Source organism: uncultured Jannaschia sp. (genome assembly GCF_947494025.1).
In the GTDB taxonomy this organism is placed as follows: domain Bacteria; phylum Pseudomonadota; class Alphaproteobacteria; order Rhodobacterales; family Rhodobacteraceae; genus Jannaschia.
The window spans coordinates 219,893-274,397 of sequence record NZ_CANLTQ010000003.1; the positions used below are offsets into that span (position 1 = coordinate 219,893).

The 54,505-nt window shown below is 69.0% G+C and carries 56 protein-coding genes (2 of these 56 cut by a window edge); 25 read left to right on the forward strand and 31 right to left on the reverse strand.

Translation table 11 applies throughout. The annotated features are described in order from the left end of the window. Window positions 1-410 carry the 3' portion of an OsmC family protein gene (locus Q1B08_RS07650; RefSeq protein ID WP_299816775.1) on the forward strand. It extends 16 nt beyond the left edge of the window, so the window shows 410 of its 426 coding nt (coding positions 17-426); the start codon falls outside the window, past its left edge; its stop codon occupies window positions 408-410. A 57-nt stretch (window positions 411-467) separates the two neighbouring features. Here the strand turns inward: Q1B08_RS07650 and Q1B08_RS07655 are convergent, their stop codons facing one another. From Q1B08_RS07655 to clpS, 5 genes are all read right to left on the reverse strand, one after another. After that, window positions 468-836 carry a hypothetical protein gene (locus Q1B08_RS07655; RefSeq protein WP_299816777.1) on the reverse strand — a complete coding sequence of 123 codons (369 nt, stop codon included), beginning with the start codon at window positions 834-836 and terminating at the stop codon, window positions 468-470. Next, window positions 833-2,464: a peptide chain release factor 3 gene (locus tag Q1B08_RS07660; protein ID WP_299816937.1), complete on the reverse strand. Its 1,632-nt coding sequence runs from the start codon at window positions 2,462-2,464 to the stop codon at window positions 833-835. Before Q1B08_RS07660 ends, Q1B08_RS07655 begins: the two co-directional genes overlap by 4 nt. Window positions 2,465-2,499: 35 nt before the next feature. Next, window positions 2,500-3,312: an SDR family oxidoreductase gene (locus Q1B08_RS07665; RefSeq protein ID WP_299816779.1), complete on the reverse strand. Its 813-nt coding sequence runs from the start codon at window positions 3,310-3,312 to the stop codon at window positions 2,500-2,502. Continuing rightward, window positions 3,309-4,226: a methyltransferase gene (locus Q1B08_RS07670; RefSeq protein ID WP_299816781.1), complete on the reverse strand. Its 918-nt coding sequence runs from the start codon at window positions 4,224-4,226 to the stop codon at window positions 3,309-3,311. The genes Q1B08_RS07665 and Q1B08_RS07670 overlap by 4 nt, the downstream gene beginning before the upstream one ends. Before the next feature lie 73 nt (window positions 4,227-4,299). Further along, window positions 4,300-4,623 carry an ATP-dependent Clp protease adapter ClpS gene (gene clpS, locus Q1B08_RS07675; RefSeq protein WP_299816783.1) on the reverse strand — a complete coding sequence of 108 codons (324 nt, stop codon included), beginning with the start codon at window positions 4,621-4,623 and terminating at the stop codon, window positions 4,300-4,302. Between the two features lie 103 nt (window positions 4,624-4,726). Here clpS and Q1B08_RS07680 point away from each other — a divergent pair, with 103 nt between their 5' ends. Further along, window positions 4,727-5,419: an HAD family hydrolase gene (locus tag Q1B08_RS07680; protein WP_299816785.1), complete on the forward strand. Its 693-nt coding sequence runs from the start codon at window positions 4,727-4,729 to the stop codon at window positions 5,417-5,419. A 102-nt stretch (window positions 5,420-5,521) separates the two neighbouring features. Here Q1B08_RS07680 and serS read toward each other — a convergent pair whose 3' ends face one another. Then, window positions 5,522-6,814: a serine--tRNA ligase gene (gene serS, locus Q1B08_RS07685; RefSeq protein WP_299816787.1), complete on the reverse strand. Its 1,293-nt coding sequence runs from the start codon at window positions 6,812-6,814 to the stop codon at window positions 5,522-5,524. A gap of 164 nt (window positions 6,815-6,978) precedes the next feature. On the opposite strand from serS, the gene yajC reads away from it, so the two are divergent. The 4 genes from yajC (at window position 6,979) to Q1B08_RS07705 (ending at window position 10,530) form a co-directional block, all read left to right on the forward strand. Continuing rightward, on the forward strand, window positions 6,979-7,299 hold the full coding sequence (gene yajC / locus Q1B08_RS07690) for a preprotein translocase subunit YajC (RefSeq protein ID WP_299816789.1): 321 nt from the start codon (window positions 6,979-6,981) through the stop codon (window positions 7,297-7,299). Between the two features lies 1 nt (window position 7,300). Beyond that, window positions 7,301-8,965 (forward strand): protein translocase subunit SecD, encoded by a 1,665-nt coding sequence (secD, locus tag Q1B08_RS07695; protein ID WP_299816791.1) that lies wholly within the window; start codon window positions 7,301-7,303, stop codon window positions 8,963-8,965. A gap of 1 nt (window position 8,966) precedes the next feature. Then, entirely contained in the window at window positions 8,967-9,932 is a 966-nt protein-coding gene (gene secF / locus Q1B08_RS07700) for a protein translocase subunit SecF (protein WP_299816793.1), read from the forward strand. Window positions 9,933-10,173: 241 nt separating this feature from the next. Further along, the gene (locus tag Q1B08_RS07705) at window positions 10,174-10,530 is read left to right on the forward strand and encodes an Mth938-like domain-containing protein (RefSeq protein WP_299816795.1); all 357 of its coding nucleotides are present in this window, start codon (window positions 10,174-10,176) and stop codon (window positions 10,528-10,530) included. Between the two features lie 4 nt (window positions 10,531-10,534). Here Q1B08_RS07705 and Q1B08_RS07710 read toward each other — a convergent pair whose 3' ends face one another. Beyond that, on the reverse strand, window positions 10,535-10,969 hold the full coding sequence (locus Q1B08_RS07710) for a VOC family protein (RefSeq protein WP_299816797.1): 435 nt from the start codon (window positions 10,967-10,969) through the stop codon (window positions 10,535-10,537). Between the two features lie 120 nt (window positions 10,970-11,089). Between Q1B08_RS07710 and thyX the strand changes: the two genes are divergently transcribed. Further along, window positions 11,090-11,989, forward strand: a complete 900-nt coding sequence (gene thyX / locus Q1B08_RS07715; protein WP_299816799.1) for an FAD-dependent thymidylate synthase — start codon at window positions 11,090-11,092, stop codon at window positions 11,987-11,989. Between the two features lie 1,169 nt (window positions 11,990-13,158). Here thyX and Q1B08_RS07720 read toward each other — a convergent pair. From Q1B08_RS07720 to Q1B08_RS07755, 8 genes are all read right to left on the reverse strand, one after another. Beyond that, entirely contained in the window at window positions 13,159-14,421 is a 1,263-nt protein-coding gene (locus tag Q1B08_RS07720) for an FAD-binding oxidoreductase (RefSeq protein ID WP_299816801.1), read from the reverse strand. Next, complete coding sequence (locus Q1B08_RS07725; protein WP_299816803.1) at window positions 14,418-15,815, reverse strand: glutamine synthetase family protein; 1,398 nt, start codon at window positions 15,813-15,815, stop codon at window positions 14,418-14,420. Before Q1B08_RS07725 ends, Q1B08_RS07720 begins: the two co-directional genes overlap by 4 nt. Further along, window positions 15,802-16,500 (reverse strand): type 1 glutamine amidotransferase, encoded by a 699-nt coding sequence (locus Q1B08_RS07730; RefSeq protein WP_299816805.1) that lies wholly within the window; start codon window positions 16,498-16,500, stop codon window positions 15,802-15,804. Before Q1B08_RS07730 ends, Q1B08_RS07725 begins: the two co-directional genes overlap by 14 nt. 132 nt (window positions 16,501-16,632) lie before the next feature. Next, the gene (locus Q1B08_RS07735; RefSeq protein ID WP_299816807.1) at window positions 16,633-17,109 is read right to left on the reverse strand and encodes a fasciclin domain-containing protein; all 477 of its coding nucleotides are present in this window, start codon (window positions 17,107-17,109) and stop codon (window positions 16,633-16,635) included. A gap of 98 nt (window positions 17,110-17,207) precedes the next feature. Beyond that, the gene (locus tag Q1B08_RS07740; protein ID WP_299816809.1) at window positions 17,208-18,044 is read right to left on the reverse strand and encodes a DMT family transporter; all 837 of its coding nucleotides are present in this window, start codon (window positions 18,042-18,044) and stop codon (window positions 17,208-17,210) included. Next, entirely contained in the window at window positions 18,041-19,432 is a 1,392-nt protein-coding gene (locus Q1B08_RS07745) for a glutamine synthetase family protein (RefSeq protein WP_299816811.1), read from the reverse strand. The genes Q1B08_RS07740 and Q1B08_RS07745 overlap by 4 nt, the downstream gene beginning before the upstream one ends. After that, window positions 19,429-20,235, reverse strand: a complete 807-nt coding sequence (locus tag Q1B08_RS07750) for an ABC transporter permease subunit (RefSeq protein ID WP_299816939.1) — start codon at window positions 20,233-20,235, stop codon at window positions 19,429-19,431. The genes Q1B08_RS07745 and Q1B08_RS07750 overlap by 4 nt, the downstream gene beginning before the upstream one ends. After that, window positions 20,232-21,131 (reverse strand): ABC transporter permease subunit, encoded by a 900-nt coding sequence (locus Q1B08_RS07755; RefSeq protein ID WP_299816813.1) that lies wholly within the window; start codon window positions 21,129-21,131, stop codon window positions 20,232-20,234. Before Q1B08_RS07755 ends, Q1B08_RS07750 begins: the two co-directional genes overlap by 4 nt. A 94-nt stretch (window positions 21,132-21,225) precedes the next feature. On the opposite strand from Q1B08_RS07755, the gene Q1B08_RS07760 reads away from it, so the two are divergent. Then, window positions 21,226-21,417: a hypothetical protein gene (locus tag Q1B08_RS07760; protein WP_299816815.1), complete on the forward strand. Its 192-nt coding sequence runs from the start codon at window positions 21,226-21,228 to the stop codon at window positions 21,415-21,417. 84 nt (window positions 21,418-21,501) lie between these two features. Here Q1B08_RS07760 and Q1B08_RS07765 read toward each other — a convergent pair whose 3' ends face one another. From Q1B08_RS07765 to rlmJ, 5 genes are all read right to left on the reverse strand, one after another. Beyond that, window positions 21,502-22,227, reverse strand: coding sequence for a transporter substrate-binding domain-containing protein (locus Q1B08_RS07765; protein ID WP_299816817.1), 726 nt, complete (start codon window positions 22,225-22,227; stop codon window positions 21,502-21,504). A 49-nt stretch (window positions 22,228-22,276) separates the two neighbouring features. Continuing rightward, window positions 22,277-23,050: an ATP-binding cassette domain-containing protein gene (locus tag Q1B08_RS07770; protein WP_299816819.1), complete on the reverse strand. Its 774-nt coding sequence runs from the start codon at window positions 23,048-23,050 to the stop codon at window positions 22,277-22,279. Window positions 23,051-23,153: 103 nt separating this feature from the next. Further along, window positions 23,154-23,594: a TerB family tellurite resistance protein gene (locus Q1B08_RS07775; RefSeq protein WP_299816821.1), complete on the reverse strand. Its 441-nt coding sequence runs from the start codon at window positions 23,592-23,594 to the stop codon at window positions 23,154-23,156. Window positions 23,595-23,991: 397 nt separating this feature from the next. Then, the gene (locus tag Q1B08_RS07780) at window positions 23,992-24,285 is read right to left on the reverse strand and encodes a DUF1330 domain-containing protein (RefSeq protein WP_299816823.1); all 294 of its coding nucleotides are present in this window, start codon (window positions 24,283-24,285) and stop codon (window positions 23,992-23,994) included. Continuing rightward, window positions 24,282-25,064 (reverse strand): 23S rRNA (adenine(2030)-N(6))-methyltransferase RlmJ, encoded by a 783-nt coding sequence (rlmJ, locus tag Q1B08_RS07785; protein WP_299816825.1) that lies wholly within the window; start codon window positions 25,062-25,064, stop codon window positions 24,282-24,284. The genes Q1B08_RS07780 and rlmJ overlap by 4 nt, the downstream gene beginning before the upstream one ends. A gap of 207 nt (window positions 25,065-25,271) precedes the next feature. On the opposite strand from rlmJ, the gene Q1B08_RS07790 reads away from it, so the two are divergent. Next, the gene (locus Q1B08_RS07790; protein WP_299816827.1) at window positions 25,272-26,066 is read left to right on the forward strand and encodes a MipA/OmpV family protein; all 795 of its coding nucleotides are present in this window, start codon (window positions 25,272-25,274) and stop codon (window positions 26,064-26,066) included. 3 nt (window positions 26,067-26,069) lie between these two features. On the opposite strand, the gene Q1B08_RS07795 is transcribed toward Q1B08_RS07790, so the two are convergent. After that, complete coding sequence (locus tag Q1B08_RS07795) at window positions 26,070-26,930, reverse strand: PhzF family phenazine biosynthesis protein (protein WP_299816829.1); 861 nt, start codon at window positions 26,928-26,930, stop codon at window positions 26,070-26,072. A gap of 385 nt (window positions 26,931-27,315) precedes the next feature. Between Q1B08_RS07795 and Q1B08_RS07800 the strand changes: the two genes are divergently transcribed. Next, window positions 27,316-28,350 carry an ion channel gene (locus Q1B08_RS07800; protein ID WP_299816831.1) on the forward strand — a complete coding sequence of 345 codons (1,035 nt, stop codon included), beginning with the start codon at window positions 27,316-27,318 and terminating at the stop codon, window positions 28,348-28,350. A 231-nt stretch (window positions 28,351-28,581) separates the two neighbouring features. Here the strand turns inward: Q1B08_RS07800 and Q1B08_RS07805 are convergent, their stop codons facing one another. Together Q1B08_RS07805 and ubiG are read right to left on the reverse strand one after the other, a co-directional pair. Then, window positions 28,582-30,225: a CTP synthase gene (locus tag Q1B08_RS07805; RefSeq protein WP_299816833.1), complete on the reverse strand. Its 1,644-nt coding sequence runs from the start codon at window positions 30,223-30,225 to the stop codon at window positions 28,582-28,584. A gap of 231 nt (window positions 30,226-30,456) precedes the next feature. Further along, window positions 30,457-31,197 (reverse strand): bifunctional 2-polyprenyl-6-hydroxyphenol methylase/3-demethylubiquinol 3-O-methyltransferase UbiG, encoded by a 741-nt coding sequence (gene ubiG / locus Q1B08_RS07810; RefSeq protein ID WP_299816835.1) that lies wholly within the window; start codon window positions 31,195-31,197, stop codon window positions 30,457-30,459. 60 nt (window positions 31,198-31,257) lie between these two features. Between ubiG and pip the strand changes: the two genes are divergently transcribed. The 12 genes from pip (at window position 31,258) to Q1B08_RS07870 (ending at window position 44,232) form a co-directional block, all read left to right on the forward strand. Beyond that, the gene (gene pip / locus Q1B08_RS07815) at window positions 31,258-32,247 is read left to right on the forward strand and encodes a prolyl aminopeptidase (protein WP_299816837.1); all 990 of its coding nucleotides are present in this window, start codon (window positions 31,258-31,260) and stop codon (window positions 32,245-32,247) included. A gap of 42 nt (window positions 32,248-32,289) precedes the next feature. Continuing rightward, the gene (gene rfbC, locus Q1B08_RS07820) at window positions 32,290-32,853 is read left to right on the forward strand and encodes a dTDP-4-dehydrorhamnose 3,5-epimerase (protein ID WP_299816839.1); all 564 of its coding nucleotides are present in this window, start codon (window positions 32,290-32,292) and stop codon (window positions 32,851-32,853) included. 123 nt (window positions 32,854-32,976) lie between these two features. After that, window positions 32,977-34,017: a dTDP-glucose 4,6-dehydratase gene (gene rfbB, locus Q1B08_RS07825; RefSeq protein ID WP_299816841.1), complete on the forward strand. Its 1,041-nt coding sequence runs from the start codon at window positions 32,977-32,979 to the stop codon at window positions 34,015-34,017. Further along, window positions 34,014-34,859, forward strand: coding sequence for a dTDP-4-dehydrorhamnose reductase (rfbD, locus tag Q1B08_RS07830; RefSeq protein ID WP_299816843.1), 846 nt, complete (start codon window positions 34,014-34,016; stop codon window positions 34,857-34,859). Before rfbB ends, rfbD begins: the two co-directional genes overlap by 4 nt. 297 nt (window positions 34,860-35,156) lie before the next feature. Next, window positions 35,157-37,103 carry a nucleoside-diphosphate sugar epimerase/dehydratase gene (locus tag Q1B08_RS07835; RefSeq protein ID WP_299816845.1) on the forward strand — a complete coding sequence of 649 codons (1,947 nt, stop codon included), beginning with the start codon at window positions 35,157-35,159 and terminating at the stop codon, window positions 37,101-37,103. Window positions 37,104-37,145: 42 nt separating this feature from the next. Continuing rightward, window positions 37,146-38,162, forward strand: coding sequence for an NAD-dependent epimerase/dehydratase family protein (locus tag Q1B08_RS07840; protein WP_299816847.1), 1,017 nt, complete (start codon window positions 37,146-37,148; stop codon window positions 38,160-38,162). Window positions 38,163-38,360: 198 nt separating this feature from the next. Beyond that, a complete protein-coding gene (locus Q1B08_RS07845) occupies window positions 38,361-39,665 on the forward strand; it encodes a UDP-glucose/GDP-mannose dehydrogenase family protein (protein WP_299816849.1) in 1,305 nt (434 codons plus the stop codon). A gap of 9 nt (window positions 39,666-39,674) precedes the next feature. Continuing rightward, window positions 39,675-40,916: a glycosyltransferase family 4 protein gene (locus Q1B08_RS07850; protein WP_299816851.1), complete on the forward strand. Its 1,242-nt coding sequence runs from the start codon at window positions 39,675-39,677 to the stop codon at window positions 40,914-40,916. Window positions 40,917-41,022: 106 nt separating this feature from the next. Further along, a complete protein-coding gene (locus Q1B08_RS07855; protein ID WP_299816853.1) occupies window positions 41,023-41,964 on the forward strand; it encodes a KpsF/GutQ family sugar-phosphate isomerase in 942 nt (313 codons plus the stop codon). Further along, entirely contained in the window at window positions 41,961-42,743 is a 783-nt protein-coding gene (locus tag Q1B08_RS07860) for a manno-octulosonate cytidylyltransferase (RefSeq protein WP_299816855.1), read from the forward strand. Before Q1B08_RS07855 ends, Q1B08_RS07860 begins: the two co-directional genes overlap by 4 nt. A 3-nt stretch (window positions 42,744-42,746) precedes the next feature. Then, window positions 42,747-43,583 carry a 3-deoxy-8-phosphooctulonate synthase gene (gene kdsA, locus Q1B08_RS07865; RefSeq protein WP_299816857.1) on the forward strand — a complete coding sequence of 279 codons (837 nt, stop codon included), beginning with the start codon at window positions 42,747-42,749 and terminating at the stop codon, window positions 43,581-43,583. Window positions 43,584-43,635: 52 nt separating this feature from the next. Beyond that, window positions 43,636-44,232 (forward strand): DedA family protein, encoded by a 597-nt coding sequence (locus Q1B08_RS07870; protein ID WP_299816859.1) that lies wholly within the window; start codon window positions 43,636-43,638, stop codon window positions 44,230-44,232. Here Q1B08_RS07870 and Q1B08_RS07875 read toward each other — a convergent pair. Together Q1B08_RS07875 and Q1B08_RS07880 are read right to left on the reverse strand one after the other, a co-directional pair. Then, window positions 44,213-45,367 carry an alkane 1-monooxygenase gene (locus tag Q1B08_RS07875; protein ID WP_299816861.1) on the reverse strand — a complete coding sequence of 385 codons (1,155 nt, stop codon included), beginning with the start codon at window positions 45,365-45,367 and terminating at the stop codon, window positions 44,213-44,215. The genes Q1B08_RS07870 and Q1B08_RS07875 overlap by 20 nt on opposite strands. 58 nt (window positions 45,368-45,425) lie before the next feature. Then, window positions 45,426-46,442, reverse strand: coding sequence for an A/G-specific adenine glycosylase (locus Q1B08_RS07880; RefSeq protein ID WP_299816863.1), 1,017 nt, complete (start codon window positions 46,440-46,442; stop codon window positions 45,426-45,428). A 75-nt stretch (window positions 46,443-46,517) separates the two neighbouring features. Here Q1B08_RS07880 and Q1B08_RS07885 point away from each other — a divergent pair, with 75 nt between their 5' ends. Further along, window positions 46,518-47,012: a DciA family protein gene (locus Q1B08_RS07885; RefSeq protein ID WP_299816865.1), complete on the forward strand. Its 495-nt coding sequence runs from the start codon at window positions 46,518-46,520 to the stop codon at window positions 47,010-47,012. Between the two features lie 26 nt (window positions 47,013-47,038). Then, window positions 47,039-47,671, forward strand: coding sequence for a DsbA family protein (locus Q1B08_RS07890; protein ID WP_299816867.1), 633 nt, complete (start codon window positions 47,039-47,041; stop codon window positions 47,669-47,671). A 90-nt stretch (window positions 47,672-47,761) separates the two neighbouring features. Here Q1B08_RS07890 and lpxK read toward each other — a convergent pair whose 3' ends face one another. The 6 genes from lpxK to Q1B08_RS07920 form a co-directional block, all read right to left on the reverse strand. Next, a complete protein-coding gene (lpxK, locus tag Q1B08_RS07895) occupies window positions 47,762-48,718 on the reverse strand; it encodes a tetraacyldisaccharide 4'-kinase (protein WP_299816869.1) in 957 nt (318 codons plus the stop codon). Next, entirely contained in the window at window positions 48,718-49,998 is a 1,281-nt protein-coding gene (locus Q1B08_RS07900; protein ID WP_299816871.1) for a glycosyltransferase N-terminal domain-containing protein, read from the reverse strand. The genes lpxK and Q1B08_RS07900 overlap by 1 nt, the downstream gene beginning before the upstream one ends. Window positions 49,999-50,003: 5 nt before the next feature. Then, window positions 50,004-50,246 (reverse strand): DUF4170 domain-containing protein, encoded by a 243-nt coding sequence (locus Q1B08_RS07905; protein WP_299648236.1) that lies wholly within the window; start codon window positions 50,244-50,246, stop codon window positions 50,004-50,006. A 57-nt stretch (window positions 50,247-50,303) separates the two neighbouring features. Then, a complete protein-coding gene (locus Q1B08_RS07910; protein ID WP_299816873.1) occupies window positions 50,304-51,089 on the reverse strand; it encodes a 3'(2'),5'-bisphosphate nucleotidase CysQ in 786 nt (261 codons plus the stop codon). Beyond that, window positions 51,076-52,419, reverse strand: coding sequence for a metallopeptidase TldD-related protein (locus tag Q1B08_RS07915; RefSeq protein ID WP_299816875.1), 1,344 nt, complete (start codon window positions 52,417-52,419; stop codon window positions 51,076-51,078). Before Q1B08_RS07915 ends, Q1B08_RS07910 begins: the two co-directional genes overlap by 14 nt. 78 nt (window positions 52,420-52,497) lie before the next feature. Next, window positions 52,498-53,976: a hypothetical protein gene (locus Q1B08_RS07920; protein ID WP_299816876.1), complete on the reverse strand. Its 1,479-nt coding sequence runs from the start codon at window positions 53,974-53,976 to the stop codon at window positions 52,498-52,500. 70 nt (window positions 53,977-54,046) lie between these two features. Between Q1B08_RS07920 and Q1B08_RS07925 the strand changes: the two genes are divergently transcribed. Further along, window positions 54,047-54,505: the 5' portion of an SDR family NAD(P)-dependent oxidoreductase gene (locus tag Q1B08_RS07925; protein WP_299816877.1), read on the forward strand. 291 nt of this gene lie beyond the right edge of the window; the window shows 459 of its 750 coding nt (coding positions 1-459); it begins with the start codon at window positions 54,047-54,049; the stop codon falls past the right edge of the window.

Below are 54,505 nucleotides of genomic sequence, written 5' to 3' on the forward strand. Positions count from 1 at the left end.
GTTCCGCGCATTGGGAAGGCGGCTTGAAGGACGGGACGGGCACCGTTTCCATGGAGTCCGGCGCGTTCGACAAGCAGCCCTACGGCTTCGGCCAGCGCTTCGAGGGCAAGCCGGGCACCAACCCCGAGGAGATGGTCGCGGCTGCCCACGCCTCATGCTTCTCGATGGCGCTCAGCATGGTGCTGGGCCAGAGCGACATGACCCCCTCGGCCATCGACACGGACTGCACCGTGACGCTCGACGAGGTCGATGGCGGCTTCGCAGTGACCAAATCGCATCTCGACGTGACGGTCAGCGTGCCCGGCGCGTCCGAACAGGATGTGCTCAACGCCTGCGAGACGGCGAAGGCGAACTGCCCGATCTCGAAACTGCTCGCGACCGAGATCACGATGGATGCAAAGGTCGTCTGATCACGCCCGATCGCTTGCGACGGGATCGCTCCGGATCATCGATCCGGGGCGAACCCCTTAATCATCCCCGGCATTCGCGCGATCGACCAGTCGGGCCAGGGCGGGGTCGTCCGACGCCGCGCGCGATATGACGGCGGTCATGTTCGGGCGTTGCGCCAGTTCCGCCAGAGGATCCGAAAGACGATCGGCCTCGTCCTGCGGCAAGCCGGCGCGTATCGCGGCCAGCGCGAGATCGGGATCCTCCGCGATCAGGTAATCCATCACCGCCCCGGTCCAGCCATCCGCCGCATCGCTCTCGGTATCGCCGGACGCCAGATAGGCGATGTAACGCGCGGCGAAGCGGTCGAGTGGCAGGTCGCCCTCGGGAAGCGCATCCGTCGTCGCCGGAAGGCCGAGCGCCGCGGCGACGGTCGCGCGCGGGATCACACCATCATCTCCTTCGTCGCCGACAGCGTAACTTCCGGGTGATCGCGCTCGATGCGGTCGATGTCCCATTGCAGGCGCGTCAGGAAGACCGGGTCGCCATCGTTGTCGTGGGCGATGTGCTGCTTGTTCTTCGCGATCACGCCCTCGACCGCGTCCTTCGGTCCCGAAAGCCAGCGGGCGGACTGGAACTGAGACGCCTCGAAGCGAACGGGAAGGCCGTATTCGAGTTCGATCCGGCTCGCCAGAACCTCGAACTGAAGCGCCCCGACGACGCCCACGATGAAGCCGGAGCCGATGGCCGGCTTGAAGACCTTGGCCGCCCCTTCCTCGGCGAACTGCATCAGGGCCTTCTCGAGATGCTTGGCCTTCATCGGATCGCCCGCGCGCACGCCCTGCAGAAGCTCCGGCGCGAAGGAGGGAATGCCGGTGAAGCGCAGGGCCTCCCCCTCGGTCAGCGCATCGCCGATGCGGAGCTGGCCGTGGTTGGGGATCCCGATGATGTCGCCGGCCCAGGCCTCCTCGGCCAGCTCTCTGTCGGCGGCGAGGAACAGAACGGGGTTGGAGATCGCCATCGGCTTCTTCGAGCGGACGTGGGTGAGCTTCATGCCGCGCTCGAAATGGCCCGAAGCGAGGCGGACGAAGGCCACGCGGTCGCGGTGCTTGGGGTCCATGTTGGCCTGCACCTTGAACACGAAGCCCGCGACCTTGGTCTCCTCGGCGCCGACCTGACGCGGCTCGGCGCGCTGCGGCTGCGGGGGCGGGCCGTATTCGACGATGCCGGTCATCAACTCCTGCACGCCGAAGGAATTGATCGCGGAGCCGAACCAGATCGGCGTAAGCGAGCCCTCGAGAAAGGCGGCCGCATCCATCGGTGGCAGCAGCTCCCGCGCCATCTCGACCTCCTCGCGCAGCGTCGCGAGCAGGTCGGCCGGCACGCGCTCGGCCAGCTCCGGGTCGTCGAGTCCCGAGATCTTTACCGTCTCCGCCACGCGGTTCCGGTCCGCCCGGTCCATCAGCTCCAGCCGGTCGTGCAGGAGGTCGTAGCAGCCGATGAAATCGCGTCCGACGCCGATGGGCCAGGAGGCCGGCGTCACGTCGATGGCGAGGTTCTCCTGAATCTCGTCGATGATCTCGAACGTGTCCCGGCTTTCGCGGTCCATCTTGTTGCAGAACGTGAGGATCGGCAGGTCGCGAAGGCGGCAAACCTCGAACAGTTTCCGCGTCTGGCTCTCGACCCCCTTGGCCCCGTCGATCACCATGACGGCCGCGTCCACCGCGGTCAGCGTGCGGTAGGTGTCCTCCGAGAAGTCGGAGTGTCCCGGCGTGTCTACGAGATTGAAGCGGTAGCGCTCCGCCCCCCGCGCGAAGTCGAAGGACATGGCCGAGGCGGAAACGGAGATGCCCCGGTCCTGCTCCATCTTCATGAAGTCCGAGCGGGTGCGCCGCGCCTCGCCCTTGGCGCGCACCTGCCCCGCCATCTGGATCGCACCGCCGTAGAGAAGGAACTTCTCGGTCAGCGTCGTCTTGCCGGCATCGGGATGCGAAATGATCGCAAAGGTGCGTCGGCGGCCAATCTCGGGCGGAAGCGGCGGAGCGTTGGTCAGGAGGGTGTCGGGCATGCGCGGCATATAGGCAAGGCGCGGGTGCGCCGCAATCGCGCCCGTCAATGCGCGGGTTCGACCACGGGGTCGATCAGCGTGCGGCCCCCGTCCACGGTCAGGACCTGCCCGATCATGAACCCCGACGCTTCGGAGACGAGATACTGCACCGTTTCCGCCAGTTCGGCCGGGGCGGCGATCCGGCCCATCGGCGTCGCGTCGATGATTCCCTGCCGAAGCTCGTCGGAGCCGCCGAGACGGGTCTGCAGGTTGTTCGACATGACCGAGCCGATGGCGATGCCGTTGACGCGGATCCGCGCGGGGGCGAGCGAGACGGCGAGGCTGCGCGTCGCCTGGTCGAGCGCGGCGGCGCTGATCGAGTAGGCGAGAAGCTCCGGCTGCGTGCGCCGCCCGGCGATCGACCCCACGTTGACGATCGTACCGATGATCCCCTCGTCCTGTCCGTCCTGCGCCGCCTGATGGATCATCCGCTTGGCCACCGCCTGGCTCAGACGAAGGGCGGTCATCAGGTTCTGCTCCAGAAGCGTCATCACCGAGTTGTCCTCCGCGTCGAGCGGGTCGGTGATCAGCATCTGACGCGAGGCGTTCACGAGGATGTCCACGCGATCGTAGGCGTCGATCGTGGCCGAGAGCAGATTCGCGACGGTCAGCCGTTCGCGCAGGTCGCCGGCGAAGTAGTGCAGGCGCGCGCCCTCCTCGAGTTGCGCGCCGCCGACCTCCGCCTCGAGCCGGCCCTCGTCGCGATCGGCGAAGACGACGTTCGCCCCCTGCTCGACGAAATGGCGGGCAATGGCGAGGCCGACCCCGTTCGCCGCCCCGGTGACGATGGCGGTCTTGCCTTCGATGCTGAAGCTCATGGGCGACTCCGCTTGGGTCTTTCGGCCTGGATCACCTTGTAGCCCGCCACCTCGCCCAGCACCACGACGGCGCCGAACGCCTCCTGCAACGTCGCCTCGTAGGGCAGGTGCCTGTTCGCCACGAAGACGGACCGGCCGCGCGGCGCGGTCAGGCGGGCGGCGGCCCGCACGAAGGCGCGCCCGAGTTCGGGGTCGGCCTTGCGGGAGGTGTGGAAGGGCGGATTGCTCAGCACGTGGTCGAACGGTTCCGCCTCGAAGCGCGTCGCGTCCGCCCAGTGGAAAACGGCGCGCGGATCGGCGATGTTCCGACGGGCGCAGTCGAGGGCGATGCGTTCCGCCTCGACCAGCGCCACTTCGGTGACCTCCGGCGAGGCGAGCGCCGCGCGGGACAGGAACCCCCAGCCCGCGCCGAGGTCGCAGACCCGCCCGGAAAGCGGCCCCATCTCCGCGGCGAGCAGGGCGGAGCCGGGATCGATGCCATCGGCCGAAAAGACCCCGGCGCGCGTTTCGAACCCGTCCGCGTCGACCGGCGCGTCGGTCCAGTCGACGGGCGCCGGCGCGGCGGGAAAGGCGAAGCACTTGCCGTGGGATTTGGAGAAGACCTCGCCCACGTCGAACGCGGCGCGGCACGCCTTCAGGAGCGAGTCGATCCCGTCGCCCTTCTGACCGTCGACGACGACCGGCGCGCCCGGGGGCAGGGCGGCGCAGGCTCCGGCGATGAGCGCGTGGGTCAATGCCTTCGACCGCGTGGCGAAAACCACCACGCCCGCCACCGGTTCCTCGATCCCGGTGGAAACGGAAAGCCCCCGCGCGGCGAGGGCATCGTGATCAGGCCGGAAGCCGTGCACCGCGACGAGACGTCCCGGGTCGAGGCCCTCCAGGTCGAGGTCGACCGGCGGACGGAGCAGCGCCACCCGTCCCTCGGGCAAGGTCACGACACCGGACGCGCGAGCAAGGGTCAGACGGGACTGCATCGCGAGGGGAGGACTAGTCCTCCTTCTCCATTGTGCATTGCAACGGATGCTGGTGACGGCGCGCATAGTCCATGACCTGCGCGACCTTGGTCTCCGCGATCTCGTGGCTGAAGACGCCGACCACCGCGAGGCCGCGCTTGTGCACGGTGAGCATGATCTCCACGGCCTGCGAATGGCCGATCTGGAAGAACTTCTCCAGCACCATCACGACGAATTCCATCGGCGTGTAGTCGTCGTTCAGGAGCATGACCTTGTAGAGCGGCGGCTTTGCGGTCTTCGGACGGGTCTTGGTGACGACGGACGTGTCGCCGTCGCCGTCCTCGGGACTCTGGGCCATGGCTGTGATCTCGGTCGGAGACATGGGGAGCGATCCATTGGCGGGTGACGGGCTGGATGCCTTGATATAATGAACGCGGCGCATGAGGAAAGGGGGTCGCCGCATGACGGTCACCACGATCGGCTTCGATGCCGACGACACGCTCTGGCAGAACGAGAGCTTCTTCCGCCTGACGCAGGAGCGTTTCGCGGCGCTTCTGGCCGACCACGCAGGGAACGATCACCTGATGGAGCGGCTGCTCGCGGCGGAGCGTCGCAACATCGGGCATTACGGGTTCGGCATCAAGGCGTTCACCCTGTCGATGATCGAAACCGCGATCGAGGTGACCGATGGCCGGGTGCCGGCCGCGGTGATCGGCGAGATCCTGGCCGAGGGGCGGGAGATGCTGCGCCATCCGGTCCACCTCCTCGACGGGGCGGAAGACGCGGTACGGACGCTCGCGGGGTCCCACAAGCTCGTGCTGATCACCAAGGGTGACCTGCTCGACCAGGAGCGCAAGCTCGCGGAATCCGGATTGCGCGACCTGTTCGACGGGGTCGAGATCGTCAGCGACAAGACCCCCGCCACCTACCGCCATGCCTTCGCCCGTCACGGCGACGGGCCGGACCGCGCGCTGATGGTCGGCAATTCGATGAAGTCCGACGTTGTCCCGGCCATCGAGGCCGGGGCCTGGGGCGTGTTCTGCCCTTCGGAGATCGAATGGGCGCTGGAGCGTGCCGACGCGCCCGAGGACGCCCCGCGCTTTCGCCGCATCGCGAACCTCGCGGAACTGCCCGGCCTCGTCGCGAACATCTGACGGCGGCGCACCGGGCCGAACGCGGAGCCTCCCGCGGAAGCGTCTCGGACCGGGAAGACGGCGCGTGCCAGCTTCTTCCCGGCCCGAATGATCGTTCTCCGCTCAGACGAGCGCGCCCTCGGACGTGATCGTGAGCCGGCCGCCGAGCCAGGGGCTGAGCACTTCGGGCAGGACGACGGATCCGTCGGCGCGCTGACCGTTCTCGAGCACCGCGATGAGGCAGCGCCCGACCGCGAGACCGGAGCCGTTCAGCGTGTGGACGTAGTCCGGCTTGCCCCCGCCGTCCGGACGGAACCGCGCGTTCATCCGGCGAGCCTGAAAATCGCCGGTGGTGGAGCAGGACGAGATCTCGCGATAGGCGCTCTGTCCCGGCAACCAGACCTCGATGTCGTGCGTGCGCCGTGCGCCGAACCCCATGTCGCCGGTGCACAGGACGACGGTGCGGTAGGGCAGGCCGAGCCGCTCCAGGATGCCTTCGGCGCAGCGTGTCATCCGGTCGAGCTCCTCCCGCGAGTGGTCGGGGTGGGTGACGGACACCATCTCCACCTTCTCGAACTGGTGCTGGCGCAGCATGCCCGCCGTGTCGCGCCCCGCGCTGCCCGCCTCCGAGCGGAAGCAGAGCGTGTGCGCGACCATGCGGCGGGGCAGGGCGGCCTCGTCGAGGACCTCCTTCGCGACCGAATAGGTCAGCGTCACCTCCGAGGTGGGGATGAGCCAGTAGCCTTCGCGCGTCAGAAAGCTGTCGTCACCGAATTTCGGCAGCTTGTCCGTGCCGAGCATCGCGTCGTCGCGCACGAGGACCGGCGTCATATGCTCCGTCAGTCCGTTCTCCTGCACATGCGTGTCAAGCATGAACTGTGCGAGCGCCCGGTGGACGCGCGCGACCGCGCCCCGGAGCAACACGAAGCGGCTGCCCGAGAGCTTGGCGGCGGTCTCGAAATCCATGCCCGGCGTCACGCCCGTGATCTCGAAATGCTCCTTCGGAGCGAAGTCGAGGGCGGCCGGCTCGCCCCAGCGGGCGATCTCGACGTTGTCGGCCTCATCGGTGCCGTCGGGGACGTCGGCATCCGGCAAATTGGGGATCTCGAGGAGCGCGTCGCGCAGCGCATTGTCGGCGCTCCGGGCCTCGTCCTCGAGGGCTGCGATCTCTTCCTTCTTGGCGGCGACGAGGCCACGCAGGCGTTGGAACTCGGTCTCGTCGCCCGCGGCCTTGGCGGCGCCGACCTGCTTGGAGGCGGCGTTGCGATCGGCCAGCGCGGTCTCAGCCCCCGTGATCGCGCGCCGGCGCGTTTCATCCAGCGCCAGCAGATCGGCGGAAACCGGCAACACCCCCCGGCGTGCCAGGGCGGCGTCGAAGGCCGCCGGGTCGTCGCGGATGATGCGGATGTCGTGCATGGCTCGGTCCCCGATGTCGTCGCGTCGCCCGCGACATGCCACAGCGGTCGAGACACGACCAGAGGTTGCCACCGCCGCTTGCACGCCCGATACGCGGCGCATAGGTTCGCCCACGATTTCTGGCAGGGGTGCGCCACGATGCCCCGGAACCGAAGGGATAGGACATGTTCGTAACCGCCGCCAACGCGCAGGGCCTGGGCGACGCCGCCGCCGGACTCGGGAGCTTCGTGCCGCTCATCCTGATCTTCGCGATCATGTACTTCCTCCTGATCCGTCCGCAGCAGAAGAAGGTGAAGGAGCACCGTGCCATGGTCGCCGCGCTTCGTCGGGGCGATCAGGTGGTCACGCAGGGCGGAATCGTCGGCAAGGTCTCGAAGGTGAAGGACGACAACGAGATCGAACTGGAGATCGCCGACGGCGTCCGCGTCCGCGTCGTCCGCGCCACGGTGGCACAGGTCCTCTCGAAGACCGATCCGGCTACCTGAGATGCTCCAGATCGCGCTCTGGAAGCGGCTGACGATCCTCGCCCTCTGCCTCGCGGGTCTGGCGCTGGCGCTTCCCAATGCGTTCTATTCGCGGGTCGAGCGCCACAACGACGCTGTGCTCGCCGTCGAGCGCGGTGCTGTCGAGACACCCGAACTCGCCGCCGACCGGGCGGCCTGGCCCGACTGGCTTCCGGCCTCGCTGATGAATCTCGGCCTCGACCTGCGCGGCGGCGCGCATCTTCTGGCCGAGGTGCAGCTCGGCGACGTCTACGAGAGCCGGATCGACGGCTACTGGCCGGAGGTCCGCGATGCGCTGCGGGGCTTGCGCGACGAGGTCGGCACGATCCGCCGGCAGGACAGCGCCCCCGGTACGCTGCAGGTGCGTATCAGCCGGCCCGGGGGGCTTCAGGCCGCCGTCGACGCCGTGCGGGATCTGGCGCAGCCCATCGTCTCGCTCGGTGGCGTCGGGCAGGACGACATCGAGGTTACGGGGTCGGGCGACACGCTGACGCTGCGACTCTCGGAGACGGAGCGAGCGGCGACCGACAACCGCACGATGGAGCAGTCGCTCGAGATCATCCGCCGCCGCGTCGACGAGGCCGGCACGCGGGAGCCGACGATCCAGCGTCAGGGCGAGGACCGCATCCTGATCCAGGTGCCCGGCATCGGCTCGGCGCAGGAGCTGAAGGCGCTGATCGGTACCACCGCGCGCCTGACCTTCCATCCGGTCGTGGCCCGCGGGACCGATCCGCAGGCACGCGTCGACGGCAGCCAGATCCTGCTGCGCGGGCTGGAGGATCCGAACGAATATTACACGCTGGAGCGCACGCCTGTCGTGAGCGGCGACGACCTCGTGGACAGCCAGCCGGCCTTCGACCAGAACGGCCAGCCCGCCGTCACCTTCCGCTTCAACCCGGCCGGCGCGCGCGCCTTCGGCGTCTATACCGCCGAGAACGTCGGCGCCCCCTTCGCCATCGTCCTCGACGAGGAGGTGGTGACCGCGCCGCGCATCAACGAGGCGATCACCGGCGGCTCGGGCCAGATCACCGGCAATTTCGGCGTGGAGGAGGCCAACCGGCTTTCCATCCTCTTGCGCGCCGGCGCGCTGCCCGCCGAGATGACCTTTCTCGAGGAGCGCACGATCGGGCCGCAGCTCGGCCAGGACAGCATCGACGCGGGCAAGGTCGCCTCCATCGTCGCGATGGTCGCCGTGGTCGTCGTGATGGTCGCAAGCTACGGGTTGTTCGGCGTGTTCGCAACGGTGGCGCTCGGCGTGAACGTCATGCTCATCTTCGGCATCCTGAGCCTGATCGGCGGGACGCTGACGCTGCCCGGCATCGCCGGCATCGTGCTCACGATCGGCATGGCGGTGGACGCCAACGTCCTCGTCTTCGAGCGCATCCGCGAGGAACTCAAGACCGCGCGCGGCCCCGCCCGGGCCATCGATCTGGGTTACGAGCGCGCGCTGTCGGCCATCGTGGACGCCAACATCACGACGTTCATCATCGCCGTGATCCTGTTCCTCCTGGGCTCCGGGCCCGTTCGCGGTTTCGCGGTGACGCTCGGCATCGGCATCCTTACCTCCGTCTTCACTGCGATCTTCGTCACGCGGCTTCTCATCGTGATGTGGTTCGAGCGCCGCCGTCCCAAACAGATCGAGGTCTGACATGCGCCTGAGACTGGTTCCGGCCGAGACGAACTACGACTTCTTCATGTACCGCAGGCTGACGCTCGGTGCCTCCGTCGTGGCGGTGATCGCCAGCATCGTCATCTGGCTCACGGTGGGGCTGAACTTCGGCATCGATTTCCTCGGCGGCACGACGATCCGGACCGAAAGCGCGGAGAGCGTCGATGTCGGCGCCTATCGCGACGCGATCGCGCCGCTGGGGCTGGGCGACGTGACCATCACCGAGGTGTTCGACCCGACCTTCGAGGCCGACCAGAACGTCGCGCAAATCCGCATCCAGGCGCAGGAGGGGGCGGAGGCGGTCACGCCCGAGACGATCGCGGCGGTGGAAACAGCGCTGCAGGAGGTCGACCCTTCCATCACCTTTCCGTCGGTCGAATCCGTTGGGCCGAAGGTTTCGGGCGAACTCATCACCACCGCTCTCCTTGCGGTCGGGGCGTCGCTCCTCGCGATCCTCTTCTACATCTGGCTGCGGTTCGAGTGGCAGTTCTCGATCGGCGCTGTGGCGGCCCTGTTTCACGACGTGATCGTGACGATCGGGCTGTTCTCGCTTCTGCAGATCCGCTTCGATCTCGCCACGATCGCGGCGCTGCTGACGATCATCGGCTATTCCATCAACGATACGGTCGTGATCTTCGACCGGCTTCGCGAGAACCTTATCAAATACAAGAAGACGTCCCTGATCGAAGTGATGAACCGTTCCGTCAACGAGACGCTGAGCCGGACGATCATGACCTCGGGCACGACGCTCGTCGCGCTTGCCGCGCTGCTTGTCCTCGGCGGCGACGTGATCCGGGGCTTCGTCTTCGCGATCCTGTGGGGCATCGTCGTCGGCACCTATTCGTCGGTCTATGTCGCCAAGAATATCGTCCTGATGCTCGGGGTCGACCGCGACCCAAAGAAGCCCGCCGAGGCTGGCACGCAATTCGCCGATATCGATGCCTGAAGCACCCGGATCGGCCCTGGCGGAGCCGGGGCTGGTCTGCTGCTGGGCGCCACGTTCGTCGCCAGGCTCCGCCTCGGCTTCACGGGGTTCGGGACCGCCCTCATCTTTCTTCCGATCGCCGCCGGCGTCGTGGCGTCCAAGGCGGTCGCGATCCTGTCGCTACCGCACGCTCGCCCATCTCGTCATCGCGGTGGCGGGCCTGCCCTTGTTCGACTGAGGGCCCGGCCCTACCTCGACCCGCATGCAACTTACCGAGATGACCTACGACGACGCCCGCCCCTTCGACGGCTACGGCCCCGGCTTCTTCCGGGTCGGCGGTGACGTGGTGCAGGGCGCGGTGATCGTCCATCCGGGCGGCCTGCGCGGCTGGCAGGGCTACGCCGACATCGACGCGCTGACCGCCCTTGCCGGGAAGGTGGACGTGATCTTCGTCGGCACCGGAACCGAGATCGCCCATGTCCCCCGCGACCTGCGCGAGGCGGTGGAGGCGGCGGGGCTCGGGCTCGAGGCGATGAACACCCCTGCCGCCTGCCGCACCTACAACGTGCTGGTGGGGGAGGGACGGCGCGTCGCCGCCGCGGTCCTCCCCGTGGATTGAACCCCTACCAGTGGCCGGTATTCTCCATGCTGGCCCAGGGCTCCTGCGGTTCCTTCGCCTCGCCCGCCTGAAGCAGCTCGACCGACACGTTGTCGGGTGAGCGCACGAAGGCCATGTGCCCGTCGCGCGGCGGCCGGTTGATGGTCACGCCCGCCTCCTGCAGCGTCCGGCACATCTCGTAGATGTCGTCGACCGTGTAGGCGAGGTGTCCGAAATGCCGCGAATCGTCGGGCAGCTTCTCGTCGCCGTCCCAGTTGTAGGTCAACTCCACGTCCGCCGTCCCGTCGGCCTGCTCCGGCGGGCACATGAAGACGAGGGTGAAGCGCCCCTTCTCGTTCTCGCTCCGGCGGCGCTCCTGAAGCCCCAGCAGCTTGAAGAACTCGATCGTCTTGTCGAGATCCTTCACCCGGACCATGGTGTGCAGATAAGTCGTCGGCATATGCCCTCCGTTCCTGTTCCCCGCGGCACGTAGGACGCGGGCGACCGAAATCACGCCGCCCCTCTGTCCCGCGCGCGGGGTGCCCTGTAGCGTCCCCGCAAAACCGATGCGAGGGACGACATGACACCGGAACAGCTGGCCGAGATCGAGGAGCTTCGCGCGACCCCCACCCCCACCCTGCGCGCCGTGGCCCCGGGGATGGAGCGTCACCTCCATACGGCCCACGAGGTGCTCGACCATGGGATGATCCGGGTGGTGGACTACATGGGCGACGACGCGGCGATCTGTCAGGCCGCGCGGGTGAGCTACGGGCGGGGCACCAAGGCCGTCTCCAACGACGAGGGGCTGATCCGCTACCTGATGCGGCACTGGCACTCGACCCCCTTCGAGATGTGCGAGGTGAAGCTCCACGTGAAGCTCCCCGTCTTCGTGGCGCGGCAATGGATCCGCCACCGCACCGCCAACGTGAACGAGTATTCCGCCCGTTACTCGATCCTCGACCGGGAGTTCTACATCCCCGCGCCCGAACACCTCGCCGCGCAATCCGAGGTCAACAATCAGGGCCGGGGCGAGGCGCTCGCGGGGGAGGAGGCGGCGCGGGTGCTCCGCTGGCTCCGCGACGACGCGAACCGCGCCTACGACCATTACGAGGCGATGATCTCGCAGGAGGGCCAGCAGGGACTCGCGCGGGAGCTGGCGCGGATGAACCTGCCCGCGAACGTCTACACGCAATGGTACTGGAAGGTGGACCTCCACAACCTGTTCCACTTCCTGCGCCTGCGCGCCGATCCCCACGCCCAGATGGAGATCCGCGTCTACGCCGAGGCGCTGTGCGAGATCGTCCGCGACTGGGTCCCGGCGGCCTACGCGGCCTTCGAGGATTACCGGCTGGGCGGGGCGTCGCTCTCGGCCCGGGGGGTGGACTGCGTCCGGCGGATGCTGGCGGGGGAAGAGGTGACGCAGGAGACGAGCGGGATGAGCAAAGGGGAATGGCGGGAGTTTATGGGAGTGGTGAGATAGATGGCTTGAAAGTATCCCATATATTATAGGTTAGATTAAGCGGGATGTTTTAGATGCCATAGGAATCGTCTTTTCGAATAGCCTATGTGATTGCTGAGCCAAATAAGGTGGAACGAGATGTTTGTTAGGCGGGACGAAGCTTATGCGGTAGAAAGGTCTCTTGGTAAGGTCGAAAGCTGTCTTAGAGGCTTTCACCAAGCAGCCGATTGGGGTGCGTTAGAAGATTTCTGGCATGATTATATAAAAGAATGGAGAGACGCTTTTGAGCTTATAAAGGCCCGTAACAAATTATTATTCGATAGTCGGCTTTTGCCGAATCTTGAGCCGCAGGTCAAAAGCAGTCCTATACTACAATATATCAGGCAAGCTCGGTCTGCTTCAACTTATACCGTTTCAAGATCCGTTGTCCCAACATTAGGGAATACAATTCTTGGAACAGCATCTTACCCGAGAATTTTGCAAGTTAGTAACGGAAATAATATACAGACCGCCCCATCTAATGCCTATAACAACCAAGTTGCCGTTGAAAGCGCAGATGGTACTTTCAGCTATGAAAGGCTCCCAGATTTTGAGAAGGGGGTTGTTTCAAAAAGCCATCCTGAGAGTAGGGTTTCACGCGAGATGTTTCTTCGGCCTGAGCCCTTTATTAATAAAGGTGTCGAGTATAAGCCACCTGTAATCGTAATAAGTAGAGAGCGGCACTTGGAATGTATAATGGAGTATGGACACGATTGGCTCCTCGGTCATGGTAAGAAGCTTATCACCAAAATTCGGGACCTCCCTGTTTAAAGGAAATGATAAGCAAAGGGTAATGAGAATTTAGCGCCGTCTTTCGCTATAGGAAAATAATTAGATATGAATAGATCGACATTCTGCTAAGTCCCACCTTGCTTGATCCTTATAGCGGGAGCGGACGGCGACTAGCACGCTCAGCGGAAACCCCGATCCGGCTGACGTAGGACCCCACCTCACTCCACGAGGCCGGGTCGCCCCGCGGCCCGGCACACGCCCGTCCGCCCCATGGCGGGCGTGTTCCACGCCCCCCTCGGTCGGGCGCATGCCTCGGTTTCGGCCCTTACATTTACAGGACGATCAGAGCCGTTCCCTAGCCCTCCGTTTACGCTCCGGGCGCTCTGCGCTCCGATCGCTTTACCGGAGCGATCGGTTGGCTAGACCCGATCGCGCATCGCCCCCCAAACCATCCCCGCCTGCGCCGCCCACGGTCCGAAGATCCGCCCGCCCGGAAGCGCCGGCACGGGGAGGCGGGCGAGGAGGTCGAGGCGGGCGCGCTCGCCCCGCATCGCCTCGACCGCCACCCGCCCCGCGAGGCCCGCCAGTGCCAGCCCGTGCCCGGAATAGCCTCCCGCCGCGAAGACGCCCGGCGCCACCTCCGCCAGATACGGCAGGCGCGTCGCCGTCACCGCGAGCGTGCCGCCCCAGGCATGGGTCAACTCCACCTCCGCCAGCTCCGGATAGACGCGGGCGAGGTTGGCGCGGACTTTTGACGGTATGTCGCGCGGGAAGCGGCGGCCGTAGCTCTCGCCGCCGCCGTAGATGAGCCGCCCCTCGGGCGTCCAGCGGAAGTAGTTCACCACGAAGCGGTCGTCGGCCACCGCGAAGCCGTCGCGTCCCTCGGCCCCCGGCACCGGCGCGGTCGCGGCGATGTAGTTGTTGATCGGCAGCACCCGCGCCGCCGTCGGCCCGGTCAGGTGCGGCGAATACCCGTTCGTCGCGTGCAGCACGAACCGCGCGGCGACGGCCCCCTGCGCGGTCGCGGCCTCGGTCCCGTGGACGCGGTGCACCTCCGAGCGCTCGTGGATCACCGCGCCCGCCTCGGTGGCCTGCCTTGCCAGCGCGCGGATATAGGCCAGCGGGTTGCATGTGCCGCCCACCCGGTCGAGCACGCCCCCCGCATAGGCCCGCGTCCCGATCGCCGCCGCGATCTCGTCGCGGGTCAGCACCCGCGTCCCGGTCCCGTAGCGGCCGTTCATCCACTCGGCATCCTCGGCGATCCGCGCCAGTTCCCCGTCCGAGCGCGCCGCCGTCAGGATGCCCGAGCGGTGCCCCGCCTCGGGCGGCAGCGCGTCGCGCGTCAGCCGCACCGCCTCCTCCGACAGATCCCAGAGCGCGCGGGCCGTCCGCTCGCCCAGCTTCGCCTCCAGCCGCCGCTGCGACCAGTTGAAGCCGCGCCCGATCTGCCCGCCGTTGCGCCCCGACGCGCCCCAGCCCACGCGCTGCGCCTCCAGCACCACGACCGACATGCCCGCCCGCGCGGCGTGGAGCGCGGCCGACAGCCCGGTGATCCCGCCCCCCACGACGCAGAGATCGGCCTCGCGCCGGGCGCGGAGCGGCGGATGCCCGGGCGCCGGCGCCAGCCCCTCGTCGTAGATCGTGCCGGGCCAGGCGTCGCCGTTCGCATGCAGCCAGCTCATACGTTCAGGAGCAGATGCTCACGCTCCCATGGCGATATCACCTGCAGGAACGCCCCGTGCTCCAGCCGTTTCACCGCGGCGTAGATGGCGGCGAAGCGCGGATGCAGGACCTCGTGGATCTCGGTATCCGCATCGAACAGGTCGAGCGCGGCGGACAGGTCGCGCGGGATGCCCTCCCCGGAATCGTAGGCGTCGCCAGTGAATTGCGGCGCCGGCTCGATCTCTCTCATCAGTCCGAGATAGCCGCAGGCCAAGGAGCCGGCGAGCGCCAGATACGGGTTGCAATCCATCCCCGCGATCCGGTTCTCCACCCGCTTCGCCTCCGGCTCGGAGACCGGCACGCGCAGGCCGGTCGTGCGGTTGTCGCGTCCCCATTCGAGGTTGATCGGCGCGGCGAAGTCCCGGACGTAGCGGCGGTAGGAGTTCACGTAGGGCGCCAGCAGCGCGATGACCGACGGCAGGTGCCGCTGCATTCCGCCGATGAAATGCAGGAACGCCGCCGTCTCGGTCCCGCCGCCGCCGTCGAAGAGGTTGCGTCCCGTCTCCATGTCCACGATCGAGTGATGGATATGCATGGCCGAGCCCGGCTCCTCCTGAATGGGCTTGGCCATGAAGGTCGCGTAGCAATCGTGGCGCAGCGCCGCCTCGCGGATCAGGCGCTTGAAGTAGAAGATCTCGTCGGCCAGCTTCACCGGGTCGCCGTGGCGCAGGTTCATCTCCACCTGACCGGCGCCGCCTTCCTGCAGGATGCCGTCGATCTCCAGGCCCATCGCCTCGGCGAAGTCGTAGATGTCGTCGATCACGGGGCCGTATTCGTCGACCGCCGACATGGAATAGGCCTGCCGCGCCGCCGCGCGCCGACCCGACCGGCCCATCGGCGGCTCCACCGGCTTCGAAGGATCGACGTTGCGGGCGACGAGGTAGAACTCCATCTCCGGGGCGACGACCGGTTTCCAACCGCGGTCATGATAGAGGCCGACGACGCGCTTCAACACGTTGCGCGGCGCCATCGGCACCGGCGCGCCGGCCTGATCGTACATGTCGTGGATCACTTGCATCGTCCAGTCGGCCGTCCAGGGCGCGGCGCAGGTGGTCGAGAAGTCCGGCGTCAGCACCATGTCGGGCTCGAGGAAAGCGGCGTCGCCGTCATCGGCCCAGTCGCCGGTGATCGTCTGCTGGAAGATCGAGTTCGGCAGATAGAAGTGGCTCTGCTTGGCGAACTTGGCCGCCGGCATCGCCTTGCCCCGGGCGATGCCCGACAGGTCGGCGACGATGCACTCCACTTCGTCAAGGCGCCGGCCCTCCACATAGGCGCGGGCATGCGGCGGCGCGCGCTCCACCCAGTTGGAGCCGGACGGGGGCAGGGGGGCGTGGGTCGAATCAGCCTTCGACATCGGCCACCCGCATCTTGAAAAACCGCGCAACGGCGGCAGCGATGCGGTCCGCGTCGACCGGGCGGCCGGTCTCGGCGGCGGCCGCGTCCATGAGTGCGTCCGGATAGGTCCCAGTACCGCGGCGGAGCGACACGAACGCATTGATAAGCGCATCGTCGAACTCGGGATGCGGCTGCACCGTGAAAGCGCGGCGCCCGTAGGCAAGGATCGCGTTGACGCAGAACTCGTTTCCGGCCAGCACCACGGTCCCGTCGGGCAGGTCCGTCACCTGATCCTGGTGCCACGCGTTGAGCGTCAGCGTATGACCGCCCGCCGTCGCGTAATCCGCGCGGCCAAGGGCCCAGCCGCCGGGGAATTTCGTGACGCGGCCGCCCAGGGCCTGCGCGACGATCTGGTGACCGAAACAGATGCCCACCACCGGCACGTCGGCCGCCATCGCGTCCAGCACGAAGCGTTCGAGCGGGGGGATGAAGGGATGATCCTCGTAGGCGCCGTGCCGCGACCCGGTGACGAGCCAGCCATCGGCGGCATGCACGTCCTCGGGGAAGACCATGTTCTCGACGTCGTGGGCGGAGAACGCGAAGTCGTGCCCGTGGAGAAGCCGTGCGAACATGGCGTCGTAATCGCCGAGTTCGGCGCGAAGTTCCGGCGGCGTATGGCCCGCCTGGAGAATTCCGATATGCATGAAAACCTGCGCTTGCGATGCGTGCCGCGAGGCTAGGCCGGGATGCGCGCATCCGCAAGGCGAGGACGGGAGCGGGGGGACGGAATGGTCCCGGGTGAAGCGGGGCGGCAGCAGAGGCCGCCCCGTCCGGTCTCACATCGAGGGCATCAGCACCGTGTCGATGACGTGGATCACGCCATTCGAGGCTTCGATGTCCGGCTGGGTGACGGTCGCGTCGTTGACCATCACGCCGTCGGTGGTGCCGATCTCGAGCGTGCTGCCCTCGACGGTTTCGGGCATCATCCCGTCAGTCAGGTCGCTCGACATGACCGCGCCGGGGACGACGTGGTATGTCAGGATCGACGTGAGCTGCTCCTGGTTCTCGGGCATCAGGAGTTCGTCGACAGTGCCCTCCGGCAGAGCGGCGAACGCGTCGTCCGTGGGCGCGAAGACGGTGTAGGGGCCGTCGCCCTTCAGGGTCTCGACCAGGCCCGCGGCTTCAGCGGCGGCGAGAAGCGTGGTAAAATTGCCAGCTTCGGTCGCGGTGTCGACGATGTCCATGTCCTGCGCGTAGGCGGGTACGGCGAAGGCGGTGGCAGCAGCGATCGAAAGGAATGTTCTGCGGATCATTATGTGTCTCCCTTGAGACGCCGTTCGTGGCGTCGCGCAACCACCTAGCCGACCACTCCGGGGATCAATGCGCCTGCGTCAGGACGACACGCGTTCCGTCACAACCGCGTCACCGCGACCCCGCCGACAATCAACACGGCCGCCGCACTTTTCCAGCGGTCCACGCGCTCGCCGATTAGGCCCCAGCCGATCAGCACGGCGAACAGGATCGACGTTTCCCGCAGCGCGCCGACGAGCGCGATGGGCGCCACCGTCATCGCCCAGACCGCGACCGCGTAGGCGCCGTAGCTGAAGGTCGCGGCGAGTGCGCCGACCGCCCAGGTCCGCCGGTCCGCGCGCCAGAGCGCGGGACCGCGCAGCCAGGTGACGAGCGGCGAGAAGATCGCGACGTCGAGGAGGAAGAGCCAGCCTACATATTGAGCGGCCGAGGCGGCCACCCGCGCACCCGAGCCGTCGACGATGGTGTAGCCCGCCGTCATCGCCGCCGAGCCGAGCGCATAGGGCACGAGCCGCCGCGCCTCCCGTGCGCGCAGCGACCCCGCCGCCATCGTCGCGATGCCGCCCCCGAGGAGCAGGATGCCCGCGATCTCCGCCGCGCTGAGTACGTCGGTCAGAACGAGCGGCCCGACGAGCAGGACGATCATCGGCGCCGCGCCGCGTGCGATGGGGTAGACGCGGCTCAGGTCGCCCTGCTCGTAGGCGAAGGCGAGGAACAGCTTGTAGCCCGCGTGGAACGCGCCCGACAGGAGGAGCCAGGGCCAGACCTCAGGCGCGGGCCACGGATGGAACAGCGCCACGGCGCCCCCGGCGATCCCCTGGATCAGCGTCATGATCGCCATCCCACCGACCTTGGACGTGCCCGATTTCACGAGGCCGTTCCAGGCGGCATGGAAGAAGGCCGCGCCGAGCACTGCCAGCAGGACGCCTGTGCTCACACGGTGTCCAGGTAGAGGTCCAACCGTTCCGCCTCGGTCAGATCCTCGATGTCGCGCATCTCCTGCCGCTTGGTCAGGACCATGTTGCGGACCAGCGCCTCGGGCAGGAGGCGCGGGGTCATCGGGTCGCCCTCGAACCGCTCGATCGCGTCGATCCAGGCGCCGGGAATTCGCGGCAGATCCTGCGCGTAGGCGTTGCCCTTGATTGGCGCGGGCGGAGTCAAGCGATCCTCGATCCCCGCGAGCGCCGCGCCGAGGATCACGGCGAGCAGGAGATAGGGGTTCACGTCCCCGCCGGAAATGCGGTGCTCGATCCGCCGATGTTCGGGCGCCGCCTCGGGGATGCGGATCGCGGCGGTCCGGTTCTCGTACGCCCAGGCAAGCCCGGTCGGTGCATGCGCGCCGGGGACGAGCCGGTCGTAGCTGTTCAGGTGCGGCGCGAAGATCAGCGTCGAGGCGGGCGCGGCGGCCAGAAGCCCCGCGACCGCGTGGCGGAGCGTGTCCGAACCCTTTGCCGTGCCGTCGTCGAAGACGTTGCGCCCGTCCCGGTCCAGGACGGAGAAGTGCACGTGCATCCCGTTGCCGGCGTAGTCCGGATAGGGTTTGGCCATGAAACTCGCCGCGAAGCCGTGCTTGCGCGCCTGTCCCTGGATCAGGAGCTTGAAGAGCCAAGCGTCGTCCGCCGCCTTCAGCGCATCGGACTGGTGCGCGAGGTCGATCTCGAACTGCCCGATCCCGGCCTCGGAAATGGCGGTGTTGGCAGGAATGTCCATCGCCTCGCAGGAATCGTAGAGCTGTGTGAAGAACAGGTCGAACGCGTCGAGGGCCCGCATCGACAGCGTCTCCGCTCCCGGACGCCGCTTGCCCGAGCCGGGGGCCTTCGGCACGCGGAGCTGCCGCGTCGAGTCGTCGACGAGGTAGAACTCCATCTCCGTCGCCACGACCGGGGTGAGCCCGCGTCCGGCGTAGCGGGCCAGCACGGCGGCGAGCGCGTGACGCGGATCGCCTGCGAAGGGCCGGCCGTCCCGGTGGAACATCCACACGGGCAGGAGCGCGGTCGGCGTGTCGAGCCAGGGCATCGGCACGAAGCCCCGCTCGGTCGGGTGCAGGTGTCCGTCGGCGTCGCCGCTTTCGAAGACGAGCGGGCTGTTCTCGATATCCTCGCCCCAGATGTCGAGGTTCAGGATCGAGAAGGGAAACCGTGTGCCGTTGGTCTCGAGGGCGTGTGCGAAGCGGCGCGGCACCCGCTTGCCGCGGGCCTGGGCGTTCAGGTCGCAGGCGGCGACGCGCACCGAATGGATGTGCGGATGGCGGTGCAGCCATCCTTCCCGGCTCTCCTGCTCGGCATCGGCGGCCGCCCCTGCGGGATCGACGCCGCGGTCCTTCATCGCATGATCTGCGGCAGGAGGCGCGGACGCCGGATGGTGGTCTGCGGCAGATGACGGTTCAGCCGGCTGTTCACGTGGCCCATGAGCCCGATAATAACGAGCGTCAACAGGATGAAGTACCCCGCAAGGATCGGGTAGGGTACGAAGGGGTTGAACGTCTTGTCCGCGAAGTAGCTCGCGTAATAGAGCGCGTCGCCGTTCTGCTGCCGTGCGGGGAAACCGGTGAAGAAGACGAGCGTGGTAGCGTGGAACAGGAAGATCGCCTCGTTCGTGTAGGCCGGCCAGGCCAGGCGCAGCATGGTGGGCCAGGTGATCCGCCGGAACCGCCGCCATCCGGTCAGCCCGTAGGCCGAGGCCGCGTCGAGGTCGCCCTTCGGCACGGCCTGCAATCCGCCGTAGAAGATCTCGGCCGAGTAGGCCGCGGTGTTGAGGAACAGCACGACGAGCGCGCCCATCCAGGCCGAGGAGAACGGCTCGAAGACGGGGGCCACCTGCTTCAGCGACAGGAACAGGAAGTAGCCGAAGAAGAACTGGATAAAGAGCGGCGAGCCGCGGAACACGAACACGAACCATTCCGCGGGCTTGCGCAGGAGCGCGTTGTCGGAGGCCTTGCCCACCGCCAGCAGCGTCGCGAGCGCGAAGCCCGAGATGAGGGCAAGCACGCCGAAATAGACGTTCCAGATCATGCCGGAGCCGATCAGGACGACCTGCTGACAGAGCGTGAAGTCGGCACGCGGCAGCAGGCGCTCGCCGATGCCCAGCGAGCGCAGACCGTAATCGAGAAGCGTCTCCCAGCACATCAGTGCGGTCCCGCGTTGGCGCCCGCCCGGCGCAGCCGCTCGCCCGCCGCCGTGGCTTGCCCGTGGCTCGCCCGCGCCGACAGACGTGCGAGGACGATCTCGGAAAGGCGGGTGAAGACGAGGTAGAAGACGAGGAGCGCGAGGAAGTACCAGACCCGCCAGTCGGGATGCGGATAATCGGTGAACCGCGACGTCTTTGCCGCGCCGAGCTCTCGCGCCCAGTAGACGATGTCCTCCACGCCGAGCAGGAAAAGAAGCGGGGTGGCCTTGATGAGGATCATCCACAGGTTGCCGAGGCCCGGCAGCGCGTAAGTCCACATCTGCGGCACGACGATGCGCCGGAAGGTCTGCCCGCGCGTCATTCCGTAGGCCTCCGCCGTCTCGACCTGCGCGCGCGGCACGGCCCGCATCGCGCCATAAAGCACGTTGGCCGCGAAGGCGCCAAAGACGATGGCGAAGGTCAGCACGGCGAGCGCGAAGCCGTAGGTCTCGTGCACCCATTGCGGTGCGTTGCCGAGCGGCATCTTGGCCACGTCGCAGACGAGGAAGTCGCTGCCCTGCCGCACCGGCTGGTCCCAATCCGGGCATTTGATCCTGTGGCGCAGGTATTCGATCCCTTGGTCGAGGGCGATCACGAAGAACAGGAAGAATGCGATGTCGGGCACGCCGCGCACGATCGCGATGTAGCCCTTGCCGAGCCACCGGAGCGGCAGCACGCCGGACCGCGCCGCCACCGCGCCGCCGAAGCCGAAGGCCATTGCCGCCGGCGCCGTGATCGCGAGCAGCAGGAGCACGGTGCCCACCGCCCAGTAGAGCGACAGGTGCTTGCCCGTGGTCAGATAGCACAGAAGCCAGGGCAGGCCCTCGAGCGTGGCGGGATCGGTGCAGGCGGGGAGCATTACGTCCCCCATCCCGCATGTCGGCGCCGCTCTTGCGAGATCGCATTCATGGTCGCATTCCCTGGGGGCGATCCCATCTGACGGTAAAGCCGAAATGGCGGGGCAGCCCAAGACGTGGACCGCGCCGTTCTTCGGGGATGTCGCGACGATCCACCGGGCGCATGGCGACAATCGCGGCGCCCGGCTGCGGCGTCTCGGCCACGACACACTTCGCGGTTTCTTGCCGGACAGCTTCGGGGCCGTCCTGCCGAATGGCCACCGCGAATGGGGAACGGGGGGCGTGTAGTCCCAGAGAAGCAGGAACACCCGCACCGCGGTGGGCAGGGGCCGAAGCCGGCGGCGACATCTTATCCACGGCCCCCACGAAGGTTCACTCGTAGATGTCGGCGTCCTCGCCGAACCACTTCACGATCAGATCGTTCAGGCTGCCATCTGCCTTCATCGTCTCGATTGCGGCGTCGAAGGTCTCGCGGAGCTCGGTGTCGCTTTCGCGCAGGCCCATGCCGATACCGTCGCCGAGCTGGACCTCATCACCCACGAAGGCGAGCTCGCCGGCGGATTCCTCGACCGTGGGCACCAGCGCGTCCCGGTCTGCGAAGACCGCGTCGGCCTCGCCGGAGCGGACGGCGGCCACCGTCTCGTCGAAGGTCGCGTATTCGAGGAGCATCGCACCCGACTCGGCGACATGGGCCGCCTGGATGGTCCCGGCCTGCGCGGCGACGACGCCGTTCTCGATATCCGCATCCTCCGACATCCCGACATAGGCTGACGCTGCAGGCGGGATGTAGTTCTGCGTGAAGTCGATCACCTCGTCGCGCTCGTCGGTGATCGACATGCCGGCGATGATCGTGTCGAAGTTCCCCGAGGTCAGGTTCGGGATGATCGAATCCCAGTCGTTCGTGACCCATTCGCAGGTCAGTTCGGCCCGGACGCAGAGCTCGTCGCCGAGCTCGCGCTCGAACCCATCCACCTCGCCCGCGTCGTTAAGGAAATTGTAGGGCGGGTAGGCGCCCTCGGTCCCCATGCGGATAGTGTCCTGCGCAAGGGCGGCATTGCCCCCGAGCGCGAGGACGACGGCGATGGCGATGGCTCTCATGTGGTCTCTCCGTGTTGGGCCGCCCCTGTGGTCGGGGCTGGCGGGATGGTCATGCGGCGACGGCGCTGAGGAAGCCGCGGAGGCGTTCGGACCGGGGCGCACCGAACAGGCGGTCGGGCGGCCCCTGCTCCTCGATCAGGCCCTGATGCAGGAAAACGACGTGGTCGCTCACATCGCGGGCGAGGTTCATGTCGTGGGTGACGATGACCATGGTGCGCCCCTCGGCGGCGAGCGCCTTGATGACGCGGATCACCTCCTGCTCGAGTTCGGGGTCGAGCGCGGAGGTCGGCTCATCGAAAAGAAGCGCGCGCGGCTCCATGGCGAGCGCTCGGGCGATGGCGGCGCGCTGCTGCTGGCCGCCCGAAAGCTGCGCGGGCCAGGCGTCGGCCTTGTCGCCGATCCCCACCTTGTCGAGATAGCCGCGCGCCGCCGCCTCGACCTCGCCGGGGTCGCGCTTCAGCACGTGGACCGGCGCCTCCATCACGTTCTGCAGGATCGTGAGATGCGACCAGAGGTTGAAGGACTGGAACACCATCGAAAGGTTGGTGCGGATGCGCGTGACCTGCTTCGGGTCGGCCGGCCGCCGGGCATGCCCGTTCCCGTGCCAGCGCACGGGCTCTTCGCAAAACAGGATCTCCCCCTTCTGGCTGTCCTCGAGCAGGTTGGCGCAGCGCAGAAGCGTGGATTTTCCCGATCCCGAGGAGCCGATCAGCGAGACGACCTCGCCCTGCCGGGCAAGGAGGTCGATGCCCTTCAGCACTTCCAGACAGGCATAGGCCTTGTGGAGCCCACGGATTTCGAGAACGGGAGGCGCGTCGGTCACGGGGCGCTTTCCAAGGTTTGCGTTCGCACGTTTACGCCGCAAATCCCGCCGGAATGCAATGGGCGGACGGACGTGCCGTCGCGACGAGGCCCCGGCCGAGGCCCTAAAGACGCGCCTCGGCCCGCTGCCGCGCCAGCGCGCTGTCGCGATCGGCGATGCCGAGGAGGTTGGCGAGGAGCCTGAGAAGCCCGTCCTCCTCCTCGTCGCGCGTTCCGTCCGCGAGGACGACCGACCAGAGCGCCTCGATCACCGCGATCCGCTCCTCCAGAGGTATCGCGTCCTTGACCGCGCGCGTGAAGCGAACGGTGTCGGGCGCCTCGGCCTCCAGCTCCTCGGCCTCCTTGCGGAGCGCCTCGGCGCCCCAGGCATCAAGGCCGTGACGGCGCATCAGGATGCGATCGATCCTGGAGATCTCCGCCGCCGCGTAGTTCCCGTCGCTGCGGGCGACGCGCACCATGAGAGCGGCGAGCGCGAGACGGGCGTCCGGTTCGGGAAAGGGGCCCGGTTCGGGCGTGGTGAGGCGGCGGAGAAGATCGACGAACATGTCCGGCATATAGGTGTGTAGACGCGCCACGGCCAGAGCGCACTTGCCGGCCGCCGTCGGCGGGATCGACGCCATTGCGTCGCGACCCACCCGATCGGGGAATCTGTCTTTGATTCGTGGATACGCCGGTGACGTGCGGGCCGAGCAGTAGGGGGATCGTGACCTTTCGAGAGGGCAAGCAGACGCAGGATCGGGTGGCCCTGCCTCCCATGTTGTGATTGTCAGGCGCGCTACGGCAATGGGCGGCCCCGCCCGGGGGGGGCGGTCTGGGTCGCTCGGCTTGCCGCCGGGCGGAACGATCCGAGGGGCTGAACGAGCCCCGCCGGAAGAAGGTGGGGCATAGCTGGAATGCGCGCGGATGCGCCGGCGGGGGGGATGCCCGGCGCAACCGGACGCCCTATCCGTTCCAGCCCTCGACGATCACCAGATCGGTCTCGCTGATCCCCTGCCGCAGACGGATCGCCGCCTGATAGGCGTCGCTGTCGTAACAGGCGCGGGCGGCGGCGTAGCTGGGGAATTCGATGACGACCGTGCGGGGCTTCGCAGCGCCCTCGCGCAGTTCCTGCGTCCCGCCCCGCACGAGAAACCGGCCGCCATGCTCCGCGAGCGGCGCGGCGTTGGCCGCGCGATAGAGATCGTAGCGCTCCGGGTCGTCCACCCGTCCCTGCGCGATCCAGTATCCCCTTGTCATGGTTCCTCCTCGAAGATGCGGGTCAGGTCGTCCGCGGCCTGCACGAGCCCCCAGGGCGGGTTCGCCACCGCGAGGCCGGAGCCCTCCATACCGTGCCCCGCACGCGCCGGCGGGAAACGTACCTCGTGCACGAACAGGTCCGGGATCGCCGCGCGCAGGGCGCGGAGCATCGGGCCGTGGCGGCGGTCGGGCAGGAGCGGATACCACAGCATCAGCACGCCGACGTTCCACTTGCGGTTGAGCTGCGGCAGCAGCGCGGCGAGGCGCTCGTACTCGGTGCGGATCTCCCATGACGGATCGATCAGCATCAGCCCCCGGCGCGGATCGGGCGGGGCGAGGGCGCGCGCCATCTCCAGTCCGTCGCGACGGTGGACGCGGGTGTTCGGGCTCGCGGGCATCGCCTCGAGCAGGGCCGCGTGTTCCGCGGGGTGCAGCTCGGCCAAGTCCATTCGGTCGAACCGGCGCAGAAGATGCGCGGCAAGGCGCGGCGAGCCGGGATAGGCGTCCGGCCCGTGCGCGGCGCGGATCGCGGCCAGCGCGGCCGGGTAGGGGTGGTCTGCGGGAAAGCGCGACAGGAGCCGTCCCACGCCCGCCGCCGCCTCGCCCGTGCGCGCGGCCATCGCGCCCCCGAGATCGTAGAGCCCGCGCCCGGCATGCGTCTCGAGGTAGCTCAGCGCCTTGTCCTTCCGCGTCAGGTAGCGCAGCGCCACGGCGAGCGCCGCGTGCTTGTGCACGTCGGCCGCGTTCCCGGCATGGTATCCGTGTTGGTAGCTCAGCATCCCCCGGGGGTAAGGCGCCGGAGAGCGAAGGGGAAGCGCCTTGCCGGTCCGCGGCCTGCCGCACCCGGCGGCCACGCGCGGTCGTTTCGCCGGCGGCTCGGGCGTTCATGCAACAGATGCGGAGGAATCCACGAAATTGATCGTGTGTTTGCCAAGGGACGTGCTAGCTGTCGCAGCATCGTAATCACGCTGCCACGAGATTCGCCCATGCGCTTTGCCATCGCCGTCATCGCCCTGTCCACGCTTGCCGCCGGCGCCTCGGCGCAGGATCTGGGCGGGCCGGTCCGTTCCACGCAGGGCGCCGGCTCCGCGATCGGGTTCACCTTGCGCGGCGGGGTGGGCACGGCGCCGGAATATCCGGGCTCCGACAGCTACGAGGCCGCGCCGGCCCTCGGCGGTTCGCTGAACTACCTGCGGCTCGGCGGGTTCTCCTTCGGCGATCCGGATCCGCTCTACCGGCCCACCGGCTTCGGCGCGATGGGATCGCTGCGCTATGTGCCCGAGCGCGATGCCAGCGATCACGACGAGCTCGAAGGGCTCGACGACGTGGACACCACGCTCGAGCTGGGCGGCGGCCTGCGCTACGCGACGCCCGATTGGCGGGTCTTCGGCGTGGTCCGCTACGGCGCTTTCGGGCACGAGGCCTTCGTGGGCGAGCTCGGCGCCGACCTGTATGCCCGGCCCACGGACCGGATCACCCTGCGCGCCGGACCGCGCGCGCTGTTCGGCGACGGCGATTACGTGGAATCCTATTTCGGCGTTTCCGGCAGCGAGGCCGTGGCGAGCGGCGGCAATTTGTCGGCCTACGATCCCGATGGCGGGCTCGTCTCCGCAGGGGTCGAGTTCAGCGCGGGCTACCAGATCAACGAGACCTGGGGCGTCGATGCGATCGTGACCTACGAGAAGCTGCAGGGCGACGCCGCTGACAGCCCCGTCACCGAGAACGAGGACCAGTTCCGCGCCAGCATCGGCGTCACCCGCCGCTTCACGCTGGGGTTCTGATCCTCAAGGGGGCGGGACCCGTATCCGCCCCTCGGCCACCGGCACGGCGCCGCCCGAAATGCGGATCGCCGTGATCCGGCCCTCTGTCACGTCCGCCTCGAACCCGATCTCGGAGGGGCGTCCCATGTCCTCGCCCTGTCGGATCGTATGTCGTGTCGTCCCCTCGGGCAGAGCGCCGTTCGCGAGGAGTTGCGCGGCGAGGATCGCACTGGCGGAGCCGGTCGCCGGATCTTCGGGAATGCCGACGGTGGGCGAGAACATCCGCGCGTTCAGATCCGGATCGTAGAGCCATGCCGCCTCCACGCCCACCCGCGCCATCAGCGCCGACCAGGCCGGCTCCTGCGGGCGCGCCCGCAGGAGCCGGTCGCGGTCGCGGACGGGAATATAGAGAAAGGCCGGTCCACCCGCGAAGGCGGCCGGCGCGTGCGGGCCGATCGCGTCGCGCGACAGGCCCAGCGCCTCCGCGGCGAGGGCCGGGTCCACCGGGCCGCCGAGGGGGACGGGCAGGACCGGCGCCGTGAATTGCGCGCGGTTGCCGTCGATGCGGACGGGGACGCGCCCGGCTTCCTCTTCCAGCACCACGTCGGAAAGCCCGTCGCGCGCGGCAAGGAACAGCGCCGCGCCGATCGTCGGATGGCCGGCGAACGGGATCTCCGCGGTCGGAAAGAAGACGCGGGCTTGGGCCGTGTGCGCCGGATCCCGGGGCGGCATCAGGAAGATCGTCTCGCTCAGGTTGAACTGACGGGCGATGATCTGCATCTGCCCGGTCGCGAGTTCGCCCGCCCCCTCGACGATGGCGAGCGGGTTGCCGGTGAAGGGCGTATCGGTGAACACGTCCCAGACGTGGAAGCGCAGATCGATCATGGCGCGACGCTAGAGCCCCGGGGGGCGAAGGTGAAGCACCTCGTTCCGTTCGTTTTGCCCAAGCAGCATCGTCAGGTGGCGCCCGCGACCGTCACGACGAAGACATGTGCCCCCGGGTCTCGGCGAAGAACCATTCCTGCCCAATTTGCAGGCGCTTTCCCCGGTCTACACCTTGTCATCAGCGCCGGGAGGTAAGTTCGTCCCGTCAGGCGCGATATTCCACCCGGTCGCAGGTCGGGCAGCCTATGTCGCCCTCCGAAACGGGGCCGGCCCTCTGCCGAATATGACATCGGGGCAACTGAACGTCCGACGCATGGCGTCATCTTCCGCTATGTTGCCCCCGCAGCCTCGGGAACCGCAGCGGCGCTCCGTGCGCTGATCCGGCATGATCCAGTCGCGCCGGCTATTGCTCCCGCTCCTTCTCCTTCCGCTTCCCGCCCTGTCGCAGACCGTCTCGGTCGGGGTGATCGACGCGCCACCCTTCGCGATCCGCGACGAGACCGGCGTGCATACGGGCCTCGCGGTCGACCTGTTCCGCCTCGTGGCCGAGCGGGCGGAGATCGACTTCGAGCTCGCGGCGGTTCCGGACGATCCGGTAGCGGCGCTCGCCCGCCATGACATCATCCTGCCGGTGGAGGCGGACCGCGCGCTGGAGACGGCGGCGGACCTGACGCATCCGGTCTATACCGCGACGCTGGGCTACGCCTCCCAGGCCGGATCCGGACCGCTCGCGGTGGTTCGCGGGCTGATGACGCTTGAGTTCCTGCGCATCATCGCGAGCGTAGCGGCGCTGCTTCTTGCGGTGGGCGCCGCGGTCTGGCTCATCGAGCGGCGGCAAAACAAGGAAATGTTCCGCGAGGACATGCGCCGGGGGCTCGGCGACGGGTTCTGGTGGGCGGGCGTGACGCTGACCACGATCGGCTACGGCGACAAGGCGCCGATCACGGTGGCGGGCCGGGCGGTGGCGATGGTGTGGATGCTGACCGGCCTCGCCGTCAGCGCTTCGCTCACGGCGGCGGTGGTCACGCTGGCGGGCGGGGAGGGCGGCGACCCGGACCTGCCCGAGGCGCTCGCGAACCGCGAGACCGTGGTGATCGAGGACAGCGCCGCGGCGGAGTTCCTCGACGGGCGGGGCGTCATCTCGGAGCGTGTGCCCGACGCGGCGATGGCGCTCCGGCTCGTGGCCGAGGCAAAGGCCGACGTCGCCGTAGGCGCGGCGCCGCGCCTGCAATGGCAGAACGACCGCGCAGGCCACGACCTGCGGGTGCGCACGACGACATGGGATCCCGTGCTCGTCGCGATGGCGGTCGAGGAGGGCGACCCGCTGCGCGAAACGTTGAACCGCGCGCTTCTCGACGTGCTGACCTCCGAAGCCGGACAGGAGATCGTGCGGCGGTATCTGCCGGATGACGAAGGTTGATGCCTTCGATGTCCCGCGGATGTCTGGCGCCATGCCTGGAGGACGGAGGGTCCGGCCGCGGGTAAGGCTTCCGGCTTTCGTCATCCGGCACGCCCTCGGCTATCCGGTATGCCGCCAAACGCATCCCTGCGACATTGGTGTGGCGGGCGAAGGAGGACCGAAGGGCCCGTGCCTGCCGGCCGGCGGAGGAAACGGGACCGTCAACGAAACCGGGCGATATGCCTCGCTGCCTTACACCAGCCGCGACTGTTCCTTGGCGGCGCGCACGAAATCGCGGAACAGGGGATGCGGCGCGAAGGGCTTGGACTTCAGCTCGGGGTGGAACTGCACGCCGATGAACCAGGGATGGTCCCGAACCTCGACGATCTCGGGCAGGCGTCCGTCGGGCGACATGCCGGAGAACAGCAGGCCCTTCTCCTCGAGCTGCTCGCGGAAACGGATGTCGACCTCGTAGCGGTGCCGGTGCCGCTCCTCGATGACGGTGGTGCCGTAGACCTCGGCCACGCGGGACTGCTCCTTCAACACCGCGTCATAGGCGCCGAGCCGCATCGTGCCGCCCTTGTCGTCCTCCTTGCGGCGCGTGACCTTGGCGTTGCCCTTGATCCATTCCTTGAGGTGATAGACCACCGGCGTGAACTCGCGCGGGTCGATGTCGCCGGCGAACTCCTCGGACCGGGCGGTCGGCAGGTCCGTCATGTTCCGGGTCGCCTCGATCACCGCCATCTGCATGCCGAGGCAGATGCCGAGATACGGGATGCCCTTCTCGCGCGCGAATTGCGCGGCCTTGATCTTTCCTTCGGTGCCGCGCTCGCCGAAACCGCCGGGCACGAGGATCGCGTTGAAGCGCTCCAGATGGGGGGCAGCGTCCTCGCGGTCGAAGATCTCCGCGTCGACCCAGTCCACCCGGACCTTGACGCGGTTCGCCATGCCACCATGGGTCAGCGCCTCGGCGATGGATTTGTAGGCGTCCTCGAGCTGCGTGTACTTGCCGACGATCGCGACCCGCACCTCGCCGTCGGTGTTGTGGATGCGGTCGACCACGTCCTCCCACCGCGCGAGATTGGGGCGCGGCGCGGGGTTGATGCCGAACGCGTCGAGCACCGCCTGGTCGAGCCCCTCGCGATGATAGGCGAGCGGCGCCTCGTAGATCGACTTGAGATCCTGCGCCGCGACCACCGCCTCGGGCCGCACGTTGCAGAACAGCGCCAGCTTCTCGCGCTCCTTGCCGGGGATCGGTCCCTCGGAGCGGCAGACGAGGATGTCGGGGGCGAGCCCGATGGAGCGCAGCTCCTTCACCGAGTGCTGGGTGGGCTTGGTCTTCAGCTCGCCGGAGGCCTTGATGTAGGGCAGGAGTGTCAGGTGCATGAAGATGCACTGGCCGCGCGGCTTCTCCTGGGAGAACTGGCGGATCGCCTCGAAGAAGGGCAGGCCCTCGATGTCGCCGACCGTGCCGCCGATCTCGCAGAGCATGAAGTCGACCTCGTCCTCGCCGATGCGGATGAAGTCCTTGATCTCGTCGGTGACGTGCGGGATCACCTGGATCGTCTTGCCGAGGTAGTCTCCGCGCCGCTCCTTCTCGAGCACGTTGGAATAGACCCGCCCCGAGGAGATGGAATCGGTCGCCCGCGCGGCCACGCCGGTGAACCGCTCGTAATGGCCGAGGTCGAGGTCCGTCTCCGCGCCGTCGTCGGTCACGAAGACCTCGCCGTGCTCGTAGGGGCTCATCGTGCCGGGATCGACGTTCAGGTACGGGTCGAGCTTGCGGAGCCGCACGGTGAAGCCCCGCGCCTGCAGGAGCGCGCCGAGCGCGGCGGAGGCGAGCCCCTTGCCGAGCGAGGACACCACACCGCCGGTGATGAAGATGAAACGCGCCATTCTGGGTCGATCCCCCGTGGTTCTCTGCTCGGAGCAATGGTGCGATCAGCTGGAGGATCGCACCACCACGGGGCTCGAGAATATCGCGATTTCCGCCGGGGCCGCAAGCTGCGTCACGCGGCGTGGTCGCTCGTCCGGCCCGTCCGATCGGTCTCTCTGGCGGCGGATTGGACCGGCGGGACAGGGATTGCAAACCGAAACCCGCTCCGTCGGGGCCGCCCCGCGCCGAGATCAGGTGTCCTTCGTGCTGGCCGTTACGTAGTTCACCGAAAGGTCCCGCTCCGACAGGCGCCACGACCAGGTGAGCGGGTTGAAAACGAAGCCCCTCCGGTCCACCGGCGCGAGCCCGGCCTTCCCGATCAGGTCGTAAAGCTCGTCGGGCGTGATGAACTTCGACCAGTCATGCGTGCCCTTCGGCAGCCAGCGCATCACCTGCTCCGCCCCGAAGATCGCCATGACCCAGGATTTCGGATTCCGGTTGATCGTCGAGCAGACCATCAGTCCCCCGGGGCGCAAAAGCCGCTGGCAGGCCGTGAGATAGGCGAGCGGATCGGCGACGTGCTCGACCACCTCCATGTTGAGGACGACGTCGAAGGACGCCTCGCCGGTCTCGACCAGCGCCTCCGCGGTCGTGTGCCGGTAGTCGATCTCGAGGCCCGACTGCGCGGCATGGGCCTGCGCCACGGGAATGTTGCGTTCGGCCGCGTCCACGCCCACCACATCGGCCCCGAGCCGCGCCATCGGTTCCGCCAACAGGCCCCCGCCGCAGCCGATGTCGAGGATGCGGAGCCCCGCGAAGGGCTTCCGGTCGCGCAGGTCGCGGTCGAACTCGCCGGCGATCTGCGTCGTGATGTAGTCCAGCCTGCAGGGGTTCAGCATGTGCAGCGGCTTGAACTTGCCCTCGGGATCCCACCATTCCGCGGCCATCGCCTGGAACTTCTCGATCTCGCCCGGGTCGATCGTGGTCGTCATGTTCCCCTCCGTCGCAATCGGGCCTTTCGGTGCCGGCCCCGCACTCTATATAGGCCGGACATGGATCAGCACGCCCATCAGACCACCGCCAGCACGCTCTATCCGCCCTGCGATCCGTTCGACCAGCGGATGGTGGAGGTCGGCGACGGGCACACGCTCTACGTGGAGCAATGCGGTCGGCCCGACGGGCTGCCGGTGGTCGTGCTGCATGGTGGTCCGGGGGGCGGCTGCTCGCCGATGATGCGGCGGTTCTTCGACCCCGCGATCTGGCGCGTGATCCTGTTCGACCAGCGCGGCTGCGGCCGGTCGCGACCGCATGCCGCGGTCACGCACAACACGACCTGGCACCTCGTGGAGGATATCGAGCGTCTGCGGGAGATGTTCGGCATCGAGCGCTGGGCCGCGTTCGGCGGCTCCTGGGGCGCGACGCTGGCGCTGATCTACGCGATCACCCATCCCGACCGGCTGGCCCACCTGTTCCTTCGCGGCGTGTTCCTGATGGAGGAGCGGGAGCTCGACTGGTTCTACGGCGGCGGCGTCGGGGCGTTCTGGCCCAAGCAGTGGGCGCGCTTCGCCGAGGCGATTCCCGAAGCGGAGAGGGACGACCTGATCGGGGCCTACAACCGCCGCCTGTTCGACCGGCCGCCGCACGAGCAGGTGCGCTTCGCCCGCGCCTGGGCCGCGTGGGAGAACGCGCTCGCCTCGGTCTCCTCGCAGGGGCGCTCCGGCGAGCCGGGCGGCGAATACGCCCGCGCCTTCGCGCGGCTCGAGAATCACTACTTCACCCATCGCGGTTTCCTCGACCACGACGGCTGGATCCGCGCCAATCAGCATCGGATGGCCCATCTTCCGGGCGACATCGTGCAGGGGCGCTACGACATGATCTGTCCGCCCGCCTCGGCCTACGCGCTTGCCGCGAACTGGCCGGACGTGCGTCTCGACATTGCGCCCTTCGCGGGGCATGCCCTTTCCGAGCCCGGAATCGCCGAGCGACTGGTCGCGGCGACGCGGCGCGTCGGCGAGGTCCATTCGCGCGAGATGCGCTTCTGATCGCAGCCCCTCACCCGGGCCGCCCGACGCGGAGTACGGATATTGCGGATCGAGGACACCGAACTCGGGGGCGTGAAGATCCTGACGCCCCGGCGCTTCGGCGACGCGCGCGGCTTCTTCGCGGAAACGTGGAACGCCCGGACCTTCGCGGAGCTCGGCATCGAGGCTGCGTTCGTGCAGGACAACCATTCGTTGTCGGAAACGGTCGGCACGATCCGTGGCCTGCACTTCCAGGCGCCGCCGCACGGACAGGCCAAGCTGGTGCGCTGCGGGCGCGGGCGGCTCTTCGACGTGGCCGTCGACATCCGCGCGGGCTCGCCCACCTACGGGCGGTGGACGGGCGCGGAGCTGAGCGCGGAGAACGGCCAGATGCTCTGGATCCCCGAAGGCTTCGCCCACGGCTTCGTCACCCGCGAGGCGGCGACGGAAATCGTCTATAAGTGCACGGGCTACTATGCGCCGGAGGCCGACGGTGCGGTCCGCTGGGATTCCTGCGGCATCGACTGGGGCCTGACCGGGACGCCGATCCTGTCGGACAAGGACGCCGCCGCGCCGCCGCTCTCCGACGTCACGACGCCGTTCACCGGCGGGACGACGCAGGCTTGAGCGCCGGATTGCGGGCGGACGTTTACCGGTAGACGTCTTTGCGGTTTGCAAGTCGGTCCGGAGCGACCATGACGCGGCAGGACACCCGGCATCCGGCCGGACCAGCGAAGGAGCGATAGGGCGATGAAGCTTCTGGTGACGGGCGGCGCGGGGTTCATCGGCTCCGCCGTGGTGCGGCAGGCGGTGCGCGAGGGGCTGGAGGTCGTCAACCTCGACGCGCTGACCTACGCGGCCTGCCTCGAGAACGTGGTCGAGGTCGCGGAGGCGCCGAACTACGCTTTCGTGGAGGCCGACATCACCGACCGCGCGGCGCTCGACGCGGCGTTCGCGGAGCACGCGCCGGACGCGGTGATGCACCTCGCCGCCGAAAGCCACGTGGACCGTTCCATCGACGGGCCCGGTGCCTTTGTCGAAACCAACGTGACCGGCACCTACAACATGCTGGAGGCGGCGCGCGCTCACTGGACCCGGGCAGGCAAGCCCGAGGGCTTCCGTTTCCACCACATCTCGACCGACGAGGTGTTCGGCTCGCTCGGGCCGACGGGCCAGTTCACGGAGGCCACGCCCTACGATCCGCGCAGCCCCTATTCCGCGTCCAAGGCCGCGAGCGATCACCTCGTCCGCGCCTGGCACGAGACCTACGGCCTGCCGATCCTGCTCACCAACTGCTCCAACAATTACGGCCCGTTCCACTTCCCCGAGAAGCTGATTCCCGTGGTGATCCTGAACGCGCTGCATCGCCGGCCGATCCCGGTCTACGGCGCGGGCGAGAACGTGCGCGACTGGCTTTACGTGGAGGATCACGCGGACGCGCTGCTGACCGTGCTCCGCCGCGGCAAGGTCGGGCGGAACTACAACATCGGCGGCGAGAACGAGGCGCGCAACATCGACCTCGTCCGCACGATCTGCGGCATCCTCGACGAGCTGCGCCCCGACGGCGCGCCCCATGCCGACCTGATCGAGTTCGTGACCGACCGGCCCGGCCACGACGCCCGTTATGCCATCGACCCGTCGCGGATGCGTGAGGAGTTGGGCTGGCGTCCTTCCGTGACGCTGGAGGAGGGATTGGCGCGGACCGTGCGTTGGTATCTCGACAACGAATCGTGGTGGCGGCCGCTTCTGGACCGCCAGGGCGTGGGGTCGCGTCTGGGCCAGGCGTCGTGACGATTCTCGTCTTCGGCCGCACGGGACAGGTCGCGCGCGAGCTGGCGCGGGCCTCGGACGACGTGACCTGCCTTGGACGCGACGAGGCGGACCTGTCCGTGCCCGGCGCCTGTGCGGCCGCGATCGAACGGGCGGCTCCGCGGGCGGTGATCAACGCCGCCGCCTGGACCGATGTGGACGGGGCCGAGACGGCGGAAGCCGAGGCCACACGGATCAACGGCGACGCCCCGGGCGAGATGGCGCGGGCCTGCGCCGCGGCGGGCATTCCGTTCGTCCACATCTCCACGGATTACGTGTTCGACGGCAGCGGAGAGACGGCCTGGACCCCCGGCGACGCGACAGGCCCGCTCGGCGCCTACGGCCGCTCCAAGCTCGCGGGCGAGGACGCGGTGCGGCGGGCGGGCGGGCGGTTCGCGATCCTGCGGACGAGCTGGGTCGTCTCCGCCCATGGGCGCAACTTCGTGACGACCATGCTGCGCCTCGGGGCGGAGCGCGACGAACTCGCCATCGTGGCGGACCAGATCGGCGGGCCGACCCCCGCCCGCGACATCGCCGCCGCCTGCCTGTCGCTCGTCCGGAGCCTCGACGATGGCGGACCGTCGGGCAGCTACCATTTCGCCGGCGGGCCGGACACGAGCTGGGCCGGCTTCGCGGAAGCCATCTTCGCGGAGGCGGGACTGGACTGCGTTGTCCGGCCGATCCCCTCCTCGGACTATCCCACCCCCGCGTCGCGGCCACTGAACTCGCGGCTGGACTGCACGTCGCTTCGGGCGGATCACGGCATCGGCCGGCCGGACTGGCGGCAGGGACTCGCAGCGATCCTCCGTGATCTGCGGGGGTAAGGCTTCGATCTGTGCCCGCTCCGGGCCAACGGTCGGGACGACGAGGTAGGAAACGAAGTCCCGCCCCCGGATGACGGCTGCTTCGCAGCTCGGCGACGGGTGGTCCCGGAACGTGTCGTCGACGGGCCGTTACCGCTCCGCGCGGCCATGGCATCGACATGCGCCGGATAGGCAACAGGCGAAACGATATCTTCGACGCGGATCCGCCGATCCGCCGCTGTCAGATTGCCGTCGGAATGCTCTTGTCATAGCACATGGAGGTTGCAGCCCGCGCCGCCGGGCTGGAAGGGAGACGATTTGTCGAAGCTTTCTGATGAACGCGCATCGCGGCTGGAGACTCTGCTGCGGTCCCTGAGTCGGCGCCACAAGTACGTCGTGTTCCTGATCCTCGACCTCGTCCTGGTCGTCATGTCGCTGGCGGTGACCCTCTGGGCCATGCCCCTCCCAGCCGGATTTCCGCCGCCGGGCGTGGCCCTGATCGTCGCGGCGCCGATTTTGTCGGTGACAGCAGCGGGGCTTGCGGTCGGGCTCGGGCTGCCCTCGCTCTCGCTCGCCGAATACGACAGCAGCGCCACGATCCGCAGCGCGCTGCTCTCGGTCTGCCTCGCCGTGGCCGCGTATGTCCTGACCAGCGCGACAGGCCTCGCGCTGCCCTTCGTCGTCTATGCCGGGTTCGCGGTCACGCTGTTCCTGGCGATGTTTCTCAGCCGCGTCGTCGCATTGCAGGCCGTTCTGTCGGTCTACCGGCGGGGCGGACAGGTGACGCGCGTGCTGATCTACGGTGCCGGCGCGACCGGCACGCAGCTCGTGCGCGCCTTCCGAAGCCACAAGGGCATCCACCCGATCGCCTTCGTCGACGACAAGCCGTCGATGCAGGGCCTCACCATCGCCGGCCTGACCGTCTACGGTCCGACCCGCATCGCCGAGATCGCCCGGAGAAAGCGCATCCACCGCGTCCTCCTCGCCGTTCCCTCGCTCAGCCCGCCGAAACAGGCGCGGATCGCCGCGCGCCTGCAGGCGATGGGGCTCGAGGTGCAGGCGCTGCCGTCCTTCTCGCAGCTGATCGGGACCGAGGCGCTGATCGATCGGCTGGAAACGCTGAAGCCGAAGATGCTGCTCGGTCGCGACGAGGTGAAGACCCCGCTGATGGAGAGCACGGCCTCCTATGCCGGCAAGTCCGTCCTCGTCTCCGGCGCGGGCGGCTCCATCGGATCGGAGCTTTGCCGGCAGATCATCGAATGCGCGCCGAAGCGGCTCGTCCTCTACGAGATGAGCGAGATCGCGCTGTTCACGGTGCATCGGGAGTTGCGCTTGCTGGCGGAGGCCATGCAGGTCGAGCTGGTGCCCGTCCTCAGCTCGGTCTGCGACGCGCGGCAGGTGCGGCAGGCCCTGTCCGATCAGGGGGTGGAGGTGATCCTGCACGCCGCCGCCTACAAGCATGTGGCGATGGTGCAGCGCAATCCGCTGGCGGGCTTGGCCAACAACGTTCTCGGCACGCAGATCATCGCGGCCGCCGCCGTCGAGGCCGGCATCGAACGGTTCATCCTCATCTCCACCGACAAGGCCGTCCGCCCCCGCGGCGTGATGGGGGCGAGCAAGCGGCTGGCCGAGCTCATCGTGCAGGATTTGGCGAGTCGGGTCCCCGAGGGCGGCCCGGTCCTGTCGATGGTTCGGTTCGGCAACGTGCTCGGTTCCTCCGGATCCGTCGTGCCGATCTTTCACGAGCAGATCCGCCGCGGCGGGCCGGTCACCGTCACCCATCCGCATGTGACCCGGTACTTCATGACCATCGAGGAGGCCGCGCGCCTTGTCCTGCGCGCGGGCGCGATGGCCGATGGCGGCGAGGTCTTCCTGCTCGACATGGGCGACCCGGTGCGGATCGTCGATCTGGCCCGGCAGGCGATCGAGGCGTCCGGCTACTCGGTCCAGAGCGATTCGAACCCGGGCGGCGACATCCGCATTGATTATATCGGCCTCGCCGATGGGGAGAAGCTGCACGAGGAGCTGTTCTTCGACGGCTCCGAACGCCCGACCGCGCACCGCAAGATCTTTCGCGTCCGGGAGGCCGGCGTGTCCGAGTTCGAGGTGGCCGACATGCTGCGCAAGCTCCGCCGCGCCGTCGAGGAGGGCGATGCCGAAGCGGCGCTGTCGCTGGTCCGGCGGCGCGTCACGGGCTTCGGGGCCGATCGCACGGCGCAGAACGCCGCGCTGCCCGCCGATCCGGCCAGCCTGCCGGGCCTTTGACTTGCGTTTGACTCGGCAGATGGCCTGCGGCACGACCGGCCCATGAAACGCGCGCTCGTCACCGGCTCGGCCGGGTTCATTGGCTACCACCTGTCGAAGCTCCTGCTCGAACGCGGCTGGCAGGTCACGGGTCTCGACGTCTTTTCGGATTACTACGACGTCGGGTTGAAGCGCCGCCGCCACGAGATGCTGGCGGGCCCGGCCTTCGCCGAGGTCGAGGCCAGCGTGGCGACGCCGGGTCGCGTGCGCGACCTGATGGCCGAGGAACGCCCCGATGCGGTGATCCACCTCGCCGCGCAGGCGGGCGTGCGCTACTCCATCGATGCGCCCCGCGAATACGTGGAGGCGAACCTCGACGGCACCTTCGAGGTGCTGGAGGCGGCGCGGGCGACCAAGCCGTCGCACCTTCTGATGGCCTCGACCTCTTCGGTCTATGGGGCCGGCACCGACATGCCGTACCGCGAAACGATGAAGGTCGACACGCAGCTGTCGTTCTATGCCGCCACCAAGAAGGCGAACGAGGCGATGGCGCACAGCTACGCCCATCTCTACGGCATCCCGACGACGATGTTCCGCTTCTTCACGGTCTACGGACCCTGGGGGCGGCCCGATATGGCGCCCTTCAAGTTCGTCCGGGCCGTGCTCGCCGACGCGCCCATCGACGTCTACAACCACGGCCGGATGCGCCGCGATTTCACCTATGTCACGGACCTCGTGGAAGGCATTGCCGACCTCATCGACGTGCCGCCGGGCACCGAGCCCGTCTCCGCGCGCGACAGTCTGAGCCCGGTCGCGCCGCACCGGATCGTCAACATCGGCAACGGCGAGACCATCGAGCTCGGCCGCTTCATCGAGGCGATCGAGGCGGCAACCGGCAAAACCGCGCGGCGCAACCTGATGGACATGCAGCCGGGCGATGTCGGCGCGACGTGGGCGGATACCGGGCTTCTGACCGACCTGCTGGGCCGTCCGCTGCGGCGCACCTCCGTCGAGGACGGCATGCGCGCCTTTGTCGAATGGTACAGGGCCGAATACGGCGGGGCGGCCGAGAGCCGCTAGCGGGCGCGGCACCGGAGCCCCCGCCGTCACCAATCCGACCACGGGAGCGACAGACCTCGCCACGCCGGAAACGGAGTTCACCTTTTGGCAATGGATGGCGCGCAGAAGCGCTTCGAGCCATCTCGACAGCGTCGGTGAAAATCGGGCATGGCGCCCGTATTCGCGACCACGAAGCAATCACGACGAAGAGGTCTTCCAATGCGCATCGCAATGATCGGTACGGGCTATGTCGGCCTCGTCTCGGGCGTCTGCTTCTCCGATTTCGGGCACGAGGTAATCTGCGTGGACCGGGATCCGAAGAAGATCGAGATGCTCGAGGCCGGCCGCGTGCCGATTTTCGAGCCGGGCCTCGACGACCTGATGGCGCGCAATGTCGGCGCCGGGCGCCTGTCCTTCACCACCAGCCTGAAGGAGGCCGTCGCCGGCGCGGACGCGGTGTTCATCGCCGTCGGCACGCCCACGCGGCGCGGCGACGGGCATGCCGATCTCAGCTACGTCATGGCCGCCGCGGCCGAGATCGCCGAGGCGCTGACGGGCTATGCCGTTATCGTCACCAAGTCGACCGTTCCCGTGGGCACCAACCGCAAGGTGGCCGAGGCCGTCCGCGCGTCCAACCCGGATGCCGAGTTCGACGTCGCCTCCAACCCCGAATTCCTTCGTGAAGGCGCGGCCATCGACGACTTCATGCGGCCCGACCGCATCGTGGTCGGGGTCGAGACCGAGCGTGCCGAACAGGTCATGTCGGAGATCTACCGGCCCCTCTATCTTCGCGACTTCGCGATCATGGTGACCGACCTCGAATCCGCGGAGATGATCAAGTACGCGGCGAACGCCTTTCTCGCGACCAAGATCACCTTCATCAACGAAATCGCCGCCCTTTGCGAACGCGTCGGCGCCGACGTGAAGAAGGTCTCCAAGGGGATGGGTCTCGACGGGCGGATCGGCAACAAGTTCCTTCATGCGGGGCCGGGCTACGGCGGCTCCTGCTTTCCGAAGGACACCGCGGCGCTCGCCCGGATCGGGCAGGAGCACGCGGTGCCGATGCGCATCACCGAGGCGGTGATTCAGGTCAACGACGGCGTGAAGGCCCGCATGGTCGAGAAGCTGCGCGATCTCTGCGACGGCTCCTTCAACCGCAAGACGGTCGCCGTGATGGGCGTCACCTTCAAGCCGAACACCGACGACATGCGCGAGGCGCCGAGTCTCACCATCGTGCCCGCCCTCGTGGGCGGCGGCGCCAAGGTCCGGGTGGTCGATCCCGAAGGGCGGCGCGAGGGCGAGGCGCTGCTGCCCGGGGTCGAATGGATGGAGGATCCCTACGAGGCCGCGCGCGACGCCGACCTGATCGTGCTCCTGACCGAGTGGAACGAGTTCCGCGCGCTCGACCTTTCGCGCATCGCGGGCGACATGCGGACGGCACGGATGGCGGATCTGCGCAACATCTACTCGCACCAGGTTGCGAAGGAAGCCGGGTTCGAGGGGTATGACGCCGTCGGGCGCTGATCTGCGCCTGTGCGAATCCTCTTCGTCCACCAGAACATGCCCGGCCAGTACCGGGAGCTTCTGGCGTGGCTGGTCGGGCAGGGCGGACACGAACTCGTCTTCCTGACGCAGCGCCGGGACCATCCCGAGGTCGCCGGGGTGCGCAAGGTCGTCTACCGTCCGCATCATCGCCCGGCGAAGGACGCCTACGGCCTTTCCAGGGTCTGGGAGGACGCCGCCGGCACCGGCTACGGCGCGGCGCAGGCGATGGCCGGGCTGCGCGACGCGGGCTTCGTGCCCGACATCGTCATCGGCCATACCGGATGGGGCGAGCTTCTGTTCGCCAAGCAGGTCCTGCCGGACGTCCCGGTGCTGGGCTTCTTCGAATACTATTACCGCGCCGAGGGCGGCCCGGTCGGCTTCGACCCCGAGGAGCCGCCGGGCGCGACCGCGCCGTTCCTGCTCGCGGCGCGGAACGCCGTCCCGAACAGCTCGATCCAGGCCGTCGATCGCGGCATCTGTCCGACGTTCTGGCAGCGCGACACCTTTCCCGCCGCCTTCCGCGACCGGCTTTCCGTCTGCCACGACGGCATCCGCACCGACCGGCTGGGCCCGAATCCGGGCGCGACGCTCAACCTCGGGCGGGCGGGGCGGCTTTCGCGCGACGACGAGATCGTCACCTACGTCGCCCGCAACATGGAGCGGACCCGCGGCTTTCACGTTCTGATGCGCGCGCTGCCGGCGATCCAGGCTGCGCGCCCGGCGGCCCGCATCCTGATCGTCGGCGGCTCGGGCACGTCCTACGGCCGGTCGAGCGGGATGGAGGGCGGTTTCCGTGCCGAGCTCGAGCGGGAGGTCGGCCACCTCGTCGACTGGGACCGCGTGCATTTCCTGGGCCGCGTGCCCTACGAGGCGTTCCGGACGATCGTGCAGCTCGGGCGGTGCCACATCTACCTGACGATGCCCTTCGTGCTCTCCTGGTCGCTTCTGGAGGCGATGGCGATGGAGGCCACGATCGTCGCCTCCGACGTGGCGCCGGTGCGCGAGGTGATGCGCGACGGGGAAACCGGGCGGCTCGTCGATTTTCACGACCCGGCGGCGCTCGCGGGGGCCGTGACGGAGGTGCTGGCCCGTCCGGAGGCGCATGCCGGCCTCGGTCCCGCGGCCCGCGCGCATGTCGTGGCGAACTACGACTTCCTCACCGCCTGCCTGCCGCGGCAGATCGCGGAGATCAACGCGCTGGTGCCGCCGGAGCGCCGCCTGCAACCTTGAAGCGCGGACGATGCGCTTCGTGGCGCGATGCGGCCGGGCTCGCGCCGCGCGGCCGTCCTTCCCCGTGCGAGTTGCGCCGCTCGGGCGGCCCGCGTATCTGCCGCCCATGAACGATGCCTTTGAGACCGGACGAGAGGTGCTGCGGACCGAGGCCGCGGCCTTGCAGGCGCTGGCCGACGACATGCCGTCCGGCTTCGCGGCGGTGGTCGACCTGATCGCCGCGGCGACGGGCCGGGTGATCGTCACCGGCATCGGCAAGTCCGGTCACATCGCCCGCAAGGTGGCCGCCACGATGGCATCCACCGGAACGCCCGCGCTTTTCGTCCATCCGGCCGAGGCGAGCCACGGCGACATGGGGATGATCGGCGCGGACGACGTTGTCCTGATGCTGTCCAACTCGGGCGAGGCGGTGGAGCTGCGCGACATCATCGCCCATACCCGCCGCTTCGGCGTGCCGCTGATCGGGCTCTCCTCCCGCCCCGATTCGACCCTGATGCGGACGGCCGACCATCACCTCACGATCCCGGCCTTGCCGGAGGCCTGCGGGCTGGGCGTCGTGCCGACGACCTCCACCACGCTGACGCTGGGCCTGGGCGATGCGCTCGCCGTGGCGCTGCTGCGGCGCCGGAACTTCCGGGCGGAGGATTTCGGCGTGTTCCACCCCGGTGGCAAGCTCGGCGCGCAGATGGCGCGGATCTCGAGCCTGATGCATGCCGACGTGCCGTCCGTCCGGCCCGATACCCCGATGTCGGAGGTGCTGCTCACGATGACCTCGGGCGGCTTCGGCATCGCCGCCGTGATCGAGCGCGGGCGGCTCTTGGGCGTCATCACCGACGGCGACCTACGCCGCAACATGGCCCACCTGATGACGGAGCGGGCCGGCGATGTCGCCACGCGGACGCCGCTGACGATGCCGCCCGACGCGCTGGCCGCGCGCGCGCTGGCCGTGCTGAACGAACGCAAGCTCAACGTCCTCATCGTCGTGGAGGCGGACGCGCCGGTGGGCGTGCTCCATATCCACGACCTTCTTCGAGCGGGGGTCGCATGAAGACCGTCATCCTGATCCCGGCGCGCTATGCCTCCACCCGCTATCCCGGAAAACCTCTGGCCGAACTGCGCCAGCGGGACGGAACGACGAAACCGCTCATCCGGATGACCTGGGAGGCGGCGCAGGCGGTCGCGGGTGTCGACGCGATCCACGTGGCGACCGACGACGACCGCATCCGCGCCGCCTGCGAGGGGTTCGGCGCCTCCGTCCTGATGACCTCGCCCGCCGCCGCCAACGGGACCGAACGCTGTGCCGACGCGCTGGACCGCATCGAGGCCGACCTCGTCGTGAACCTGCAGGGGGACGCGCCGCTCACGCCGCCCTGGTTCGTGGAGGCGCTGATCGAACGGATGCGCACCGACCGGGAGGCCGCCGCCGCCACGCCGGTCCTGCGCTGCGACCGGCAGACCTACGAGATGTTCGTGGAGGACCGCCGCGCCGGCCGCGTGGGCGGCACCACCGCCGTCTTCGACCGGCTTGGCCACGGGCTCTATTTCTCGAAGGAATTGATCCCCTACATCGCGCCGGGCCGCGTGCCCGATCCGGTGCCCGTCTTTCACCATGTCGGCGTCTACGCCTACCGCCCCGACGCGCTGCGGGCCTATGCCGGCTGGCCGGAAGGCGTGCTGGAGGCGCGCGAAGGACTGGAGCAGCTTCGCTTCCTCGAGAACGGCGCGACCGTCGCCTGCGTCGAGGTCGAGGCGCGCGGCCGCGTCTTCTGGGAGCTCAACAATCCCGAGGACATCCCCCGCATCGAAGCCGTCCTTGAAGGAGCCTGAGCCATGGATCCCATCGCCTCGAACGTCGTGGACGTGGCCGGCATTCCGGTCGGCGGCAGCCATCCTTTCGTCCTGATCACCGGGCCCTGCCAGCTCGAATCGCTCGACCACGCCCGGATGATGGCGGAGCGCATCACCGCGGCCTGCGACGCGACCGGCACGCGGTTCGTCTTCAAGGCGAGCTACGACAAGGCCAACCGCTCCTCGATCGGCACGGCGCGGGGCTTGGGCATGGAGGAGGGGCTGCGCATCCTAGCTCAGATCCGGGACGAGTTCGGCTGCCCGGTCCTGACCGACGTGCATCTGCCGGACCATTGCGCGCCGGCGGCGCAGGTTTGCGACGTGCTGCAGATCCCGGCCTTTCTGTCGCGGCAGACCGACCTCCTGCTCGCCGCGGGCGAGACGGGACGCGTCATCAACGTCAAGAAGGGGCAGTTCCTCGCGCCGTGGGACATGGCCAACGTCGCGGCCAAGATCGAGAGCACGGGCAACCGGAACATCCTCCTCTGCGAGCGGGGGACGAGCTTCGGCTACAACACCCTCGTCAGCGATTTCCGCGGCCTGCCGGTGATGGAGCGGACCGGCTACCCGGTCGTCTTCGACGCCACCCATTCGGTGCAGCAGCCAGGCGGGCAGGGCGCCTCCTCGGGCGGGCAGCGGGAATTCGCCCCGGTGCTCGCGCGCGCGGCCTGCGCGGTGGGCGTTTCCGCGCTGTTCATCGAAACGCATCAGGATCCCGACACCGCCCCCTCCGACGGGCCGAACATGATTCCGATCGACCGGATGGAAGCGCTGATCGGCGAGCTGCGTGCTTTCGACGACCTGCGGAAAGGTCGCTGAGGCAACCGATCCCGCGCCCGTCGCGTTCGCCCGGAGCAGACCAGGGGCGCACATGTTCGAATGGATCACCGGCGCGATGGCGGCGGGCGGGTACTGGGCCGTCGCCGGACTGATGCTTTTCGAGAACGTCTTTCCGCCGATCCCCTCCGAGGTCGTCATGCCGCTCGCGGGCTTTCTCGCGGCGACGGGGGAGTTGTCGTTCCTCGGCGTCCTCGTCGCCGGCACGGTCGGCTCGGTCGCGGGCGCGACCTTCTGGTACTGGATCGGCCTGAAGCTCGGCGAGGACCGCCTGCGCCGCTTCGCCGCGCGCCACGGCCGATGGCTCACGATCTCATCGGAGGAGGTCGACCGCGCCTCGGCCTGGTTCCTGCGGCACGGCACCTGGGCGATCCTGATCGGGCGTATCCTGCCGGGGCTCCGGACGTTGATCTCGGTCCCCGCCGGGGTCGCGCGGATGCCGCTCCTGCCGTTCCTGCTCTACACGACGCTGGGCAGCGTGGTCTGGATCGCCGGGCTGACCGTGCTCGGCTACGTGCTCGAGGCGCAGTACGAGCGCGTGGCCGGCTGGATCGACCCTGTCAGCTGGATCGTCGTCGGCGCACTGGTCGCGGTTTATATCTGGCGGCTTGTCAGGCAGGCGCGCGACTAGGCGGGTTCGCGTCGCGCGGGATTTCGGCGGCCGTCCAGTCCGTCACCTCCGGGTAGTGCCGCCGCCGCCAGGCGCGCACCCGCGGGTTCATCGCCCGGCGCCAGAGCGGGGGCATCATCGCCAGCGCCGTCATCACCGGATAGCCGGCGGGAAGCTGCGGCGCCTCGGTCTTGTCGTAGGTTTGCAGCAGCGGGAACGGCCGGTCGGGCCGGACATGGTGATCGGAATGGCGCTGCAGGTTGATGAGCATCCAGTTCGACGCCCGCTTCGCCGAGTTCCACGAGTGATGCGGCCGGACCGGTTCGTACCGTCCGTCCGCCAGCGTGCGCCGGGACAGGCCATAATGCTCGACATAATTCACGAGTTCCAGCTGCCAGATCGCCGTGGCCGCCTGCACCGCGAAGAGCGCGAGCCCCAGCCAGCCGCCGGCGAGCGCGGCCAGCGCGAGCGCCGTGCCCTGCAACGCGGCGTAACGCCAGAACGGGTTCGCCCGATGGCGCGCCGGCCGGCCCCGGCGGGCCAGCATCGCCGCCTCCGCCCGCCAGGCCGAGACCGGGCCGGCCAGAACGACGCGGGGCAGGAACCGGTGGAACCCCTCGTTGTAGCGCGCGGTGGCCGCGTCGCGCGGCGTGCCGACGAAGCGATGGTGGACCAGCAGGTGCTCGGAGCGGAAATGCGAATAAAGCACCATCGCCAGCAGCACGTCGCCGAGCCAGCGGTCGAGCCGCGGCCGGCGGTGCACCAGCTCGTGCGCGTAGTTGATGCCGATGGTGCCGGACACGACCCCCATCCCGAAGAACAGCCCCCACATCTCCGGTGCGGAGAGGTGCGTGGTCCGGGTGGCGTAGAAGATGAGCCCGTAAAGCGTCGCGACCTGCACCGGCGCCCAGATCAGCGTGATCGCCCGGTACCAGCCGAGCGCGTCGTCGCCGGTCGCCGGATCGGCGTTCCGCGCCTCCTCCCCCGTGATCGCGTCGAGGAGCGAGAACAGGCCCCAGGCGTAGACCGGCACCGCCGCGACCCACCAGCCGCCGAGCACCGCGCCGATCCAGATCACCGGCACCATGGTGAGCGAGCTCCAGAACGGCAGCGCCGCCACGGGGGAGCGTAGATGGGCGTCGGGGATCATCGTCATCGCGCCTGTTTCCGGGGTCAATAGTTAACGCAAGGTTACCGCGTCGCCCCATCCTGTCTCAAGACTTCTTCGGCCAGAGCGCGAGAGCCTTGGCGAAGAGCGTGGGCAGGCTGCGCGGATCGAGCGCCCCCCACCGGCCCCGGTCCGGGTTGCCGGAGGCTTCGGTGGCGTGGACGTCGAGCGTCAGGCCGAAATGCGTGAAGCCGTGGCGGACCTCTCCGATCCGCCGCCAGGGTGCGGCGAAGGGCGGCGCCTCCCTCGGCGCGTCGCTCCACTCCGAGGTCGGAAAGGCCAGCATCCCGCCAAGCAGGCCGGAACCGGGCCGCGTTTCCACCAACCAGTCCGTGCCGCGCCGGGCGAGATAGACATGGCCGCGCCGCTCCGGCTTCGCGGCCTTGGGCGCCTTGCGCGGCAGCGTTCCGGCGATCCCCGCCGCGCGGCCCGCGCAATCCGCCGCGAGCGGGCAAAGCATGCAGGCGGGCGAGCGGGGCGTGCAGATCGTCGCGCCAAGATCCATCATCGCCTGCGCGTGGTCGCCCGGCCGGTCGGCGGGGGTCATCTCCGCCGCGACGACCCGGATTTCCGGTCGCGCCGCCGGCAGCGGCGTCTCGATGGCGGCGAGCCGGGACACGACGCGCTCCACGTTGCCGTCCACCACGACGGCCGGTTCCCCGAACGCGATCGCCGCGACGGCCGCCGCCGTGTAGGGGCCGATGCCGGGCAGGGCGCGCAGCCCCGCCTCCGTCTCGGGAAAGCGCCCGCCATGCTCGGCCACGACGACGCGCGCGCATTTCAGGAGGTTGCGCGCCCGCGCATAATAGCCAAGGCCGGCCCAGGCCGCCATCACCGCCCCGTCCTCGGCGGCGGCAAGATCGGCGACGCCGGGCCAGGTCGCGGTGAAGGTCGCATAATAGCTTCGCACCGCGGCCACCGTGGTTTGCTGCAGCATCACCTCGCTCAACCAGACGCGGTAGGGGTCGGCGCGACGGTCGGCCCCTGGCGGGACCCGCCACGGCAGGTCGCGCGCCTGCACGTCGTACCAGGCGAGCAGCGCCTCGCTCCGCGGATCACGCATAAATGTTCTCGCCCCTGTTTCCCGGCCCCCGCCGTCATGTAGGCTCCGCGCGAGCAACGAGGAACCCCGGCCCCCATGACCCGATTCCGCAAGTCCGCGCGCCGCGTCTCCGCTCTGGTCGAAAGCGATGTCCGCCGTCTGGGCGAGCGGCGGGGCTTTTCCGAGACGCGGCTGCTGACGCATTGGGCGGAGATCGTCGGCGCGGAGGCCGCGGCGATGAGCCGCCCGGTCAAGGTGTCCTTCCCGCGCGGCGGCTTCGGCGCCACGCTGACGCTGCTGACCACGGGGGCGCAGGCGCCGATGCTGCAGATGATGCTGCCGCGCTTGAAGGAACGGGTGAACGCCTGCTACGGCTATTCCGCCATCAGCCGCATCGACGTGACCCAGACGGCGCCCACCGGCTTCGAGCAGGGGCAGGTGGCGTTCTCGGCGCGTCCGAAGGCGCCGAAGGAGCCGCCGCCCGAGGCGGTCGAGCGCGCGCGTCCCCTCGCGGAGGGCGTGGGGGACGAGGCGCTGCGCCGGTCGCTTGAACGGCTCGGAGCCAACATCATATCGAAACGAGGCGCCTGATCGGGCGCGACCAGACGGAGACCACGATGATCACGCGACGCAGAGCCCTGACCTATACCGCCACTGGACTGGCGCTCGCCGGCCTGCAGGGCATCCTGCCTCTCGGCCTGGCGGGTGCGGCCCGGGCGCAGGACAGCGGGATCGAGGATATCACGCTGGGCGACGCGGACGCGCCGGTGAAGGTCGTCGAATATGCGAGCTACACCTGCCCGCATTGCGCGAGCTTCCACAACGACACGTTCAAGGCGTTTCGGACGGAATACATCGACACCGGCAAGGTGCACTTCACCTACCGCGAGGTGTATTTCGACCGCTACGGCCTTTGGGCGTCGATGATCGCCCGCTGCGCCGGGCCGGACCGCTATTTCGGCGTTTCGGACCTGCTTTATTCGAGCCAATCAGACTGGGCGCGGCAAGGCGATCCGGCCGACGTCGCGGCGAGCCTGAAGCGCATCGGCGCGCAGGCGGGTCTTTCGGCGGAGCAGGCGGATGCCTGCCTGCAGGACGCCGAAAAGGCGCAGGCGCTGGTGAACTGGTACGAGGAGAACGCGGCGGCGGACAACATCCGATCGACCCCGTCCTTCCTGGTCGACGGCGAGCTGCATGCGGGCAACCTGAGTCTCGAGCAGATCGGCGCGTTGGTCGACGACGCGAGCTGAGCCACGAAGGTCGAGGCGCTTCGCGTCGGCGTCACGCCCGCTACCTGGGGGCGCTCTTCGTGGCTGAGGCTTCGGGAACGGTCGCGAAGCCTAGAGCCCGATCCGGGCCAGTGCCGCATCGAGCGGCGCCTCGTCCTCGATCTCTAGCCGCACGGGCAGCGTCAGCACCCGGCCGCGTAGCGCGGGGGGCAGGCGCACCGCGTCCTTTTCCGTCGTGACCGGCTGGGCCGAAAGCTTCGCCGCCCGCTCCCCCAGCCGCCGCAGGAGCGCCGGCGTCAGCGGTTGGTGGTCCGCGAGCGCCTCCGTTCCCCGCAGTTCCACACCGAGCGTGCGCAGCGTGTCGAAGAACTTCTCCGGCCGCCCGATCCCGGCAAAGGCGAAGACCGGCAGGCCCGCCCAGTCCATCCCTGTCCTGAGCGGCACCAGATATCCCCGGAGCCGCGGCGGATCCTCGGGCAGGGCGACCGCGCCGTCGCCGATCGTGAGCGTGAGATCCGCCCGCGCCAAGCCGGCCGCGACAGGCTCGCGGAGGGGGCCGGCCGGGATCACCCGCCCGTTGCCGAACCCCGCCCCGGCATCCACAACCACGATGGAGAGGTTCTTCACCAGCGCGGGGTTCTGGAACCCGTCGTCGAGAATCACCGCCTGCGCCCCGGCTTCGACCGCCGCCCGCGCCCCGGCCGCCCGGTCCTTCGCCACCCAGGTCGGCGCGAAGGCCGCGAGGAGGAGCGGCTCGTCCCCGACCTCCGCCGCCTCGTGCCGGGCGATATCGACCTGCACCGGCCCCTCGAGCCGTCCGCCATGCCCGCGAGAGACGATATGCGCGGCGACGTTCCGGTCCCGCAGGCGTTGGGCCAGCGCAATCACCGTGGGCGTCTTGCCTGCCCCGCCGGCCGTGAGGTTGCCGACACAGATCACCGGCACGCTCAGGCGCGCGCCCTCGCGCGCGACCCGGCGGGCGGTGCCGCGGGCATAGAGGGCGCCCAGCGGCGACAACAGGCCGGACAGCAGGCCCGGCGGCCGCGACCAGAAGCCGGGCGCCTTCATCAGTCGACGCCGTCGAGCATCGCGAAGAGCAGATCCATCGCTTTCTCGGTCACCTCCGCCCCTTCGGAACAGACGCCCCAGGCGGCGTGGGCCATACGTGCGGTCACGTCCGGCTCCAGCACCTCGGCCAGCGTTGGGCCGAGCGTCTCCGCCGTGACCTTCCGGCTGGCCGCGACGGCCCGCAAACGGTCGTAGATGTCGGCGAAGTTTGCGATCTCCGAGCCGTGCAGGATGGCGCTGCCGAGGGCGGCGGGCTCGAACGGGTTGTGCCCGCCCACATCCACCAGCGAGCCGCCGACGAAGCTTGCGGTGCAGATGCGGTACCAGAGGCCCATCTCGCCCATCGTGTCGGCGAGGTAGATCTGCGTTTCCGGCGTGATCACCTCCCCGGCGGAGCGCTGCGCCACGCGCCAGCCGTCGTCGCGCAGCGCCGTCACGATGGCGGGTGCGCGGTCGGGATGGCGCGGCGCGATCACGAGGAGGAGCTTGTGCCAGGAACGGAGCGCGGTGCGGTGCGCCTCCGCGGCCAGCGCCTCCTCGCCCTCATGGGTCGAGGCGGCGAGCCAGCAAGGCCGCCCGCCGAGCGTGCCGGCGATGCGAACCCGCTCCGCCTCGTCATGGGGCAGGGCGCCCGAGCCTTCCTTCAGCGTGCCGGTCACCTCCAGCCGCTGGGCCGGCAGGCCGAGCGACAGGAGCCGGTCGGCAGTCGCGCCTTCCTGCGCGTGGACATGCGCGATCCGGCGCAGAAGCCGCCGCGAAGCGCCCCGCGCGAACCGCCAGCGGCGATAGGCGCGCTCGGTCATCCGGGCGTTGATCATCGCCAGCGGAATGCCGCGCGTCGCCGTCTCGTGGATCAGCGCGGGCCAGATCTCCCCTTCGGCCAGAACGGCGATATCTGGCCGCCAGTGATCGAGGAAGCGACGCATCCAGGATCGCAGGTCGAGCGGCACGTATTGGTGGATCGTGCGCGCCGGCAGGCGCCCGGCCAGGACCTGCGCCGAAGTCACCGTGCCCGTGGTCAAGAGGAACGACAGCTCCGTGCGCTCCTCCCCCATGCGGCGGATCATCTCCAGAAGCGACACGCTTTCGCCCACGCTCGCCGCATGGAGCCAGATCAGCGGTCCGTCCGGCCTGTCCGTCGAGGCGATCCCCCGACGCTCGTCCAGACGCGCGGCATCCTCCTTGCCCTCGGCCAGACGGCGCGCGAGCAACCGCTCCCCGTGCCTCTCGGCACGGTCGGACCAGAACAGATACGCCCCGAGAACGGGAGACGGGGACATCTCGGTCAGCCGAGCTCCTCGGTCGGAGAGGCCGCGGCCTCCTCGTCGCGCAGGCGGTGGATATGGGCGATGAAGTAGCGCATGTGGGCGTCGTCCACGGTGCGCTGCGCCGCCGCCTTCCACGCGTCGTAGGCGGAGGCGTAGTCGGGGAACATGCCCACGATGTCGATCTGATCGACATCGGTGAACTGCGTCGAGCTCGGGTTCACGAGCTCGCCGCCGAAGACGAGATGCAGGCGTTGGACCATCGGGGCTCTCCTATGTCTGTGGTCCGGCTGTAACCGGTCCGCCGCGCGGGTTGAAGGTCAGAACAGCCGGTCGAGCAGCGCGTCGGCCACGCGCGGGGTTCCGGCGACCACCCCGTCGAGCCGGGGCTCCGGATTGTTGAACCGCAAGGCCCCGCCATGCCGGTCCGCCACCCGGCCCCCGGCTTCCGCCACGAGCAGGGCGCCGGCGGCGATGTCCCATTCCCAGGCCGGGCGGAGCGTCACCATCGCGTCGAAACGCCCCTCGGCCACCAGCGCGAGGCGGTAGGCCAGCGAGGAACGGAAGTTGCGCGCGATGGGCGGCAGCCCGCCCTTCCAATGCGCGTCGGCGAAGTTGGCACGCGTGCCGAGGACCTCCGCCCCGTCGAGCCGGTCCCGCCCGCTGACCGCGATGTCCGTCCCGTTCCGGGTGGCGCCGAGGCCGCGGGCCGCGAGATAGAGGTCGTCCTTCATCGGCAGGTGAATCGCCGCGGCGAGCGGCACGCCATCCTCGACGACGCAGAGGGAATGGCTGAAGTTCTCGGAGCCTTCCATGAAGGCGCGCGTGCCGTCGATCGGGTCGACGACGAAGACCCGCGCGCGGCCTTGCCGCGCCGGCCCGTCCGGAGTTTCCTCCGAGAGCCAGCCGTAATCGGGCCGCGCCGCGCCGAGCCGGTCGCGCAGCATGGCATCGACGGCGAGGTCGGCCTCCGTCACCGGGCCCTGTCCGTCGCCCTTGTCCCAGCTTTCGGGGTCGCGCCCGAAATGACGGCGCGCGATCTCGCCCGCCGCGCGCGCCGCCTCGGCCAGAAGCGCGCGGTCGGCGGCGGCGTCAGGCGCCGGCAATCGTGAGGCCTTCGACGAGGAGCGACGGAACCTGACGGCTGACATGGCGGCGCGCGTCGTTGGCCGGGATGATCGAGCGCAGCATCGGGCGCAGGTTGCCCGCGATGGTGCATTCGTTGACCGGCCGCACGATCTCTCCGTTCTCGACCCAGAAGCCGGAGGCGCCGCGGGAATAGTCGCCGGTGGTGGCGGAGATCGACGAACCGATCATCGAGGTGACGAGGAGCCCGGTGCCCATCTCCGCGAGAAGGTCCGCGCGCGTGCGCGTGCCGGACGTCAGGAGGACGTTCGACGGCGCGGGGGAGGGAGAGGAGGCCGCGCTGCGCCCGGCATTGCCGGTGCTGGTCATGCCGAGCTTGCGGGCGGTGCGCAGATCGAGGATCCAGCCCTGCAGCACGCCGTCCGACACGATCTTCCACGGCTCGACCGGCAGGCCCTCGTCGTCGAAGGGCTGGCTGCGCATCAGGCGGGGCAGGGTCGGGTCGTCGAGCAGCGCGAGGCCGGCGGGCAGCACCGGCTCCCCGAGCGCGTCGTGCAAGAAGGTCGCGCCGCGGGCCACGGCGCGACCGTTCACCGCGCCGAGCAGGTGGCCGATCAGCTGCCCCGCCACGCGCTCGTCGTAGACCACGGGCCAGGCGCCGGTCGGCGGCTTCGAGGCGCCGAGATTGGCGATCGTCCGCTCGCCCGCGATGCGCCCGACATCCTCCGGCGCGTCGAGGTCGGCGCGGTGCACCCGGCCGTCGCCGTAGTAATCCCGCTCCATGCCGGTGCCTCGCCCGGCAATGGCGACGCAGCCGATCGAGGTCTGCGTACGGCCGTAGCCGCCGGAGAACCCGTTCGTCATCGCGGCATGGAACCGCGTCTCGTGGTAGCCCGCGCCGGCTTCGGAGACCTGTGAGACACCCCGCACGTCAAGCGCCGCAGCCTCCGCCCGAAGCGCCATCTCCTGAAGCTCCGCAGGGAGGGGGACCGGTGCCGGGTCCATGAGGTCGAGCGCCTCCGCGTCCCATCCGGCCGCGAGCTGGTCGGGGTCGGCAAGCCCGGAGAACGGATCCTCCGGCGCCTCGCGGGCCATCGCCACGACGCGCTCCGCCATCCGTTCGAGCGTCGCGGGCGCGGCGTCGGAGGCGGAGACGATCGCCTGCCGGTGGCCGAGAAACACGCGCAGGCCGATCTCGATGCCCTCGGCGCGTTCCGCCTTCTCGAGCCGGCCGCCCTGCACCGCCAGGTCGATGGCCTTCGTCTCGGCCACGACCGCGTCGGCGGCGTCGGCGCCGGCCCGCCGCGCGACGTGGAGAAGCTGGTCCGTCAGTCGGGGCAGGTCGGTCATGTGTCGCTCGCGATCGTGGGCTGCGTTTCGCAGGTAGCCCCGGGCCGCGGCGGGAACAAGGGCGCCCCCCGGACGCGGTCAGCGCAGCGGCAGGCCGTTCGCGAGGATGCCGCCGTCCTCGTCGAACACGATCGTGGATTCGAGCTGGTCCTCGCCCACCTGGTCGGCCACCACGCCCGACATGCCCTTGACGAAGGCCGCCTGCTCCGCCGGGATCAGTCCGAGCGCGACGAGCCGGTCGATCAGCGCGAACCCCCCGTCGAGGGCAAGCTCGATCGTGCCGACCGGCATGGTCGGGTCGAGGGTCGGGAAGTCGAGCGTGCCCGAGCCGCGCAGCACCGCGCCCACAGCGTCGAGCAGGACTTCGTTCAGCGTGAGCGACGTCAGCGTGCCCGGCGGGCCGGCGAGGTTCGCGAAGGCGTCCGGACCGCCGAACAGGTCCACGCTCATCTCCGCGGTCCCGTCAACATCCGCCACCAGCGTCGCCGGATCGCGCGGCAGCTGCCCCGTCGGGTCGACGAGGCCCCAGACCGCGTCGTCGATGACGAGATCGCGCAGCGTCAGGTCGAGCCCGAACGGCGCCTCGGTCCCGGTCTCCGCCAGCGGCAAGGTCACGCCGGAGCTCGCCTCCGACATCGTGACCTCGACCGGAACGGGGAAGTTCGGCAGGGCGAGCGTCATGGCGTTGTTCGTGGTGCCGAGCAGATAGGACAGTGCGTCGCCCGTCAGCTCGAACGTGGCGCGGCCGGATTCGGACCGGCCCTCGATCCCGGTCGGGCCGCCGTCACCTGTCGTTTCCGGCTCCAGCCGGAGGGTGGCGCCCGCGTGACGAAGCTCGCCCGAATATGTGATGTTCGTGTCCGCGAGGCTCTCGACCGGCCCCTCGGGCATCGCGCCGTAATTGCCGGTGACCTCGCCCTCGATCCCCGTGGCCCCATAGGTCATGCTGTCGGGTGCGGAGGCCGTTCCGGCGGTAACCGTCAGCGCCTCCGCCTGCATCTCCTGTGCGAAGGCGTTCGGGTCGCCGTCGATCCCGGAGCGGTATTCGGAGGCGAGGCCCGACAGGCCGATCGTGAAGTTTTGCGGCGCGGGAAGGTCCGGATCGGAACTTTCGCCATCGCTCAGCTCGATCCGAAGCGTCTCGCCGTCGATGTCGTAAAGCCGCACGCCGTCGTCCTCGCTGACCACGACCGAGAGGCCCTCCTGCGAGAGCCGCATCGTCTGCGTCTGCGTGACGTCATCGACGGTGGACGTCGTCTCTGTCTCGACCACCTCCTCGAGGCCGATCTCGACGTCGCCGTTTGCCGTTTCCGTCAGGGTCACGTCGCCGTAATTCGACCGGCTTTCCACGCCCCCGGCCGTACTGGTGGCGGTCACGTCGGTCAGCGTCAGCACGCCGCCCGCGTAATCCTCGGACCGGGCCTCGAGCGTGCCGCCGAACCGGGCGAAGACGTCCTGCCAGTCGGACCAGATCGTCTGCGCGTCGATATCGGCGGCGGCTCCGCCGGCGGTCGACAGCATCAGTACGGCGGCACCGGCAAAGGCATGTTTCGGCATGGTCGCGTTTCCTCTAGAAAGGTCGCGAACACATGATCCGACCCTGCCCGCAGGGTCAACGGGGGCATCCATGACCGATCTTACAGGCAAGACCATCCTCATCACCGGCGCGTCCCGCGGCATCGGCGCCGCGGCCGCGCGCGCCTTCGCGGAAGCCGGGGGCAACGTCGCGCTGCTGTCGCGCGGAACCGACGCGATCGCGGACCTCGCTGGCGAAATCGGGCCGAAGGCGCTCGCCATTCCCTGTGACGTGGCCCGCTGGACCGAGGTCGCCCGCGCGGTGGAAGCGACGGTGAACGCCTTCGGCGGGCTTGACGTCATCGTGAACAACGCGGGCATGATCGACCCGATCGCGGGCCTCGCGCAGGGGGAGCCGGACGCCTGGTCCGCCGCGATCGACGTGAACCTGAAAGGCGTCTACCACGGGATCCGCGCCGCGCTGCCGGTCATGCTGGGGCAGCGGTCGGGCACCGTCATCACGATCAGCTCCGGCGCGGCCAGCAATCCGCTTGAGGGCTGGTCGGCCTAT

What these genes read in the sequence shown, in the direction of transcription:
- Q1B08_RS07660 (WP_299816937.1), bottom strand. Translation starts at nt 2,464, where the DNA reads ATGCCGCGCATGCCCGACACCCTCCTGACCAACGCTCCGCCGCTTCCG.
- Q1B08_RS07665 (WP_299816779.1), bottom strand. Translation starts at nt 3,312, where the DNA reads ATGAGCTTCAGCATCGAAGGCAAGACCGCCATCGTCACCGGGGCGGCG.
- clpS (WP_299816783.1), bottom strand. Translation starts at nt 4,623, where the DNA reads ATGGCCCAGAGTCCCGAGGACGGCGACGGCGACACGTCCGTCGTCACC.
- Q1B08_RS07680 (WP_299816785.1), top strand. Translation starts at nt 4,727, where the DNA reads ATGACGGTCACCACGATCGGCTTCGATGCCGACGACACGCTCTGGCAG.
- serS (WP_299816787.1), bottom strand. Translation starts at nt 6,814, where the DNA reads ATGCACGACATCCGCATCATCCGCGACGACCCGGCGGCCTTCGACGCC.
- yajC (WP_299816789.1), top strand. Translation starts at nt 6,979, where the DNA reads ATGTTCGTAACCGCCGCCAACGCGCAGGGCCTGGGCGACGCCGCCGCC.
- secD (WP_299816791.1), top strand. Translation starts at nt 7,301, where the DNA reads ATGCTCCAGATCGCGCTCTGGAAGCGGCTGACGATCCTCGCCCTCTGC.
- secF (WP_299816793.1), top strand. Translation starts at nt 8,967, where the DNA reads ATGCGCCTGAGACTGGTTCCGGCCGAGACGAACTACGACTTCTTCATG.
- Q1B08_RS07705 (WP_299816795.1), top strand. Translation starts at nt 10,174, where the DNA reads ATGCAACTTACCGAGATGACCTACGACGACGCCCGCCCCTTCGACGGC.
- Q1B08_RS07710 (WP_299816797.1), bottom strand. Translation starts at nt 10,969, where the DNA reads ATGCCGACGACTTATCTGCACACCATGGTCCGGGTGAAGGATCTCGAC.
- thyX (WP_299816799.1), top strand. Translation starts at nt 11,090, where the DNA reads ATGACACCGGAACAGCTGGCCGAGATCGAGGAGCTTCGCGCGACCCCC.
- Q1B08_RS07720 (WP_299816801.1), bottom strand. Translation starts at nt 14,421, where the DNA reads ATGAGCTGGCTGCATGCGAACGGCGACGCCTGGCCCGGCACGATCTAC.
- Q1B08_RS07725 (WP_299816803.1), bottom strand. Translation starts at nt 15,815, where the DNA reads ATGTCGAAGGCTGATTCGACCCACGCCCCCCTGCCCCCGTCCGGCTCC.
- Q1B08_RS07730 (WP_299816805.1), bottom strand. Translation starts at nt 16,500, where the DNA reads ATGCATATCGGAATTCTCCAGGCGGGCCATACGCCGCCGGAACTTCGC.
- Q1B08_RS07735 (WP_299816807.1), bottom strand. Translation starts at nt 17,109, where the DNA reads ATGATCCGCAGAACATTCCTTTCGATCGCTGCTGCCACCGCCTTCGCC.
- Q1B08_RS07745 (WP_299816811.1), bottom strand. Translation starts at nt 19,432, where the DNA reads ATGAAGGACCGCGGCGTCGATCCCGCAGGGGCGGCCGCCGATGCCGAG.
- Q1B08_RS07755 (WP_299816813.1), bottom strand. Translation starts at nt 21,131, where the DNA reads ATGCTCCCCGCCTGCACCGATCCCGCCACGCTCGAGGGCCTGCCCTGG.
- Q1B08_RS07760 (WP_299816815.1), top strand. Translation starts at nt 21,226, where the DNA reads ATGGCGGGGCAGCCCAAGACGTGGACCGCGCCGTTCTTCGGGGATGTC.
- Q1B08_RS07765 (WP_299816817.1), bottom strand. Translation starts at nt 22,227, where the DNA reads ATGAGAGCCATCGCCATCGCCGTCGTCCTCGCGCTCGGGGGCAATGCC.
- Q1B08_RS07775 (WP_299816821.1), bottom strand. Translation starts at nt 23,594, where the DNA reads ATGTTCGTCGATCTTCTCCGCCGCCTCACCACGCCCGAACCGGGCCCC.
- Q1B08_RS07780 (WP_299816823.1), bottom strand. Translation starts at nt 24,285, where the DNA reads ATGACAAGGGGATACTGGATCGCGCAGGGACGGGTGGACGACCCGGAG.
- rlmJ (WP_299816825.1), bottom strand. Translation starts at nt 25,064, where the DNA reads ATGCTGAGCTACCAACACGGATACCATGCCGGGAACGCGGCCGACGTG.
- Q1B08_RS07790 (WP_299816827.1), top strand. Translation starts at nt 25,272, where the DNA reads ATGCGCTTTGCCATCGCCGTCATCGCCCTGTCCACGCTTGCCGCCGGC.
- Q1B08_RS07795 (WP_299816829.1), bottom strand. Translation starts at nt 26,930, where the DNA reads ATGATCGATCTGCGCTTCCACGTCTGGGACGTGTTCACCGATACGCCC.
- Q1B08_RS07800 (WP_299816831.1), top strand. Translation starts at nt 27,316, where the DNA reads ATGATCCAGTCGCGCCGGCTATTGCTCCCGCTCCTTCTCCTTCCGCTT.
- Q1B08_RS07805 (WP_299816833.1), bottom strand. Translation starts at nt 30,225, where the DNA reads ATGGCGCGTTTCATCTTCATCACCGGCGGTGTGGTGTCCTCGCTCGGC.
- ubiG (WP_299816835.1), bottom strand. Translation starts at nt 31,197, where the DNA reads ATGACGACCACGATCGACCCGGGCGAGATCGAGAAGTTCCAGGCGATG.
- pip (WP_299816837.1), top strand. Translation starts at nt 31,258, where the DNA reads ATGGATCAGCACGCCCATCAGACCACCGCCAGCACGCTCTATCCGCCC.
- rfbB (WP_299816841.1), top strand. Translation starts at nt 32,977, where the DNA reads ATGAAGCTTCTGGTGACGGGCGGCGCGGGGTTCATCGGCTCCGCCGTG.
- Q1B08_RS07840 (WP_299816847.1), top strand. Translation starts at nt 37,146, where the DNA reads ATGAAACGCGCGCTCGTCACCGGCTCGGCCGGGTTCATTGGCTACCAC.
- Q1B08_RS07845 (WP_299816849.1), top strand. Translation starts at nt 38,361, where the DNA reads ATGCGCATCGCAATGATCGGTACGGGCTATGTCGGCCTCGTCTCGGGC.
- Q1B08_RS07855 (WP_299816853.1), top strand. Translation starts at nt 41,023, where the DNA reads ATGAACGATGCCTTTGAGACCGGACGAGAGGTGCTGCGGACCGAGGCC.
- Q1B08_RS07860 (WP_299816855.1), top strand. Translation starts at nt 41,961, where the DNA reads ATGAAGACCGTCATCCTGATCCCGGCGCGCTATGCCTCCACCCGCTAT.
- kdsA (WP_299816857.1), top strand. Translation starts at nt 42,747, where the DNA reads ATGGATCCCATCGCCTCGAACGTCGTGGACGTGGCCGGCATTCCGGTC.
- Q1B08_RS07870 (WP_299816859.1), top strand. Translation starts at nt 43,636, where the DNA reads ATGTTCGAATGGATCACCGGCGCGATGGCGGCGGGCGGGTACTGGGCC.
- Q1B08_RS07875 (WP_299816861.1), bottom strand. Translation starts at nt 45,367, where the DNA reads ATGACGATGATCCCCGACGCCCATCTACGCTCCCCCGTGGCGGCGCTG.
- Q1B08_RS07880 (WP_299816863.1), bottom strand. Translation starts at nt 46,442, where the DNA reads ATGCGTGATCCGCGGAGCGAGGCGCTGCTCGCCTGGTACGACGTGCAG.
- Q1B08_RS07885 (WP_299816865.1), top strand. Translation starts at nt 46,518, where the DNA reads ATGACCCGATTCCGCAAGTCCGCGCGCCGCGTCTCCGCTCTGGTCGAA.
- Q1B08_RS07890 (WP_299816867.1), top strand. Translation starts at nt 47,039, where the DNA reads ATGATCACGCGACGCAGAGCCCTGACCTATACCGCCACTGGACTGGCG.
- lpxK (WP_299816869.1), bottom strand. Translation starts at nt 48,718, where the DNA reads ATGAAGGCGCCCGGCTTCTGGTCGCGGCCGCCGGGCCTGCTGTCCGGC.
- Q1B08_RS07900 (WP_299816871.1), bottom strand. Translation starts at nt 49,998, where the DNA reads ATGTCCCCGTCTCCCGTTCTCGGGGCGTATCTGTTCTGGTCCGACCGT.
- Q1B08_RS07905 (WP_299648236.1), bottom strand. Translation starts at nt 50,246, where the DNA reads ATGGTCCAACGCCTGCATCTCGTCTTCGGCGGCGAGCTCGTGAACCCG.
- Q1B08_RS07915 (WP_299816875.1), bottom strand. Translation starts at nt 52,419, where the DNA reads ATGACCGACCTGCCCCGACTGACGGACCAGCTTCTCCACGTCGCGCGG.
- Q1B08_RS07920 (WP_299816876.1), bottom strand. Translation starts at nt 53,976, where the DNA reads ATGCCGAAACATGCCTTTGCCGGTGCCGCCGTACTGATGCTGTCGACC.